General features: G+C 61.9%; 56 protein-coding genes (2 of these 56 only partly in view). 27 read left to right on the forward strand and 29 right to left on the reverse strand.

Translation table 11 applies throughout. The annotated features are described in order from the left end of the window. On the reverse strand, positions 1 to 152 hold the beginning of the coding sequence (locus Q4S41_RS05795; RefSeq protein WP_305030155.1) for a S1C family serine protease. Its footprint begins 1021 nt before the window's first position; the window shows 152 of its 1173 coding nt (coding positions 1-152); it begins with the start codon at positions 150 to 152; the stop codon falls past the left edge of the window. An 80-nt stretch (positions 153 to 232) separates the two neighbouring features. Beyond that, positions 233 to 841, reverse strand: coding sequence for an RNA polymerase sigma factor (locus Q4S41_RS05800; protein ID WP_305013824.1), 609 nt, complete (start codon positions 839 to 841; stop codon positions 233 to 235). 135 nt (positions 842 to 976) lie between these two features. On the opposite strand from Q4S41_RS05800, the gene Q4S41_RS05805 reads away from it, so the two are divergent. After that, complete coding sequence (locus Q4S41_RS05805; RefSeq protein WP_305030156.1) at positions 977 to 1255, forward strand: hypothetical protein; 279 nt, start codon at positions 977 to 979, stop codon at positions 1253 to 1255. Positions 1256 to 1352: 97 nt separating this feature from the next. Here the strand turns inward: Q4S41_RS05805 and Q4S41_RS05810 are convergent, their stop codons facing one another. Further along, positions 1353 to 2393, reverse strand: coding sequence for a 5-methylcytosine restriction system specificity protein McrC (locus tag Q4S41_RS05810; RefSeq protein ID WP_305030157.1), 1041 nt, complete (start codon positions 2391 to 2393; stop codon positions 1353 to 1355). A 243-nt stretch (positions 2394 to 2636) separates the two neighbouring features. On the opposite strand from Q4S41_RS05810, the gene Q4S41_RS05815 reads away from it, so the two are divergent. Beyond that, on the forward strand, positions 2637 to 3056 hold the full coding sequence (locus Q4S41_RS05815; RefSeq protein WP_305030158.1) for a carboxypeptidase-like regulatory domain-containing protein: 420 nt from the start codon (positions 2637 to 2639) through the stop codon (positions 3054 to 3056). A gap of 114 nt (positions 3057 to 3170) precedes the next feature. On the opposite strand, the gene Q4S41_RS05820 is transcribed toward Q4S41_RS05815, so the two are convergent. Together Q4S41_RS05820 and Q4S41_RS05825 are read right to left on the reverse strand one after the other, a co-directional pair. Further along, entirely contained in the window at positions 3171 to 4469 is a 1299-nt protein-coding gene (locus tag Q4S41_RS05820) for an AAA family ATPase (protein ID WP_305030159.1), read from the reverse strand. Positions 4470 to 4637: 168 nt separating this feature from the next. After that, positions 4638 to 5480: a hypothetical protein gene (locus Q4S41_RS05825; protein ID WP_305030160.1), complete on the reverse strand. Its 843-nt coding sequence runs from the start codon at positions 5478 to 5480 to the stop codon at positions 4638 to 4640. Positions 5481 to 5642: 162 nt separating this feature from the next. Here Q4S41_RS05825 and Q4S41_RS05830 point away from each other — a divergent pair, with 162 nt between their 5' ends. The 3 genes from Q4S41_RS05830 (at position 5643) to chrA (ending at position 9130) form a co-directional block, all read left to right on the forward strand. Next, positions 5643 to 6617: an isopenicillin N synthase family dioxygenase gene (locus tag Q4S41_RS05830; protein WP_305030161.1), complete on the forward strand. Its 975-nt coding sequence runs from the start codon at positions 5643 to 5645 to the stop codon at positions 6615 to 6617. A gap of 110 nt (positions 6618 to 6727) precedes the next feature. Continuing rightward, positions 6728 to 7753 carry a TolB family protein gene (locus Q4S41_RS05835; protein WP_305030162.1) on the forward strand — a complete coding sequence of 342 codons (1026 nt, stop codon included), beginning with the start codon at positions 6728 to 6730 and terminating at the stop codon, positions 7751 to 7753. Between the two features lie 84 nt (positions 7754 to 7837). Further along, complete coding sequence (gene chrA, locus Q4S41_RS05840; protein ID WP_305030163.1) at positions 7838 to 9130, forward strand: chromate efflux transporter; 1293 nt, start codon at positions 7838 to 7840, stop codon at positions 9128 to 9130. A gap of 251 nt (positions 9131 to 9381) precedes the next feature. Here the strand turns inward: chrA and Q4S41_RS05845 are convergent, their stop codons facing one another. From Q4S41_RS05845 to Q4S41_RS05865, 5 genes are all read right to left on the reverse strand, one after another. Further along, on the reverse strand, positions 9382 to 10749 hold the full coding sequence (locus tag Q4S41_RS05845; protein WP_305030164.1) for a lysophospholipid acyltransferase family protein: 1368 nt from the start codon (positions 10747 to 10749) through the stop codon (positions 9382 to 9384). 69 nt (positions 10750 to 10818) lie between these two features. After that, positions 10819 to 11739, reverse strand: coding sequence for a helix-turn-helix domain-containing protein (locus Q4S41_RS05850; protein ID WP_305030165.1), 921 nt, complete (start codon positions 11737 to 11739; stop codon positions 10819 to 10821). 14 nt (positions 11740 to 11753) lie between these two features. Continuing rightward, complete coding sequence (locus Q4S41_RS05855; protein WP_305030166.1) at positions 11754 to 12632, reverse strand: alpha/beta hydrolase family protein; 879 nt, start codon at positions 12630 to 12632, stop codon at positions 11754 to 11756. A gap of 63 nt (positions 12633 to 12695) precedes the next feature. After that, complete coding sequence (locus Q4S41_RS05860) at positions 12696 to 13691, reverse strand: aldo/keto reductase (RefSeq protein ID WP_305030167.1); 996 nt, start codon at positions 13689 to 13691, stop codon at positions 12696 to 12698. A 174-nt stretch (positions 13692 to 13865) separates the two neighbouring features. Beyond that, complete coding sequence (locus Q4S41_RS05865) at positions 13866 to 14390, reverse strand: DUF6799 domain-containing protein (RefSeq protein ID WP_305030168.1); 525 nt, start codon at positions 14388 to 14390, stop codon at positions 13866 to 13868. 446 nt (positions 14391 to 14836) lie between these two features. Between Q4S41_RS05865 and Q4S41_RS05870 the strand changes: the two genes are divergently transcribed. Then, entirely contained in the window at positions 14837 to 15793 is a 957-nt protein-coding gene (locus Q4S41_RS05870) for a J domain-containing protein (protein ID WP_305030169.1), read from the forward strand. Positions 15794 to 15808: 15 nt separating this feature from the next. After that, positions 15809 to 16135 (forward strand): hypothetical protein, encoded by a 327-nt coding sequence (locus Q4S41_RS05875; protein ID WP_305030170.1) that lies wholly within the window; start codon positions 15809 to 15811, stop codon positions 16133 to 16135. Between the two features lie 45 nt (positions 16136 to 16180). Here Q4S41_RS05875 and Q4S41_RS05880 read toward each other — a convergent pair whose 3' ends face one another. The 5 genes from Q4S41_RS05880 to Q4S41_RS05900 all read right to left on the reverse strand — a co-directional run bounded on the left by Q4S41_RS05880 (position 16181) and on the right by Q4S41_RS05900 (position 19795). After that, positions 16181 to 16927: a ZIP family metal transporter gene (locus Q4S41_RS05880; RefSeq protein ID WP_305030171.1), complete on the reverse strand. Its 747-nt coding sequence runs from the start codon at positions 16925 to 16927 to the stop codon at positions 16181 to 16183. Between the two features lie 186 nt (positions 16928 to 17113). Next, positions 17114 to 17485, reverse strand: a complete 372-nt coding sequence (locus Q4S41_RS05885; protein ID WP_305030172.1) for a hypothetical protein — start codon at positions 17483 to 17485, stop codon at positions 17114 to 17116. A 27-nt stretch (positions 17486 to 17512) separates the two neighbouring features. Continuing rightward, on the reverse strand, positions 17513 to 18145 hold the full coding sequence (locus Q4S41_RS05890) for a hypothetical protein (RefSeq protein WP_305030173.1): 633 nt from the start codon (positions 18143 to 18145) through the stop codon (positions 17513 to 17515). A gap of 135 nt (positions 18146 to 18280) precedes the next feature. Further along, positions 18281 to 19147, reverse strand: coding sequence for a carboxylating nicotinate-nucleotide diphosphorylase (nadC, locus tag Q4S41_RS05895; RefSeq protein ID WP_305030174.1), 867 nt, complete (start codon positions 19145 to 19147; stop codon positions 18281 to 18283). 246 nt (positions 19148 to 19393) lie between these two features. After that, a complete protein-coding gene (locus Q4S41_RS05900) occupies positions 19394 to 19795 on the reverse strand; it encodes a DUF4783 domain-containing protein (protein WP_305013803.1) in 402 nt (133 codons plus the stop codon). A 183-nt stretch (positions 19796 to 19978) separates the two neighbouring features. On the opposite strand from Q4S41_RS05900, the gene gpmI reads away from it, so the two are divergent. Together gpmI and Q4S41_RS05910 are read left to right on the forward strand one after the other, a co-directional pair. Beyond that, entirely contained in the window at positions 19979 to 21520 is a 1542-nt protein-coding gene (gene gpmI, locus Q4S41_RS05905; RefSeq protein ID WP_305030175.1) for a 2,3-bisphosphoglycerate-independent phosphoglycerate mutase, read from the forward strand. Then, positions 21513 to 22094: a hypothetical protein gene (locus Q4S41_RS05910; RefSeq protein ID WP_305030176.1), complete on the forward strand. Its 582-nt coding sequence runs from the start codon at positions 21513 to 21515 to the stop codon at positions 22092 to 22094. Before gpmI ends, Q4S41_RS05910 begins: the two co-directional genes overlap by 8 nt. Before the next feature lie 18 nt (positions 22095 to 22112). Here the strand turns inward: Q4S41_RS05910 and Q4S41_RS05915 are convergent, their stop codons facing one another. Further along, positions 22113 to 23654 (reverse strand): hypothetical protein, encoded by a 1542-nt coding sequence (locus tag Q4S41_RS05915; protein ID WP_305030177.1) that lies wholly within the window; start codon positions 23652 to 23654, stop codon positions 22113 to 22115. Positions 23655 to 23758: 104 nt separating this feature from the next. Beyond that, on the reverse strand, positions 23759 to 24832 hold the full coding sequence (prfA, locus tag Q4S41_RS05920) for a peptide chain release factor 1 (RefSeq protein ID WP_305030178.1): 1074 nt from the start codon (positions 24830 to 24832) through the stop codon (positions 23759 to 23761). 117 nt (positions 24833 to 24949) lie between these two features. Here prfA and thrA point away from each other — a divergent pair, with 117 nt between their 5' ends. The 6 genes from thrA to Q4S41_RS05950 all read left to right on the forward strand — a co-directional run bounded on the left by thrA (position 24950) and on the right by Q4S41_RS05950 (position 32437). Then, positions 24950 to 27400 (forward strand): bifunctional aspartate kinase/homoserine dehydrogenase I, encoded by a 2451-nt coding sequence (gene thrA, locus Q4S41_RS05925; protein WP_305030179.1) that lies wholly within the window; start codon positions 24950 to 24952, stop codon positions 27398 to 27400. An 81-nt stretch (positions 27401 to 27481) separates the two neighbouring features. Then, positions 27482 to 28417, forward strand: coding sequence for a homoserine kinase (locus Q4S41_RS05930; RefSeq protein WP_305030180.1), 936 nt, complete (start codon positions 27482 to 27484; stop codon positions 28415 to 28417). After that, positions 28414 to 28848 carry a hypothetical protein gene (locus Q4S41_RS05935; protein ID WP_305030181.1) on the forward strand — a complete coding sequence of 145 codons (435 nt, stop codon included), beginning with the start codon at positions 28414 to 28416 and terminating at the stop codon, positions 28846 to 28848. The genes Q4S41_RS05930 and Q4S41_RS05935 overlap by 4 nt, the downstream gene beginning before the upstream one ends. Beyond that, complete coding sequence (gene thrC / locus Q4S41_RS05940; RefSeq protein ID WP_305030182.1) at positions 28845 to 30140, forward strand: threonine synthase; 1296 nt, start codon at positions 28845 to 28847, stop codon at positions 30138 to 30140. The genes Q4S41_RS05935 and thrC overlap by 4 nt, the downstream gene beginning before the upstream one ends. Positions 30141 to 30217: 77 nt before the next feature. Beyond that, complete coding sequence (locus Q4S41_RS05945; RefSeq protein ID WP_305030183.1) at positions 30218 to 30907, forward strand: c-type heme family protein; 690 nt, start codon at positions 30218 to 30220, stop codon at positions 30905 to 30907. A 228-nt stretch (positions 30908 to 31135) separates the two neighbouring features. Continuing rightward, a complete protein-coding gene (locus tag Q4S41_RS05950; RefSeq protein ID WP_305030184.1) occupies positions 31136 to 32437 on the forward strand; it encodes a protoporphyrinogen/coproporphyrinogen oxidase in 1302 nt (433 codons plus the stop codon). Between the two features lie 87 nt (positions 32438 to 32524). On the opposite strand, the gene Q4S41_RS05955 is transcribed toward Q4S41_RS05950, so the two are convergent. The 4 genes from Q4S41_RS05955 to Q4S41_RS05970 all read right to left on the reverse strand — a co-directional run bounded on the left by Q4S41_RS05955 (position 32525) and on the right by Q4S41_RS05970 (position 38620). Then, positions 32525 to 33937 carry an MFS transporter gene (locus Q4S41_RS05955; RefSeq protein ID WP_305030185.1) on the reverse strand — a complete coding sequence of 471 codons (1413 nt, stop codon included), beginning with the start codon at positions 33935 to 33937 and terminating at the stop codon, positions 32525 to 32527. Positions 33938 to 34029: 92 nt separating this feature from the next. Continuing rightward, the gene (locus Q4S41_RS05960) at positions 34030 to 35853 is read right to left on the reverse strand and encodes an alpha-amylase family glycosyl hydrolase (RefSeq protein WP_305030186.1); all 1824 of its coding nucleotides are present in this window, start codon (positions 35851 to 35853) and stop codon (positions 34030 to 34032) included. A 117-nt stretch (positions 35854 to 35970) separates the two neighbouring features. Next, complete coding sequence (locus tag Q4S41_RS05965) at positions 35971 to 36678, reverse strand: SDR family oxidoreductase (protein WP_305030187.1); 708 nt, start codon at positions 36676 to 36678, stop codon at positions 35971 to 35973. A 64-nt stretch (positions 36679 to 36742) separates the two neighbouring features. Then, positions 36743 to 38620, reverse strand: a complete 1878-nt coding sequence (locus Q4S41_RS05970; RefSeq protein WP_305030188.1) for an alpha-amylase family glycosyl hydrolase — start codon at positions 38618 to 38620, stop codon at positions 36743 to 36745. 266 nt (positions 38621 to 38886) lie between these two features. On the opposite strand from Q4S41_RS05970, the gene glgP reads away from it, so the two are divergent. From glgP to Q4S41_RS05985, 3 genes are all read left to right on the forward strand, one after another. Beyond that, the gene (glgP, locus tag Q4S41_RS05975) at positions 38887 to 40539 is read left to right on the forward strand and encodes an alpha-glucan family phosphorylase (protein ID WP_305030189.1); all 1653 of its coding nucleotides are present in this window, start codon (positions 38887 to 38889) and stop codon (positions 40537 to 40539) included. Positions 40540 to 40690: 151 nt separating this feature from the next. Beyond that, positions 40691 to 41353: an SOS response-associated peptidase gene (locus tag Q4S41_RS05980; protein WP_305030190.1), complete on the forward strand. Its 663-nt coding sequence runs from the start codon at positions 40691 to 40693 to the stop codon at positions 41351 to 41353. A 68-nt stretch (positions 41354 to 41421) separates the two neighbouring features. Beyond that, positions 41422 to 41793 (forward strand): hypothetical protein, encoded by a 372-nt coding sequence (locus Q4S41_RS05985; RefSeq protein ID WP_305030191.1) that lies wholly within the window; start codon positions 41422 to 41424, stop codon positions 41791 to 41793. A 21-nt stretch (positions 41794 to 41814) separates the two neighbouring features. Here Q4S41_RS05985 and Q4S41_RS05990 read toward each other — a convergent pair whose 3' ends face one another. The 3 genes from Q4S41_RS05990 to Q4S41_RS06000 form a co-directional block, all read right to left on the reverse strand. Continuing rightward, on the reverse strand, positions 41815 to 43371 hold the full coding sequence (locus tag Q4S41_RS05990; RefSeq protein ID WP_305030192.1) for an alpha/beta hydrolase family protein: 1557 nt from the start codon (positions 43369 to 43371) through the stop codon (positions 41815 to 41817). 298 nt (positions 43372 to 43669) lie between these two features. Continuing rightward, the gene (locus tag Q4S41_RS05995) at positions 43670 to 43864 is read right to left on the reverse strand and encodes a hypothetical protein (protein ID WP_305030193.1); all 195 of its coding nucleotides are present in this window, start codon (positions 43862 to 43864) and stop codon (positions 43670 to 43672) included. Positions 43865 to 43900: 36 nt separating this feature from the next. Next, the gene (locus Q4S41_RS06000) at positions 43901 to 44302 is read right to left on the reverse strand and encodes a septal ring lytic transglycosylase RlpA family protein (RefSeq protein ID WP_305030194.1); all 402 of its coding nucleotides are present in this window, start codon (positions 44300 to 44302) and stop codon (positions 43901 to 43903) included. Positions 44303 to 44420: 118 nt separating this feature from the next. Between Q4S41_RS06000 and Q4S41_RS06005 the strand changes: the two genes are divergently transcribed. After that, on the forward strand, positions 44421 to 44642 hold the full coding sequence (locus Q4S41_RS06005; protein ID WP_305030195.1) for a hypothetical protein: 222 nt from the start codon (positions 44421 to 44423) through the stop codon (positions 44640 to 44642). 80 nt (positions 44643 to 44722) lie between these two features. Here the strand turns inward: Q4S41_RS06005 and Q4S41_RS06010 are convergent, their stop codons facing one another. Beyond that, positions 44723 to 45595, reverse strand: a complete 873-nt coding sequence (locus Q4S41_RS06010) for a glycoside hydrolase family 25 protein (protein WP_305030196.1) — start codon at positions 45593 to 45595, stop codon at positions 44723 to 44725. Positions 45596 to 45692: 97 nt separating this feature from the next. Between Q4S41_RS06010 and Q4S41_RS06015 the strand changes: the two genes are divergently transcribed. Both Q4S41_RS06015 and Q4S41_RS06020 read left to right on the forward strand, forming a co-directional pair. After that, positions 45693 to 45968 (forward strand): VF530 family protein, encoded by a 276-nt coding sequence (locus tag Q4S41_RS06015; protein ID WP_305030197.1) that lies wholly within the window; start codon positions 45693 to 45695, stop codon positions 45966 to 45968. A 5-nt stretch (positions 45969 to 45973) separates the two neighbouring features. Beyond that, entirely contained in the window at positions 45974 to 46297 is a 324-nt protein-coding gene (locus tag Q4S41_RS06020) for a hypothetical protein (protein WP_305030198.1), read from the forward strand. Positions 46298 to 46468: 171 nt separating this feature from the next. Here Q4S41_RS06020 and Q4S41_RS06025 read toward each other — a convergent pair whose 3' ends face one another. Both Q4S41_RS06025 and Q4S41_RS06030 read right to left on the reverse strand, forming a co-directional pair. After that, on the reverse strand, positions 46469 to 46852 hold the full coding sequence (locus Q4S41_RS06025; RefSeq protein ID WP_305030199.1) for an Hsp20/alpha crystallin family protein: 384 nt from the start codon (positions 46850 to 46852) through the stop codon (positions 46469 to 46471). A 207-nt stretch (positions 46853 to 47059) separates the two neighbouring features. Further along, positions 47060 to 48895, reverse strand: coding sequence for a BamA/TamA family outer membrane protein (locus tag Q4S41_RS06030; protein WP_305030200.1), 1836 nt, complete (start codon positions 48893 to 48895; stop codon positions 47060 to 47062). Between the two features lie 187 nt (positions 48896 to 49082). On the opposite strand from Q4S41_RS06030, the gene hemW reads away from it, so the two are divergent. The 5 genes from hemW (at position 49083) to Q4S41_RS06055 (ending at position 53215) form a co-directional block, all read left to right on the forward strand. Next, positions 49083 to 50255, forward strand: a complete 1173-nt coding sequence (gene hemW, locus Q4S41_RS06035; RefSeq protein ID WP_305030201.1) for a radical SAM family heme chaperone HemW — start codon at positions 49083 to 49085, stop codon at positions 50253 to 50255. Then, positions 50252 to 50686 (forward strand): hypothetical protein, encoded by a 435-nt coding sequence (locus Q4S41_RS06040; protein WP_305030202.1) that lies wholly within the window; start codon positions 50252 to 50254, stop codon positions 50684 to 50686. Before hemW ends, Q4S41_RS06040 begins: the two co-directional genes overlap by 4 nt. A 3-nt stretch (positions 50687 to 50689) precedes the next feature. Then, complete coding sequence (locus Q4S41_RS06045) at positions 50690 to 51340, forward strand: alpha/beta hydrolase (RefSeq protein ID WP_305030203.1); 651 nt, start codon at positions 50690 to 50692, stop codon at positions 51338 to 51340. A gap of 154 nt (positions 51341 to 51494) precedes the next feature. Continuing rightward, entirely contained in the window at positions 51495 to 52274 is a 780-nt protein-coding gene (locus Q4S41_RS06050; protein WP_305030204.1) for a cyclase family protein, read from the forward strand. Between the two features lie 233 nt (positions 52275 to 52507). After that, a complete protein-coding gene (locus Q4S41_RS06055) occupies positions 52508 to 53215 on the forward strand; it encodes a hypothetical protein (RefSeq protein ID WP_305030205.1) in 708 nt (235 codons plus the stop codon). 65 nt (positions 53216 to 53280) lie between these two features. On the opposite strand, the gene rpmA is transcribed toward Q4S41_RS06055, so the two are convergent. Both rpmA and rplU read right to left on the reverse strand, forming a co-directional pair. Further along, a complete protein-coding gene (gene rpmA / locus Q4S41_RS06060; RefSeq protein ID WP_305013769.1) occupies positions 53281 to 53556 on the reverse strand; it encodes a 50S ribosomal protein L27 in 276 nt (91 codons plus the stop codon). A gap of 81 nt (positions 53557 to 53637) precedes the next feature. After that, the gene (gene rplU, locus Q4S41_RS06065; protein ID WP_305030206.1) at positions 53638 to 53943 is read right to left on the reverse strand and encodes a 50S ribosomal protein L21; all 306 of its coding nucleotides are present in this window, start codon (positions 53941 to 53943) and stop codon (positions 53638 to 53640) included. 523 nt (positions 53944 to 54466) lie between these two features. Here rplU and Q4S41_RS06070 point away from each other — a divergent pair. Continuing rightward, a protein-coding gene (locus Q4S41_RS06070; protein WP_305030207.1) for a ribonucleoside-diphosphate reductase small subunit crosses the window boundary here: on the forward strand, positions 54467 to 54866 show its beginning. 560 nt of this gene lie beyond the right edge of the window; only the first 400 of its 960 coding nucleotides appear in the window; the start codon lies at positions 54467 to 54469; its stop codon lies beyond the right edge, outside the window.

Below are 54866 nucleotides of genomic sequence, written 5' to 3' on the forward strand. Positions count from 1 at the left end.
AGCGTGCCGGTCAACTCGGTGAAGTCGGCATAGCGCAGGGCGAAGTCCGGGTCGGCCGACAGGCGCGCTTCGAGGCTGGTGCGGGCGGGCCCGGCCAGCTCGCCGTGCGAGTAAGCTTCAAATAAGGCGTAATAGTCTGCTTCAGTCATCATGGGTAAAAGCCGCGGGGTGGGAACCGGCAGCGGTAAGCGAATTGAGAATTCTGCGGGCCGTTTGCCCGCAGCTAACGATATCAGATAGGCTCTTCTTTATAATGGGCAAAGAATAGTTTTTTGAGGCGCACGAGGCACTTATATTTCTGATTCTTCGCGTTATCGGCGTTGGTGTAGCCGAATTCGCTGGTTAAGTCCTGCATCGATTTATCGAGCAGGTAGAAGCCTTCCAGAAGCGAACGACAGGGCTCCCCCAGGTGGTTCAGGGCCTCGCTCATGGTGGCGAAACGGCGGTCCTGCTCCTCGGCGGCCAGCACATCTTCCTCGGCCCCCGTGTTGAGGTAGGGGCCGTGCTCCTCGTCGTCGAGCAGGCGCACGCCGAAGCGGCTTTTGCTCGTGAGGCGCTTCAGCCACAGGCGGCGGCACACGGCGTAGAGGTAGGTTTTAATCTGGCAGCTCAGCTCCAGGGAGCCGTCGCGTACTTTTTCATAAAACACCATCACGCCTTCCTGGTACACGTCCTGGGCATCGTCTTCGGAGCCGCTGTTTTGCAGCACGAAGTGCGACACCATGGGCCAGTGCAGCCGGTAGAGGTGGGCCAGCGCCCGCTCATCGCCGGAGCGAATGGCGGCAATCAGCGCGTCATCGGTAGGAGTCAAAGAAGAGGAAGTTGGATTGCCCCTGCTCATTCACTTTGGGAATTAATACGAAAGCGGGCGGTAAGTAACCCGGCGAAAAAATATTTTTCTAGCCCGGGTTACCTTTTCGGTAGGGCGGGATAAAGGGCGTTTTTAAGTTAACCCACTTTCAAAATTACCCTCAAAATGAACAACCTGTTCAAAGTTGCTGCTCTGGGCCTGGCCCTCACCGCTGGTCTGACCTCGTGCGAGTCGAAGAAGACCGAAGAAACCACCGTTGAGACTCCTGCTGCTAGCACCGAGACTTCGACTACCACCACCACCGACACCACCGCCATGGCTCCGGCTGCTGACGCTACGGCTCCCGCCACCACGGACGCTGCTGCTGCTCCTGCTGCTACCACCGAGGCTCCTGCTGCCGGTGCTACCACCACCACCACCACGACCGAAGAAGTTAAGAAGTAATTGGCCGCTGGCCTCGCGCCAGCAGTTGATTCCTCTGCTTACAAAAACAGCCCGGACGCAAGTCCGGGCTGTTTTTTTGTGTCCGCTGCTCGGCTTGTTAGTCAATCAGAGCCAGCAAATCGGCCGCAATGCCGGGCCAGGGTTGGTGCAGGTTGAGGGTGACGACGCGCACCGGGTGCCCGCCCAGGGTGTAGCGCACGTCCAACGCCTGGCTGGCGGCCGGGTAGAGCACGATGCCTTCCAGGGTCTGGCCGGGAGCGGGGCGCTGGTTCTGGAGGTAGGCGTAGAGCTGGTAGAGGTGGGGCGCGATGAGGCGCTGCCGGTCGTAGCGCGGGCGCAGGGCGGCGGCGTAATATTTGGTGTCGAGGATGATTTTGCGGTCGGGGGCGTCGAGGGTCGTGTCGGTGAGCATGGTGGGCAGCAGGGCCAGGTCGTCGGGCTGCGGGGCTTCGGCCTGCCAGGCAATGGTTTCGGCATACACGCGGTAGCGGCGCTGCTCGCGGCGGAAGAAGTTGCGGGTGAACTGCTCAAACAGCCGCGCCATCAGCACTTCGTCGCGCCGGAAATCGGCGAAGCGGCTCCGGCCGTTGGCCGCCGGCTCGGGTAGGGCCGTGAGCCATACCAGCTCGCACACGTGTAGCAGAAACGCCTCCCGGCTGCCGGGCCGCTGCCGCCGCAGCTCGCGGAAGGTGGCGGCGGTGGGCGGGACCAGCGGCGTTTCAGCCGCCGCCGCGGGCAGGCGCCGCCGGACGTGGCCCAGCTCGCGCCGCAAAGCCAATGGCAAATCCGTGGCGCGCGCCAGCACGGCCAGCGTGTGAGCCAGCAGGCGGAGGAGCGGCGAGTCGGTGCTCAACTCATCGAAGGAGCATACGGCCCGGCCCTGCGCCAGCAAGCCGCGGCCGAGGCTGGGCGCCAGTTCCACCCGCCCGCGCAGGCTGGTGAGCTCGGCCATGCGGGGCTCAAAATTGCGCGGCAGGCCGGCGCGGAGCAGTCGGCGCGTGGCGTGCAGCAGCACCTGGGCCAGCAGCCCTAGCGGCCGATGGAACGGCGTGGCCTCGCTGGCTTGCAGCACGGCCGGCTCGGGCAGCCGGTTCCAGGCGTAGCAGAGAAAGTAGTAAAGGGTGGGGAGCGGTATCACAGCAAAGCGAAGCTAGGGCGGCAGGGGCGAAAAGCAGCGGTGGCTGACTGCTGGCGCATTCTGGTTTCGAAGAAGCCAGGCGGAAAAGCTTGGCCGTAATTCTCTGCGCATAAATGGCGGGCAGTTTCAATTACTGGGAAAAAGACGGTGTTTGTCGGTTGAGGTACCGGGTTGAGCGAAGCAGGGAAATGGCCGAATGGGGCTAGGGTAACTTTGTATTGTTCAATTAACCCGCCTGTTCTTATGCGCCTCCTCCGTCAACTCTTCGCCGTTATTTTGTTCAGTGGGGTGTTTTTGCCAGTCGCGCAGGCGCGGGAGTTGGCCGCCGACAGCAGCCGCCTAGCGCCGGCCCGCGCTGCGGCAGTAGCAGCCCCGGCAGCCGTAAAAACAATTAAGCTTTCGGGCAAAATTGTGGACGGCGCGCGGGCCCTGCCGGGCGCGGTAGTCGTGCTCACCGCCACCAATCAAATGACGGTTACCAATGCAGCCGGAGAATTTTCCTTCGATGTACTGCCCCATGCCGGCCCGTTGCAAGCCAACATCACCTACGCCGGCTACACCGACGCGGAAGTGACGCTGAGCACGAACTTCAACGCGGCCACCGTAGGCTTGTCCAAAGAACAGCCTAAGAAGGCTTTGCCCGCCACGCATCGCTCCAGGTAGCTGCCTGGCAGCCGGGAAGGTCTTAATAAAATAAAGGGTCTGAAATAGAACCGAAGTAAAAAAAAGCAGCAGCCGAAAAATGTCTGATTTTCAGATGTTTTTCGGCTGCTCTTTTCAGGCCAGCAGCTTCCGCAGCTGCGCGGCGGCCGTGGCGGGCTGCTCACGCCAATAATCGGCCAGCAAGGGGCCAATTTCCTGCTCGAAAATCAGGCGTAGCCACGCCGCTGCCTGCGCCGGCTGAGTGGGCGGCTGGCAGAAGTAGCTGTGGCCAATTTCGAAGTCGGGACCCAACTCCGGGTCGTCGGCAATAACCTGGTTGAGCGCAGTCATGCGCGTGCACAGCTGGTCAATGACCGACGGGGGCACCTGCCGCGCCGCCAGATACGCCCGCAGCGGCGCGTTAAACTGCGGCGCCAGCGCCACGAAGGCGAAGCGGCGGCGCAACGCATAATCGAGTGGGCTGAGCGAACGGTCGGCCAGGTTGAGGGTGCCGATAACGTAGAGGTTATCGGGTACGAAAAACCGGGGTGCCTCCGCCGGAGCGTAGGGCAGGCGCAGGGCGTGGGCCTGGCCGCGCTTATCGGCTTCGAGGAGCAGCAGCAACTCGCCAAAAATGCGAGGCACGTTGCCGCGGTTCACTTCGTCAATCAGCAGGAAGTAGGGCCGGCCGGGGTCGACGGCGGCGCGCTGGCACAGCAGCGGCAACACGCCGGGCACGAGGTGGAACTGGCCTTCGGCATCGGGCCGGAAGCCCAGCATAAAATCCTCGTAGCCGTAGCTGGGATGGAACTGCACCAACTCCACGCGGCGCTCGTCCTGGGCGCCGAGCAGCAGCCAGGCCAGGCGCCGGGCCAGGAACGTTTTGCCGGTGCCGGGCGGGCCCTGCAGCAGCAGGTTGCGGCGGCGCTGCAGGCCGGCGAGGGCCGCGTCCAGTGCTGCTTCGTCGATAAATAATTCGGCGAGTGCATCCGCACGGCTATAACTGGGCGGGGCGTATGGCGTGGCCGGCTCAGCGGCAGCGCTGGGCAGCAGGGCATCGGGTGTTTCTTTGGGCAGGCCGGTGTAGAGGTCTTCGGCTTGCTGGTGGGCCACTTCTTCGCCATCGGGCCCCGAGCCCGAGGTGAGCACCGGCCGCTTGGTGCTGATGGTGAAGTCGAGACTTTCGAGCAGGGCGTTGGTGGGTGCGCCGGCGGGGCGGGGCCAGTGGGCGGCGGGGTTGCCGGTGGCCAGGCGGTAGGCCAGTTCGGCCACGGCGCGGGGCGGGTAGCGCCGGCCCCGGTACACCAACTCGTACACGGTGCTGGGCGGCAGCGGGCGGCCTTCGCGGGCTATCTGACGCAGGGCGCGCAGCACCTGCTCGCGGGTGAGCAACGAGACCAGCGTACGGGCAGAATTGAGCGAATCAGACGGCATGGCGGGCAAGGTAGGACCAGAAGGCGATGGGGCAAAAAAAGAACGTCATGCTGAGCGAAGCCGAAGCATCTCTACCGCCATACTAAATCTGATTAGTTGCGCGGTAGAGATGCTTCGGCTTCGCTCAGCATGACGTTCCGAGAAGGCTGACAATAGCCAGCGTCAGCTTTACGGGGCTACCGTGAACTTGCGCGTCACCGAGTTGTAGGGGCCGGGAATGAGCGTACCGCTGCTGTCCACGAGCTCCAGCTTCACGGTGTTTTCGCCGGCGGGCAGGCCTTCCATCATGTAGGGCATCCAGCGGTCGAGCATAAACTCGGTGCCGTTGATGGTGGCGCGCACGCGGTTGCCACCGGCTTCGAGCGTGGTGTTTACCAAGTAGAAGTCCAGCATGATGCGCTTGGCATCGGCGCCGGAATACGTGTCTTTCGGACGGCTGTAGAACAGGTTCGGGCCGTTCACGTTGATGATGGGCGTGGCGGGCTTTTCGCCGTTGCCCACGTTGATGATGCGCAGGTCGTAGGCGCCGCGGTGCTTCAGGCTCTCGTGGTAGGAGCGCGAGAGGAAGGAGAGCACCACGTGCTGGCCGTCGGGAATAGCCTTAGTGAAGGTGGTTTCGTAATGGGCGGTGTAGGGCTCGTTGTCCACAATGTTGTGGATGTGCTGGCCCTTCATCGAGTTCGCCATTTCGCCCATGTGCGGGCCGCCGCTCATTTTGGTGAGCTGGAAGTTGCTGATTTGGTAGTTGAACGTCACCTCGCCGCTGGGCACGGTGGAATTGGCGATGGGCTGGCGCAGCTGCATCTGGGCCTCGGGGAAGCGGGGCGAGTCGCCGAAGGGCGTCAGACGGATGCCGTTCGACTCCATGCTTTCTCCGGTGGTGCTGGTGCGGGTGTTGGTGCCGGGCGCGCCGGCCGAAGCGCTAACGTCGGTGGCCGGTTTGCTCGTTTCGCAACCAGCAAGGGCGGCCAGCGTCAGGGTGCTGCACAGCAGCCAATGAGAAGTTTTCATGGTATAAAGAAGGCTCAAAAAAAGTTTGGCAGTAATTTTATGGGTAGACCTGTTGCCGCATCCGCTTACGCAGGGTGTCCGGTTCAGGGTTTTGCTTAACTTGCGGCCTTGCCTCGCGGGCTTCCGTGGGGCTTGCCGGCTCAAAGTAAACCTAAATTTCCCATGCAAGACCAACTTCTCGACCAAATTCCCTCGCTCGACCTCGCCGATTTCCGTTCCGGCGACCCCGAGCGCAAGGCCCGCTTCGTGCAACAGCTCGGCGAGGCCTACCAGAACATCGGCTTTGTGGCCCTGAAAAACCACGGCCTCAACGACGAGCAGACCAAACAATTGTACGCCGACGTGCAGGCCTTTTTCAAGCTGCCCGACGCCGCCAAGCAGCGCTACGAGAAGCCCGAGCTGGCCGGCCAGCGCGGCTACATCAGCAAAGGCAAGGAGCACGCCAAGGGCCGCAATACCGGTGACCTGAAGGAATTTTACCACGTGGGCCAGGAAGTAGAAGGCGAGGACCCCATCAAGAGCGAGTACCCCGACAACATCTGGCCCGAGGAGCTGAGCACCTTCAAAAACACGGCCCTGACCACTTACCGCACCCTGGAGTCGGCCGGGAAGGACGTGCTGCGCGCTATTGCCCTGTACCTGCACCTGCCCGAAAACTACTTCGACGACAAGGTGAAAAACGGCAACAGCATCCTGCGCCCCATTCACTACTTCCCCATCGAAGACCCGGACGCGGTGCCGGCCGATGCCGTGCGCGCCGCCGAACACGGCGACATCAACCTGATTACCTTGCTGATGGGCGCCAGCGCCGACGGCCTGCAGGTGAAGCGCCGCGACGGGAAGTGGATTCCCATCACGGCCCTGCCCGACCAGATTGTGGTGAACGTGGGCGACATGCTCCAGCGCCTCACCAACGGCGTGCTCAAGAGCACCATTCACCGCGTGGTGAACCCAGCGCGCGAGAAAATGAACACCTCGCGCTACAGCATCCCGTTCTTCATGCACCCGCGCTCGGAAATGAGCCTGGCCGCCCTGGAGCACTGCGTGACGCCCGAAAACCCCAAGAAGGAAGCTGACATCACGGCCGGCGAGTTCCTCAACGAGCGCCTGATTGAGCTGGGCTTGAAGAAGAAGTAAGCATATTTTTTGGGTATGACCTCAATATTCCCCGTTGGCCGGCTGGCCGGCGGGGAATTGTTTTTTCTGGCCCGGTCCCTGCATTAGTCTACGCTTAAACAATGCCGCCTATGCAATTCTTCTATTGGCCGTCGCTGCGACGCGCCCTGCTCGGCGTCTTGCCGGGACTGGCCTTGGTGGCCGTTCCGACGCGGGCGCAGGTTTCCCGCAGCCAGCCCAATGCCGGGTTTTGCGAGCAGATTACAATCAGCAGTCTCGACGGCACGGGCGGGTTTGAGTACCCGGCGTGGGGCGCGGCACGCTTTAACCCCGCCGATGACAACCAAGTGGCTGCGTTGCGCAGCGAAATAGACAGCGCTGGCGTGGTGCGGCGCCACCTCTACGTGCTGAACCTGAAGACGCACGCGCAGAAGCGGCTGGTGCGCGACGTGGGCTGCCAGCTGGCCTGGGGCCGCACCGGCTGGCTGGTGTTGGAGCGGGGCGGCCAACTGTGGCGGGTGAAAGCCAACGGCGACAGCCTGGCCCGCCTAGCGCCCGCCGCCAACGGCGCCTTGTACCCGGCCTGGAACCCCGATGGCCGCTTGCTGGCCTGCTGGCAACGCGACAGCCTCGACCCCGATGCTTGGGCGCTGACGCTGCTCTCGCCGGCCGGCCACCGGGTACGGCGGGTGCCGACGGCGGGCATAGGGCTGTTTGGGCCGCCGGCTTGGTCGCCCGATGGCCGCAAGCTGGCCTTTCTCAGCCGTCCCCACAACGAGCAGCAGTACTACATGCCCAGCATTTACGAGCTGGACTTGGCCACCGGCAAAATCCGAACGGTGCGCCAGGCCTTGGAGCGACACTACCCAAAGGCCGCCAGTGTGCATTGGCTCAAAACCGGAAAGCAGCTGTTGTGGCGCGATTCTGAACGGGACCTAGCCGTGCTCAACGTGGCCACCGGCCGGCCGCAGGGCAAGGCCGAATCCGGGCCGCCGCGCCTGCGCATCCTGTCGCTGGACGTGGCCGCGGACAGCCAACGGCTGGTGATGGTGGTCTGGGAATCTTTCCGGGGAGCCGGCCCGGGGGCGGGTACGCTGTTTTACCGGAGCCGGCTCGCCACGGCCGCGCTGCCCGGCAAGAAACTGCAGTATTGGTAATAAAATAGCCGGGCAAGGCCAGTAATACCTGTCGGACCTTGCCCGCGCAGTTCCTATCTTCGGGCAAGTCAATTGCCCAATATTATGGTGCCTGCCAGCGCTGCGCCCCCCGCCGAAGTTTCGCTCACGCCGCCCCCGCGGCGCTCGGGCAAGCGCACCCGGCGCGTGCGGGGCATTATTTTTCTCAAGGACGTGGCCTTGCTGGCCTGCACGGCCTTTGGCGGGCCGCAGGCGCACCTGGCCATGTTTTTCCGGCTGCTCGTGGAAAAGCGGCGCTACATAAGTGCCGCCGAGCTGCTGGAGCTACAGGCGCTGTGCGCGCTGCTGCCGGGGCCAACTTCGACGCAAACCATTACCGTCATCGGCTTTCGGCTGGGCGGGCCCAACCTGGCCTACCTCACCCTGCTGGTGTGGGCCGCGCCCGCCGTGGTGCTGATGACGCTGGCCGCCCTCACCCTCAGCTACCTCGACCCGGCCCGGGTGGCGGCGCTGGTGCAGTTTGTGCAACCCGTGGCGGTGGGCTTCGTGGCTTTTTCGGCCTACAAGATTTCGGAGAAGGTTATTCATACCAAAACGGCGGTGGGCCTGATGGTGGCGGCCGCCATGCTGGCGTATTTTTTCCAGCTGCCCTGGATGCTGCCGCTGCTGCTGCTGGCCGGCGGCGCCGTGACGACGGTGCGCTACCGCAAGCACGCCATCGAGCAGGAGAAAAAGCCGCTGCGCGTGGAGTGGGCCAACTTTTTCCTGTGGTTTGGCACGCTGGCGGGCGCGGCCGTGCTGGGCCACTACACGCGCCTGCTGCCGGTGCGGCTGTTCGAGAATTTCTACCGCAACGGCTCACTGGTGTTTGGCGGCGGGCAGGTGCTGGCCCCGCTGCTCTACGCCGAGTTTGTGGAATTTAAGCACTACCTCACGGGGCCGGAGTTTCTGTCGGGGCTGGGGCTGGTGCAGGCCATGCCGGGGCCCAATTTCTCGATTGCGGCCTACATCGGGGCGCTGGCCATGCGGCCGGCGGGTGGCTCACACATGCAGCTACTGGGAGCCCTGGTGGGCGTGACGGGCATTTTTCTGCCGGGCACCTTCCTCATTTTCTTCGTCATCCGCTTCTGGGACCGGCTGCGGCAGTACCGTGTGGTAAAGGCTTCATTAGAAGGCATCAATGCCGTCAGCGCCGGGCTGGTGTGCGCAGCCACCTTCCTGCTCTACCACCCGCTGCCCTACCGGCTGCTGGACTTGCCCTTTCACCTCGGGCCGATAGACTCGCTGCCCTTGAACCCGCTGCTGGTGGGCACCACGTTTCTGCTGCTGCTCTGGGAAAAAGTGCCGAGCGTGGCTATTGTGGCCGTGGCGCTGCTGGCGGGCGCGGCGCTGGGGTAGGAAGAGCAGAGTGGCGGGTTGCGCCTGTCATTGCGAGCGAAACGCAGTGGAGCGCGGCAATCCGTCCTGTTCTCAGCGACTAGCCTAATAATGTGACAACCGAAGGTCAGCGCAGCTAAAGCCTTTTTCTAAAACACAGAAAGCCCCGGCGCCGCGCAGTGCCGGGGCTTTGTGGTAAAAGGGCAGGTCAGGTGTAGACAGGACGGATTGCCGCGCTCCACTGCGTTTCGCTCGCAATGACAAACGGCGCCTTACGTATTCGCCCGCCCTGCCAGATATTCCTTCCTCGCCTCTTCCAGATGCTGCACCAAGCCTGCGCGGCGCTTCAGCAGCTCCTCGCCGAGCGCGGGCGTGGCGCGGAAAAAGCGCAGCACCCGCAGCCGCTCCAGGCGGGCGCTGAGGGTGTTCCAGTAGCTGAGGGCGTAGAAGCCGGTGAGGGGCAGGCTGAGCACGTAGAGGGCCGTGAGGCGCCAGTCGTGCGTGAGGTAGTGTTGCACGGCCGCCGCCTGCAGCGCGTAGGCCAGCGGGAAGGTAATCATGCCCACCACCAGCATAATGGGCGCCACAAACTCCACATCCTTAGTGGCGCGCTTGGCAATGAGCGAGGGCAGAATGTAGGGCAGGTAGTTATTCAGCACCCCGTAGAGCCACACCGGCGCGCCGAAAAACAGATTGAGCAGGCCCGCGAAGGTGCCGCGCCGCTGGCCTTCCAGTGCCTCGTCGGTGAGGTGGTGGCGGCGCAGGTCTTCCAGGTACGTTTGGAACTGCAGGCGCATGGCCACCAGCCGGGTGGGGGCGTGCTGCTCAAACCAGGCCAGGGCCTGCAGCAGCGTCTGGCTGAGCTGGAAGTTGTCGTAGAGCGTGTTGGGGTCGTCGTCGGGGTTGAGGTGGCTGCCGAAGGTGCGCTCCACCTGCTGCACAAAGGCGTCCTCGGCCGCGTCGCGCGTGATGACGAGGCGGCGCTCCAGCGCTTCGCGGATGGCGTCAGTGAGCTGGTCGGCGGCGGCTTCGGGGTCCTGGGCGTAGGCGGCGGCGTAGTCGGCCACCCGAATGGGCGGGGCCACGTTCAGCAGCACGTCGGAACGGAAACGGCTGGGGTCGAAGTAATTGGTGGCAATGGGCACCACTTTCAGGCCCAGCTTGAAATCGTGCCGGGCCTCGGCGCCCAGCGCGATGCGGGCGGCGCCGGTTTTGAGGGGCCGCAGGCGGCGCTCGCTCACGCTGGTGCCTTCGGGGAAAATCATGATGGTGCCGCCGTGGTCGAGGTAGTCGTAGCAGCGGCCAAAAACAGCTTCGTTCTGGGCAGCTACCTGCTCGGGCGTGGCGGGCGCGCCGCCCACTTCGGCGTCTTGCCGCCGGTAGATGGGAATGGAGTTGCCCGACTGCATGATGGCCCGCACGACGGGATTGACGAAAAACGTGCTTTTGGCCAGAAACGCCACCGGCTGCCGGGTCTGGATGGCCGTCAGCAGCGGGTCCATGAGGGTGTTGGGGTGGTTGCCGGCGAAAAGCAGCGGGCCGGGCTGGTTCAGCCGTTCGCGGTGCCGGATTTCGATGCGTCGGAAAAACACCCGCAGCGCCACCTGCACCAGCGGTTTCATCACAGTATAGAAAAGCATGAGCGGGAATACGTAAGGCAAGCGAAGGTAGCCGGAAGCTCCGCATTCCGGCCCGCGCTTGCCGCCGGCCTACTGCGCCGAAAACCGGAAGGCCGCCGGCGTGAGCCCCGTTTTGCTCTTAAACAGCCGCGTGAAATACTGCGGGTACTCAAACCCCAGCCGAAATGCGGCCTCGTTTACTGTGAGCGAGGTGCTGAGCAGCAAGTGCTTGGCCTGCTCGATGAGGGCGTGGTGCAGGTGCTGCTGGGTAGTTTGGCCGGTGAGGGTGCGCAGCAGGTCGCTGAGGTAGGCCGGTGACACGTGTAGCGCATCGGCGAAGTGCTGCACGGTGGGCAAGGGCTGCGCGCCTTCGTGGGCGAAGTAGCTGGTTAGCAGGGTTTCGAAGCGACTGAGGAGGTCGTGCGCGGGCGTGCGCCGCGTCAGGAACTGGCGGTGGTAGAAGCGGTTGGCGTAGCTGAGCAGTACTTCCAGCTGCGAAATGAGCACGTCCTGGCTGAAGGCGTCGATGGGCTGCTCGTACTCGGCCTTGATGTTGCGCAGCAGTCCATCGAGCACCACTTCTTCCTTGGCCGAAAGGTGCAGCGCCTCGTGCACGTCGTAGGAGAAGAAGCTGTAGCTCAGAATCTTCTTGGCCAGCGGGTACTTTGTGAGCAGGTCGGGGTGAAACACCAGCATCCAGCCGCTGATTTCCGACAAATCCAGCGTCTCGTCGATGGCAAACACCTGCCCCGGCGCCTGAAACCCCAGCACGCCCTCGCCAAAATCGTAGGACTGCCGGCCGTAGTAAATATTGCCTTTCAAGCCCTTTTTCAGCCAGATGCTGTAGAGCTGCGGCACCACCGGCGTGAGGCCCGTGGGCCGGGCCTGCCCGCGCGTCTCGTTCAGGTCGATGATGGTGAGCAGCGGATGCGCTGGCGCCGGCCGCCCACAAAAGCGCGTGTAGTCCGTGACGGTGTGCAGCACCTGGAAGTCTTTGCTGGGCTGTTTCATGGAAGTTTTTGAAATCAATGAGAACCCAATTCCCGCATTAGAAACGCTTGAATTTCGGCGTTCATCTCCTCGTGAAACCGCGCCCGGACGAACCCCGGCGGGTCTTGCGAGGGCGGAAACGCTGGGCTCACCCGCGCCGCCGGAAATGGGCTCAAAAAAGAAAAGTGGCCGGCATTGGGCACCACGCGGTGCGTAACGCGACGACGGTCAGACACGCCGTTCAGCACAATCTGACCGTGCCAGGCGGAGGCGTGTTCGTCCTTCTCTCCCTCCAGCAACAGGATGGGCACCCGAACGTTGTGCAGGGCGCCTTTCTTCAGGAACCACGGCGTGGCCGGGGCCAGCAACACCACGGCTTTCACCCGCGCATCCACCGGCACGGGGATGGGCTGCTGTTGCCAGTCGGGCGAATCGCGTGGGGTGGCGGTGGGCTGCCCGCCCGCTAGTGCCAGCGCCGTGTAGCCGCCCAGCGAGTGCCCGATGAGGCCCACCACCTCCGGTTTCAGCGAAGCTGAAAACTGTTGGAATAAGGCATCGATAGCCAGCTGCAAATGCCGGGGCCGGGCCATCAGGTTCTGAGTGGTGTGGGCCCAGGAGTCGTCGTCGCGGTTGTTGTACGGGTGCTCGGGCAGGCCCACCACGAAGCCGTGGCGGGCTAAGTGGTGGGCCAGGTTCCGGTGCACCAGCCCCGAACTGCCGGTGCCGTGCGAGAGGACCACCAGCGGAAATACGCCCGGGCTGATGGACGCGTCCCGCGCCACATCCAGCGTGTAAGGGCCCACGTTTTCGGCCTGGCCGGTGGTGGATGTGGGGTAGAGCACTCTCAGGGGGAACGCGAGATTCAACTCACCGTCCGTCACTTGCAACTCGCGGTAGCCAACAAAATTTTCCATGCGTTTTGGAGAATAAGCCGGCAAGTTCAACATGCTACTGCTCCTTCCTGCAAGTCACCGAGCTTAAAACCCGTCCGGGTAAGCCGCGCCCGCCTGGCTGCCCACCGGCATAATGGCCTCCAGTTCTGCCAATTCCGCCTCGTTCAGCGTGAGTCCGGCCGCCGTCACATTGGCTTCCAGGTACTTGCGGCGCTTGGTGCCCGGAATGGCTACCACGCCCTGCGCCAGCACCCAGGCCAGAGCCAGCTGCGCGGCCGTTACGCCCCTGGCCTGCGCCAGCGTCTGCAGCTTCTCGACTAGCGCCAGGTTTTTGTGGAAGTTCTCGCCTTGGTAGCGCGGAAACCAGCGCCGCGAGTCGTTGACCTCGAAGTCGTCCGGGGTCTTGATTTCGCCCGACAAAAAGCCCCGGCCCAGCGGCGAATAGCCCACGAAGCCAATGCCCATCTCGCGCGTGGCTTGCAGCACGCCGTTTTCTTCCACGCCCCGGTCAAACAGCGAATACTCGGTTTGCAGGGCCGTGATGGGGTGCACCGCGTGCCCCCGGCGCAACTCGTCGGCCGTTACCTCGCTCAGGCCCAGAAAACGCACCTTGCCTTCTTCCACCAGCCGGCTCATGGCGCCCACGGTATCTTCCAGGGGCGTGGCGGGGTCGATGCGGTGCAGGTAGTAGAGGTCAACGTAGTCGGTGCCCAGGTTGCGCAGCGAGCGTTCAATGCTCTTGCGCACGTACGCGGGCCGGCCGTTGTAGCCGCCCGTCCAAGTTCCGGCGTCGTCTACTTCGAAGCCAAATTTGGTGGCCAGAATCACCTCCTGGCGCCGGCCGGCAATGGCCCGGCCCACCAGCCGCTCGTTCAGCATGGGGCCGTATAAGTCGGCCGTATCGAGCATGTTCACGCCCAGCTCCAGGGCGCGATGAATGGTGGCCACGCTTTCCACCTCGTCGGCCTCGCCATACACGCTCATGCCGTTCACGCCGGCCGTCATGCCCATGCAGCCCAGGCCCTCGGCCGGCACCACCAGTCCCTGGCTGCCCAGGGCCACTTGTTTGATATCGCTCATCTTGTTGGGGGTTGAATGTGAGTGTCTTTTGACCCCACAAAGCTCCGGCCCGGGCCGCGGCCCGGCGCTACACAAAACCCCGCATCTGCAACACAAAACGCGGCCTGCCCCAAAGCACACGCGCCGCCCCGCCCGAGGGCGAAGCGGCGCGCGGCCAACCACGGCGGGTAGCCCTTACTTCTTACGGCGGGCCGCTTTTTCGGCGGCCTTCTCCTTGTTCTTGATGCGCTGCTCGGCCAGCTTGGCTTTGGCTTCTTCCTTTTTCTGGCGCTCTTTTTCCATCTTGTCGCGCTTGCCGGGGTGCAAGGCATCGAAGGACCGGATTTTGGCCAGGCTGTCGGCCACCACAATTTCGCGGCGGGATGTCACGCGCCCGCTCAGCGACACATGGTCGCCCTCGCTGATTTGGGTGGTGGTGCCGTTGGTAGCCGTCACCAGCCCTGTAGTGCTGACGGTGGTGCCGTTAATCAGTTTTTTGTCGGCCGTGAGCGGGTTCGAAATGCCCAGCTCGGTGAGAATGATACGGCCTTTTTCCATGGTCAGGCCATCTTTCCGGCCCTCGCCGTTGGCCGCCAGCTTGGCCCGCGCAGGCACCGCGCCGCCGGGGCGGCGCGGGGGCAGTTTGGTTTGGGCCTGCGCCACGGTCGCCGTGAAAAATAGCAGGGTGATTAAGCTCCAGAGAATGGATGGGCGTTTCATGGAAAAATTAAAAATAGAATAAGTTAAGCCTTGGGTGAATCGTTAATACAACGCAAGTTACACCTTTTTTGGTATTCGTCTTCATCTTGCCTTAATGTACGAGTGCAAAAAGGGAAAAGATTTAGGCAGCCTTTTTTAAGCACCTTTTTGGCTGAAAGAGCTTGCCGAAACCGGGGTATTCAATTTTGGTGCCTGTTTGTTGCTGTGCGTTCGCACAGACATATAGTTATTTAGGCATTGTGCGGCCACCGCGTAGCCCTTTAACAGGTGCCCACCCGGCGCGGCCCCGGTTGCGTAGATGCCGTTGGAATTGCCGCATTCTCCCAACATAAATTGCTTCTCGGCGGCGCGCGCCGGCACCGTGCTGCAACCGCACACCCCGAATGCCCGAATAGCAGATAACTTGCTGCCCGGCTGTATATCGGCCCTCTCAATTCCCTCCGACGATGGATTACAAAGATTATTACAAGACGCTGGGCCTCGACAAAACGGCCACCGCCGAACAAATCAAGAAGGCCTACCGCAAGCTCGCCCGCCAGCATCACCCTGATGTGAACCCTAACGATAAAGGCGCGGAGCAGAAGTTCAAGGAAATCAACGAGGCCAACGAAGTCCTCAGCGACCCCGAAAAACGCAAGAAGTACGACCAGTTCGGGGCCGACTGGCAGCGCTACCAGCAGCAGCCCGGCGGCGGGGCCGGCCGCGGCGGCCAGCCCGGCGGCGGTTTCGATTGGAGCCAGTACACCCAGGGCCAGGGCGGCGGCGGCGGTGGCTTTGGCGGTGGCTTTGGCGGCGGCTTCGGCGGCGAAGGCGAAGACTTCTCCGATTTCTTCGGCTCCCTGTTCGGCAACATGGGCGGCGGGGGTGGCCGGAGCAGCCGCCCTGGCGCCGGCCAGGATTACCAAGCCGAGCTGGAACTGAGCCTGGAGGAGGCCTACCACGGCGGCCCGCGCACCATCACCGTGAACGGCAAAAACCTGCGCATCACCATTCAGCCCGGCGTGGCCGATGGCCAGACCATCCGGCTGCGCGACCAGGGCGGTCCCGGCCGCAATGGCGGGCCCAATGGCTCGCTGCTCATCTCCTTTCGCATTCGGCCCGACGCCCGTTACGCCCGCACCGGCGACGACCTCACCCAGGATGTGCCCGTGCCCCTCTACAAAGCCCTGCTCGGCGGCGAGCAAACAGTGGACACGCTCAGCGGGCCCGTCAAAATCAAGCTCAAGCCCGAAACCCAGAACGGCACCCGCCTGCGCCTGCGCGGCAAAGGCTTCCCCGTGTACCGCAAAGACGGCCAGTTTGGCGACCTGTACCTGCGCCTGAACATTGCCCTGCCCCAACACCTCACCGACCCGGAAAAAGAACTGATTCAGCAACTGGCCGCCCTCCGTCCCGAAGCCTAAACTTGTTTCGTCGCCATGGAAACGCACTTCATTACCCTCACTTTTCAGGAATGCTCGGCCCGCTACGGCCTGGCCCCGACGGCGCTGCACGAGTTTCTGCAAGCCGGCCTGCTCCGCCTGGCTCCCGCGCCCGAAACCATCATCGTTGATGAGCCCGACGACCTGTCGCGCCTCGCCCGCCTGCACCACGAGCTCGGCCTGGCCCCCGAAGCCCTCGACGTGATTCTGGCCATGCGCCAGCGGCTGGTGCGCCTGCAGGCGCTATTAGCCGACGAAACCGCGCGCGTCCGTCAGCTCGAAAATTTCCTGCGCGGTGCAGGGCCGTTGGAGGATTTCGGTTAATCATTCGGCTGCGCTCAGCATGACGCGCCTTTTCTGGCTTCTCGCTTATGCTACCGCCAGCGCCAGCAGCAGCCCGGCCAGCGTAGCGCCCAGCTTGGGCCAGTTGAGCCGGTGCTCGGGGCTGGTTTCGAAAAGAATGGTGGTGGACACGTGCAGGAAATTGCCAGCCACCAGCCCCAACAGCGCCGCATACAGCCCCGTGCTAAGCAGCTTGCTCAACACCACGTAGTTGCTGAACAGGATGCCCACCGGCGATGCCAGCGCGAAAATCAGCAGCCCCGCCCACACCCGCCGGAAGCTGCCCAGCCGCAGCCGCAGCAGCGTGGCCAGCGCAAAGGCCGCCGGCATGTGGTGCAGCGCCACGCCCACCACAATGGCGTAGAAGTTCCGGCTGATGTCGCCCACCGCCGGCGCCTTCACCAGAATGCTGCCTTCCAGGAACGAGTGCACCACCAGTGCCCCCAGCAGCAAAAACGGCACCCGGGCCGGCGCATCGTGCCCGTGGGCAGCCTCGTGGTGCACGTGCCCGTGCTCCACACCCTGCGACAGCACCTCCAGCAACAGCTGCCCGAAAAAGCCCGCCAGCACCCAATAGCCCACCCGCTCCGAATGCTCCGGCAGCAGCTGCAGCGCCTCCGGCAGAATGTGCGTGACCGTGAGCGTAAACAGATAAGCGCCGCTAAACGCCAGCAGCGGCTTCAGCCACCGGCCGCCCTGCGCCACCGGCACCCACGCCGCCGCCGCGCCCGCGCCCAGCACCGTGAGCAGCAGCAAGAAAATAGCAAACCCCATAACGCAAAGAATGAGGAATGAGGAATGAAGAACGAAGAAGGAAAAGCCGACGACACAAGCATCAAGGCCTCCTTCTTCGTTCTTCATTCCTCATCCTAGAATGACGCAAAGCGGCAGCTTCGCGACCGCCAGCCGGCGGGCAAAGCTGCCACCCAGTCGATAGATAACAGAACTAAGCCGCGTTGGTTAGCGCTGAATTGCGTGGCCGTTTTCGGCCGTATCTGCCTGGCTCGATTTGCCGGCGTCGTCCATTTTACCGCGCTTAATCATGCCTTCCTCCGCATTGGCCGACGTGGCCGACTCCGGCGTCACGCGGGTAGTGGCCGAAGCCGGGCTCTGGTTCGCGGCCTTGGCAGCCTCAATCAGCGGAGAGTGGTCGTTTTCGATGGAGCCGTTGGGCACCGAGTGGTCGAAGTTTTCGTCGTCGCGGGTGCCGGGGGCCACCACGTCGGTCGATACTTTCTCGTCGGGGCGCCAGTCGGAGGGCTCGCTGCTGCAGGAAGTCAGGGCCAAAGTAGCGGCCGAAACAGCCAGCAACAGAGTGGAAGTCAATTTCATCGAAGTAAAATTAGCGGAGGTTAAAATTTAGACGGTGGCCGCGCCGGCTTCGGCGGGCAGCAGGTTTTTGCGGCGCAGCAAGGCCTCAAACAGCTTGCGGTCGTTGTCGGCGTTGAAGATTTTGAAAGGCAAATGTAAAAACACTGGCACATCAAATGTGCGCGCCAGCCACAGGCGCCACGCGGCCAGCCCGGTCGGCGGGGTGCCGGGCTTCAGGTACAGCAGGTAGGCGTCGGGGTCGCGGCGGGCGCGGTCAATCATGTCCCAGGTCAGCTGCATGGCCTTGCCTTCCTTCTCGGGGCCTACGCGCAGGAGCAGCTGCTTGTTATCCATTTCAAACGCCATGCGCTCAAACAACGGCTTGCTCTGCTCCATCTGGGTGATGCCCGTCACCTGCGCCGAGCGGAACAGCACAAACAGAATGGTGAGCACCATGGCCAGCGCAATCCACCACCACGAGGGCAGGAAAATGGCCGGCAGCAGGCCCAGCACAAACGGAATCAGGGCGTACGGCCAGTCTTTTTTCCACACTTCGCCCATCACCATTTTGGTGTAGGCATCGGTGGTGAGCTGCGATTTTTTGGTGCGAATGGCCAGCGGCGATGCCTGCTGGGCCTGGCGGAAACCGCCGCCTCCGCCCCGTTGGTTGGGTTGGTTCATCTTTAGAAGTAATTGAAACGCCGAAACGTCATGCAGAGCGCAGCGAAGCATCTCGCGTGCATTACTAATTCAGTCAATTAAGTTAAGTCACGGCCACAAGCGAGATGCTTCGCTGCGCTCTGCATGACGTTCTTTTTAATATGCTTTGAGGCTCAAGTCCAGGCTCTTAACCGAGTGCGTGAGGGCACCCACCGAGATGTAGTCCACGCCGGTCTGGGCCACTTCGCCAATGGTTTGCTCGGTGATGCCGCCGCTGGCTTCGGTGGGGTAGCGGCCGGCCACCAGGGCCACGGCTTCGCGCAGCTGGTCGGGCTTCATGTTGTCGAGCATGATGCGCGTGATGCCGCCGGCATCCAGCGCTTGCTGCACTTCTTCCAAGGAGCGGGTTTCGATTTCGATGGGCAACTGCCGGCCGGTTTGGGCCAGGTAGGCGTGCGTGGCCGCAATGGCCTGGGCAATGCCGCCGGCGTAGTCCACGTGGTTATCCTTCAGAATAATCATGTCGAACAGCCCGTAGCGGTGGTTCACGCCGCCGCCGATGAGCACCGCCCACTTCTCGCACAGCCGGAAGTTGGGCGTGGTTTTGCGTGTGTCGAGCAGCTTGGCGCTGGTGCCGGCAATCAGGTTGTTGAGGTGCGCCGTGTAGGTGGCAATGCCGCTCATGCGCTGCATGCAGTTGAGCACCAGCCGCTCGGCCGTGAGGATGCTGCGCGCCGGGCCCTCCACTGTGAAAGCAATGTCGCCGTGTTTCACCAGGGCGCCGTCGGCCAGCAGCGGCGTCAATTGTAGGGCCGGGTCCACTTCCTTGAAAATCAGCGGAGCCAGCGCCATGCCCGCCAGCAGGCCTTCGCCCTTCACCAGCAGGTGGGCGCGGTTGCGGGCATCGGCCGGAATGGAGGCCAGGGCCGAATGGTCGCCGTCGCCCACATCCTCGGCCAGGGCCGTGCGGATGAAGGTGGTAATGGCTTCAGGAGTTAGATACGGGGCGGGAGGGGTTTGCACGGTGCAAAGGTACGGCCCTTGCAGCGGCCGGGAAAACCGGACGTACTACTTATAGCAGCGGAAGACGCCACCAGAACGTCATGTCGGGCGCGGCCGAGACATCTCGCGTGCAGTAGTAATCCAATCGAATGAATTAGTGGTAGCACGCGAGATGTCCCGGCTGCGCTCGACATGACGTTTTTTTGCTCAAACGACTCGGCGCAGGCCCACGAAAAAGCCCCGGCCTAATCAGGTCGGGGCTTGCATTCATTCTTTTGTAAATTCCAGCGTGTCAATCAACGGAGCGCCACGGGTAGGCTTTAGCTTGACGAAAACCCGGTAGGCGCCGCCGCGGCCCGTGTAGCGGCCAATGGCGTATTGAATGCCCTCGCCGCTCTGCCCCTGGTGGATAAACTCGAACGTACTGGGTGCGTTTTTGGCGAAGATGTCCTTCATCACAATCTCGGCCTGGGTCGAGTTGTAGCTCTGCCGGTCACCGTCAAAACCAATTTCTACGGTCGGGGCAAAGTACTGGGAAAGTTCGCGCGAAGAGCCGTTTCGTAGCGCCGACCGCACCGCCCCGAGAATATCGGTTTGCGCGTGAGCCGCGCCAGCCACCAACAGGAAGAGCCATCCTAAAAATAGCGTCCTAACAAAATAGCGTTTCATTATAAAGGTAATAAGTGCGTCATACGCGACTGATTGGAGCGAAAATGGTGCCAAGAAGTGAAACGGGCTGCAAACTAATGCGAAAAAGCGCGTCCGTAAACTTAACGGGAAGAAAAACAAGGCCAAGCAAATGCGAAGGTAGATAATTCTAACCCATAGGCGGGTCGGCCGTATCTTCGCGGCATGAATAAGCAGGTTTTGTTGGTGATTCTGGATGGGTGGGGCATTGCCCCGAATACGGCCGTATCGGCCGTTGATGCGGCTAATACGCCGTTCTACCACGAGCTGTTGCAGCGGTTTCCGCATAGCACCTTGCAGGCGTCGGGCGAGGCTGTGGGCCTGCCCGAAGGCCAGATGGGCAACTCCGAAGTGGGCCACATGAACATCGGGGCCGGCCGCGTGGTCGACCAGGAGCTGGTGCGCATCGGCAAGTCCATCCGGGAGCGCAAGCTGGGCCAGATGCCCGCCTTGGTGAAGGCGTTTGAGTACGCCACGGCCAACGACAAGCCGCTGCATCTCATTGGCTTGCTGAGCGATGGCGGCGTGCATTCGCACATCGACCACGTGAAAGCCCTCTGCACCATTGCCCACGAGGCCGGGGTGCGGCGCGTGTTTGTGCACGCCTTCACCGACGGGCGCGACACCGACCCCAAGTCGGGCGTGCGCTTCATCAACGACCTGGAGCAGCACAACGAGCGCAACGGCGCCAAAATCGCTTCGGTGGTGGGCCGCTACTACGCCATGGACCGCGACCGCCGCTGGGAACGGGTGAAGGTGGCCTACGACCTGCTGGTGAATGGCGTGGGCACGCCCTCGCAAAACCTCATCCAGAGCATACAGGAGCAGTATAAGGAAGGCGTGACGGACGAATTTCTGAAGCCCATCGTGAAGACGGGTGCCGACGGCCAGCCGCTGGCTACCATTCAGGAAGGCGATGTGGTGCTGTGCTTCAACTTCCGCACCGACCGCGGCCGCGAAATCACGGAAGTGCTGACGCAACAGGACATGAACGCCTTCCAGATGCACCGCCTGAACCTGCACTACCTCACCCTCACCAACTACGACGACACGTTTGTGGGCGTAACGCCCATTTTTGAGAAGGATAATCTAAATAATACACTGGGCGAAGTGCTGGCCGCACACGGCAAGAAGCAGATTCGCATTGCCGAAACCGAAAAATACCCGCACGTTACCTTCTTCTTTTCAGGCGGCCGGGAGAATGAGTTTGCGGGCGAAACACGTATCCTGCGGCCCTCGCCCAAAGTGGCTACCTACGACCTGCAGCCCGAAATGAGCGCCGCCGACCTGCGCGATGCCCTGATTCCGGAGCTAAAAGCGAAATCGGCTGATTTTGTGGTCCTCAACTTTGCCAATCCCGACATGGTGGGCCACACGGGCGTGTTCGAGGCCGTAGTGAAGGCCGTGGAAACCACCGACGCCTGCGCCCGCGCCGTAGTGGAAACCGCCCTGGCGGCCGGCTACGCCAGCATCATCATCGCCGACCACGGCAACGCCGAGTACATGCGCAATGCCGACGGCTCGCCCAACACGGCCCATACTACAAACCTGGTGCCCTGCATCTTAGTCGATAATGACTACCACGGCGCCCTGGCCGATGGCAAGCTGGGCGACCTGGCGCCTACCATTCTGGAGCTGATGGGGGTGCCCAAACCGCTGGAGATGACGGGCCAGAGCATTCTCCGTCCAGCTACACCGAATGCGTAAGCGAGGTATTGCGCTGGCGGCTGGGGTGGCAGTGTTGAGCGGGCTCACAGCCTGTGGCGATGCCGGTCCAAGCGCGCCCGCCGCGCGCCGGCCCCTGTATTTTGATGTGAAAGGCTTGCTGGATAAGCAGATTGCACAACTGGCCCAGCGCCAGGCGGCCGTGACCAAACGCGTGAGCCTGCGCAACCAGCCCACCGAAATTGTGCGGGTACCGGCCGCTAAATGGGCCGATGAACTGCAGATTTTCTTCCAGGCCGATATCAATAAAGCGGCCCTGCGTGGGGCTTACAATATCGATTCGGTGGCGCTGCCAGGCGGACTGCTACGCCGCACCTACACCCGACTGCCGGGCCAGCCCAATGCGCCGGTGGCCCGCCTCACCGTGGTGCAGCAAAACGGCGCGCCGGTGGACATTGCCGCGACCATCAACCAAGACAACCCGTTATTTTCGGCTCAGAAGCAGTTGCAAATGCAGCTAAGCGGCGGGCAGCTGCGCGCGTACAGAGTGGAGGGAACTCAGAAGTTGATACTGTTTGACACGCTGCGCTACAGCGCGGCGGGGCGGGTGGAATAAAACCGCGGGAGTTATTGCTTACTCGTAGGCCCCCAAACTGGTCTGGTTTCGGTTGAGACGCGGCAGGTTCAGCAAGTCAATGCCAGGCACTGAAATGTTCGTAGTGTACGGCGTGCGCCGCTTGGCGGGCGAGGTGTCCTGCAACCGATAATCGGGGCGGCTGCTGGTGAGCGTGGTGCGTTTGAAGAGAGGGTCCGTTTCCGTCACTAGGTTGGCCAGGGTAGGGGCACCGAGGCCGGGCTTATTAGTAGCGTTGGTAGCCGCCTGAAAGTCCTTGGTGCGTAGCAACGTGTTGCGAATGTTGATGGTGTAGTTCGGGTCGGCGTTGTTGATGAGCTCCAGCTCGTTTTCGTAGTTGCCCCACACAATGCTGTTGGTCAGATTGATGACCAGAGGAAACTTCACGGGATTACCGGCCGCATCGCTCAACTCATTGGAGAAGGAAACCGACGACGTTTGGCGCTGGAACGAGGGCGTGTAATTGGCAATGGTGCAGAAGTTCAGGTTGAACGTGCCGCCGAAGCCGCGCACAGCGTACTCGCCGCAGTTGGTGAGCAGGCAGTTGGTGGCATTGATGGTGCTGCGCACGCCGATGATGCCGCCGGGCGGCAGGCCGGTGCCCACGTAGTTGGGGTTGGAGCCGGAAATGTTGCGGAAAATCACGTTCTCCAGCCGCAAATCGATGGGCGCGGAGTTCGCATCGGTGTTGAGCAGGGAGACCCCAAAGTTGGCATTCTTAATTTCCGTGTAGCGGATGTCGTTGTTGCGGCTAGTAGAGGTGAAAAAGATGCCGCCCCACTGCCCGGCAATGTCGTTATAGAACGGCTCCAGCCGGTCGCCTTGGAAGCGCACGGTGGCGCGTTTGGCGGCCGTGGTATCTCCAGGCACCAGGTTAATGGTGGCGTTGATTTTCAGGGCGCCAGCTACCTGAATGGTAGCCCCGGCGTGGCAGTAGATTTTAGCGCCTGGCTCAACCTGGAGCGTGGCCCCTTGCCCGACGTACACCCCCACATCAGCCTTCACTGACGGCACGTAAGAGTTGATAATAACGTGCGGCTTGTCATTCCGCCAGACATAGGTGGTGCCACTGCTCAAGTTGAGTTCGCCACTATGGAAGTAGGCATTCTGGCCGTAAGCCACCAGCTTCACGTTCTGTTCGTTGCCGTTGGTGCGGAAATTCACCTGGTCTTCCAGCAGGAAGGGTTTGGTAGTGCTGTTGTCGCCGAGCACGGCGCGCACCAGCACCAGTAGGCTGTCGTTGCCCCGAATGGTGACGCCGCTGGCGGAGCTGCCGGCATCACCGTTGATAATCAGTGAATAAGTAGTGCCCTGCTTACCGGCCAGGCTCACATCGGTTTTTACCGCGCCGCTGTTGCGGTTGTACACCCACAGCCGTTTCGTCACCGTTCGGATGGTAGTAAATACTGTGTCGAACTTCACCGAGTCGCGGTCAAATTCCAGCTTGCCAGTAGTTTGCACCAAATCTTCCTTCGGCTCGCAGCCCGACAGGAACGTGAGGCAGCAGCTAAGAACGATGAACAGCGGGAAGAGGTAGCGCATAGGGGTAGGCGCACGGATAGGCGGCGCGGCAAACAAACGATAAAGACCGGAAAAGAATTGCGGCGCCAGAAAAAGGGCCGGCAACTGCCGGCCCTTCTTTAAGCTTACTTGGTGACGCCTTCCTGCAGGCGCTCAGCGCTTTCGGCCAGGCGGAGCTGCTCCACGAAGTCATCTACGTTGCCTTCCATCACGCTGGCCAGGTTATATACCGTGTAGCCGATGCGGTGGTCGGTGACACGGCCCTGCGGGTAGTTGTAGGTGCGGATTTTGTCCGAACGGTCGCCGCCGCCAATCATGGTTTTGCGCACCAGGCCGTCGGCTTCGTTCTTTTTGGCCAGTTCCATGTCGTACACGCGGGAGCGGAGCACGGCCAGGGCCTTGTCGAAGTTTTTGAGCTGCGATTTCTGGTCCTGGCACTGGGCCACGAGGCCGGTGGGCAAGTGGGTGAGGCGCACGGCCGAGTACGTCGTGTTCACCGACTGGCCGCCGGGGCCACTGGAGCAGAAGTAGTCCTTGCGGATGTCGCTCATGTTCAGCTCCACGTCGAATTCTTCCACTTCCGGAATCACCACGATGGACGCCACGCTGGTGTGAATGCGGCCCTGGGTTTCGGTGGCCGGCACGCGTTGCACGCGGTGCACGCCGCTTTCAAACTTGAGCTTGCCGTACACGTCCTCGCCGCGCACGGCCACGATGATTTCCTTGTAGCCGCCGGCAGTGCCTTCCATGGCATCCATGAGCTCCATTTTCCAGCCCTGCTTTTCGGCGAAGCGCATGTACATGCGCTGCAGGTCGCCGGCAAAAATGGCGGCTTCGTCGCCACCCGCGCCGGCCCGGATTTCCATGATGACGTCCTTGGAATCGTTCGGGTCCTTGGGCAGCAGCAGGTCTTTGATGACTTCTTCGAGGCGCTCCTGCTCGGGCATCAGCTCGTCGAGCTCGGCCTTGGCCATTTCGCGGAAGTCCTGGTCTTTCTCGGTGGCAATGACTTCGCGGGCATTCTCGATGTTGCTGAGCACCTGCTGGTAGTTGCGGTACTGCGCCACAATCTTGCCCAGCTCCTTATATTCCTTGTTCAGGGACTTGTAGCGCTTCAGGTCCGACATCACGTCGGGCTGCATCAGCTCGTCGTTGACGTTTTCGTAGCGCTGGTTAATAGCTTCTAGTTTATCGAGCATCGGTGTTCGGGAATTAGTCAGTAGTTTGCAAAGATACTGAATCTAAACACCGCTATGTAGGCGAGGGGTTCATTCAGAATCATAACCCAACCGCCGCCCGCCGGCCGGAGTTTGATTATGCAGGTACTGAAGTTTGGCGGCACGTCCGTGGCCTCGGCCGAAAACATCCAAAAATCCCTGGCCATCGTGGCCCAAGCTGCTGAAAAAGGGCCCGTCGTGATGGTTGTATCAGCCCTTGGCGGCACCACCGATGCGTTGATTAATGCAGGTAAAGCTGCGGCAAAAGGAGATGCTTCCTATCGCGAAACGCTAAAACAACTTGCTGAGCGTCATCGCATGACGTTACAGGAGCTAGAGCCCGCCAGCGAATTTATGGCCGAGATTCATCAGGCTGAACTCGCTATGCAATTCAACGAAGCAACTACTCTATGCAATGGGGTTTTTGCGCTTGGTGAATTGTCGAACCGCACGCTGGATAAACTCATGAGCTACGGTGAGTTAGCATCGTCGCTAATAGTAGCTACAGTTGCCGGGCATCACGACGTTGAATCTGTTTGGGTTGACGCCAGGAAGTTGATTCGTACCAATTCACGCTTTGGCTTTGCCGAAGTAGACATGGCCACAACCCAAAAAAAGACGGCCATATTTAAGGAGAACCACCCACAAAGGCTCTGGATAGTCCCCGGCTTCATCGCCGCCGACGCCCACGGCGCTACCACCACGCTGGGCCGCGGCGGCTCCGACTACACCGCCGCCCTGCTGGCCGCCGCGCTGGATGCCGAAAAACTGGAAATCTGGACCGACGTGAGCGGCATGATGACGGCCGACCCGCGCCTCGTGCGCAGCGCCCGGCCCATTGCCCGCATCAGCTACCAGGAAGCCATGGAACTGTCGCACTTCGGGGCCAAGGTGCTCTATCCGCCCACTATTCAGCCGGTGATGCAGCGCGGCATCCCGCTCTGGATAAAAAACACCTTCGCCCCCAACGACTACGGCACGCTGGTGGAAGTGGAGCCGCCGCGCGCCGCCACCGTAGTGCAGGGCATCTCCAGCATCGGCAACCTCACGCTGCTGAACCTGGAAGGCAGCGGCATGGTGGGCATCCCCGGCTTCTCGAAGCGGCTATTTGCGGCCCTGGCCCGCGAGCGCATCAACGTCATTCTCATCACGCAAAGCTCCTCCGAGCATTCCATTTGCGTGGGCGTGAATGCGCAGGACGCCGCGCCCGCCCAGGTGGCGGTGGATGAGGAGTTTGCCACCGAAATTGCCGCCGGCCGCATCGAGCCGCTACGGCCCGAAAAGGACTTGGCCATTGTGGCGCTGGTGGGCGAGAACATGAAGGACCACCCCGGCATCAGCGGCAAGCTGTTTGGCGCGCTGGGGCAGAACGGGGTGAACATCCGGGCCATCGCGCAGGGTGCGTCGGAGAAGAACATCTCGACGGTGATTCGGGCGGCGGATGTGCGCAAGGCCATCAACGTGCTGCACGAGGCCTTTTTCGAGGCCACCAAGAAGCAGGTGAACCTGTTCATCCTCGGGCCGGGCAACGTGGGCAGCAAGCTGCTGGAGCAACTGGCGCGGCAGCAACCGCACCTCTTGGAAAAGCTGGGTTTGCAGGTGCGCGTGGTGGCCATTGCCAACAGCCGTCACTGCCTGGTGGACGAAAACGGCCTCGACCTGACCGCCTGGCCGGAGGAGCTGGCCCAGGCGCCGAAGCAGACGTTGGAGGAATTCACCCAGCTCATTATCAGCCGGAACCTGCGCAACTCCATCTTCGTGGACGTGACGGCCAACCCGGCCGCGGCGGGCATCTACGCCGACTTGCTGGCCAAGAGCGTGGCCATTGTGGCTTGCAACAAGGTGGCGGCCTCGTCGGATTACGCACACTACGCCCGGCTCAAAAGCTTATCAAAAGAATTCAACGCCAGCTACTTATTTGAGACGAACGTAGGCGCGGCCCTGCCCATCATCGGCACGCTGAATGACCTCACGCGCAGCGGCGACGTGGTGCGGCGTATGGAGGCGGTACTTTCCGGCACGCTCAACTTTGTGTTCAACAACTACGACGGTAGCCGGCCCTTCGCCGAGGTGGTGCGCCAGGCCCAGGCCGAAGGCTACACCGAGCCCGACCCGCGCCTCGACTTGAGCGGTTCCGACGTGGCCCGCAAAATCATCATCCTCGCCCGCGAAGCCGGTCAGGTGATGGAAATGGCAGATATTGAAATTGAAACCTTCCTGCCGCCCGCCTGCCTCGCAGGCGACGTGGAAGCCTTCTACATCCAGATGGCGGCGCATGAAGCCCACTTCAAGGCGCTATACGACGCAGCCACGACGGCCGGCAAACGCCTGAAATTCGTGGCCCGCTACGCCGACGGCCGCGCCGCTGTGGGCCTGCAGCAGGTAGCACCCGGCCACGACCTCTACGACCTGCGGGGCAAGGATAACGTGGTGCTTTTCAACACCGACCGCTACGTGGACCAACCGCTGGTGGTAAAGGGCGCCGGCGCGGGCGCAGAGGTGACGGCTTCGGGCGTGTTTGCCGATATCATCCGTGCAGCAAGGTTGTAGCGCGGACTTTGTAGTCCGCGAACACACCGTTTTGAAAGTTTAACTATCGTTCTGACTCGCGGACTAAAAGTCCGCGCTACTATGCTCAATTCCGTTCTCGTTCACTCCCCCGCCACACTTTCCAACCTCGGCTGCGGCTTCGATGTATTCGGCCTCGCCCTGACCGCGCCCTACGACACTGTGCGCGTCACGCGCAGCGCTAAGCCGGGCGTCCGCATTCAGCACCTCGACTCTTACAACCTGCCCACCGACCCGCTGCAAAACGTGGCCGGCGTGGCTTTGCTGGCGATGTTAAAGGACGTGCCCGAAGCCATTGGCTTCGACGTAGAAATCACGAAAGGCATTATGCCGGGCAGTGGGGTAGGCAGCAGTGCCGCCAGCGCCGCCGGCGCGGTGGTGGCCGCCAACGCTGTATTGGGCAACCGCTTCAGCAAAATGCAGTTAGTCGATTTTGCGATGGAAGGGGAGGCCGTGGCCTCCGGCACGCGCCACGCCGACAATATCGCGCCGGCCATTTTCGGCGGCTTCACGGTGGTGCGGGCCTTGCAGCCGGCCATCGACATTGTGGCGCTGCCGGCCCCGCCGCTGTGGGTGGCCGTGGTGCACCCCCAAATTGAGGTAAAAACCAGCGACTCGCGCAAGGTGCTGCCGACTTCCGTGCCGCTGGGCCTGGCCGTGCGTCAGTGGGCCAACGTGGCCGGGCTGGTGGCTGGGTTTATGACGGCTGACTATGAGCTGATTGGCCGCTCGCTTGACGACTACATTGTGGAGCCGGCGCGGCTGCCACTCATCCCTGGCTTGGCCAAGGCGCGCAAGCGGGCGCTGGCGGCCGGGGCCATTGGGGGCGGTATTTCGGGTTCGGGCCCATCTATTTTTATGCTGAACCGCGACGAGGTAACGGCACAGGTCGTGGGAGCGGCGTTGGGCAGCGTATTTGCCGAGTTGGGCATTGAGTTCAACGTGTACGTGGGGCCGGTAGGGACGCAGGGAGCGTATGTGGTTTCGGAGGAAATATGAACCTCTTCGCGCTATTGTTTTTGGGCGTGAGGGCTACGCTGTTGCCCCAGACTCAAAAGCCTCATTTGCTGCCTGATGCCAATGTTCGAAAGCAGCAAGCTGCGACGAGCATCAAAAAGTATTTGGGCAGTGCCAGGGGCCCAACTGGGGAAGTGCTTTACCATGTGATGACACATTTCTATACTGTGCAGGCCGCCGCTGTATTGCATGGGCATAGCCGCATCCTGTTTTTTGATAGGAGCTGGAAGCAGTTGGCTTACTGCGAAGTTGACATGCCTGATGAACTGCCGGATAAGCTGAAAAAGAACAGTTTGTGCTTCAAGCATGCCGGTGCAAATAATCAACAGCTGGAATACCAAGCGCTAATTGGTTCGGCGTTGCCGAAGCTGCTTTGCACGGGGACTAATTGCTACACGATTTATAAAAAATGAAATACTACAGCCTTCGCCACCAGTCGCCGCTGGTTGATTTTCGCACGGCCACCGTCACCGGGCAGGCGCCGGATGGCGGCCTCTATTTTCCTGAAACCATTCCCAAATTCTTGCCCGGCTTCCGGCGCGAGCTGCGCACGCTGAGCAAGGCCACCGTAGCTCTGAACGTGATGCAGCCCTACGTGGGCAGCGCCATTCCCGCCGCCGACCTGCACCGCATCTGCGCCGAAGCGGTGGACTTCGAGTTTCCGCTGGTGCCGGTGGCGGCGGGCGTGTCGGCGCTGGAGCTTTTTCACGGACCGACCTTGGCGTTTAAGGACGTGGGGGCGCGGTTTATGAGCCGCTGCCTGGGTTACTTCGCCCAGCGCGGCGACACGCCGCCCGTGACCGTGCTGGTGGCTACATCAGGCGACACGGGCGGGGCCGTGGCCAGCGGCTTTCTGGGCGTGCCGGGCGTGGAAGTGGTCATTCTCTACCCTTCCGGCAAAGTGAGCCCCGTGCAGGAGCAGCAGCTCACCACCCTGGGCCAGAACATCACGGCGCTGGAAGTGCAGGGCACTTTCGACGACTGCCAGGCGCTGGTGAAACAGGCGTTTCAGGACCCGGAGCTGGCGAAGAAACGCTTCCTTACTTCCGCCAACAGCATCAATGTGGCGCGGTGGCTGCCGCAGCAGCTCTACTACTGCTTCACCATGCAGCAGTGGCCGGAGGGCGCGGCGGCGCCGGTGGTGTCGGTGCCGAGCGGCAACTTTGGCAACATCTGCGCCGGGCTGCTGGCGCGGGCATCGGGGCTGGCGCTGGGGCATTTCATCGCGGCCTGCAACGCCAACGAGCCCGTGCCGGCCTACCTACGCACGGGTACCTTCACGCCCCGGCCGGCGGTGCCTACTTTTTCCAACGCCATGGACGTGGGCAACCCCAGCAACTTCGTCCGCATTCTGGAGCTGTTCGACAACGACCTCGCCAAAATGCGCGCTGCCCTCGGCGCCGACACGGTGAGCGACGCGGATACCGTGGCCGCCATCCGCCAAGTGTGGCAGGCGCACCGCTACCTGCTCGACCCGCACGGCGCGGTGGCTTACACGGCGCTGCGCCGCTACCAGGCCCAGCACCCGGAGGTGGCCGGGATAATTCTGGCCACGGCCCATCCCGTAAAATTCCCTGATGTGGTAGAGCCCGTGCTGGGCCGGGCCATTGAGCTGCCGGCCGTGGTGCAGGCCCTGCAGGGCCGCGCCAAACGAAGTGTGCCCGTCTCGATTGATTACGAGGACTTGAAAGCCTACCTGATGTAATCAATCGTGCGACTGGTTTGGGCCTTTGACGCGACGATTCAGACCTTTGCCGGAAATAAATCTTAATGCCTGCGCTCGTGAAAAATCTGCTGTGTAGAATTACTTTGTTGGCTTCGGTAGCCGGCTTTGCGGCCTGCCGGCCCGACCAGGTGGAGCACCTCAAGGATAGCAAGCGCATTGGCATTGAAGCCGATAACTGGGAGGTGAAGCGCATCATGCCCAAGGACTTGCTGAAGGCCACCCGCTGGGCCGGCGATTCCCTCACCGCCACCGCCGATACGCTGCTGCGCCGCACCCTGGCCCGCGAGCTGGCGGCCGGGGGCGTGGCCCGGGCTTTGAGCTTTTGCAAACCCGAAACCTACCGCGCCGTCGATTCGCTGGCCGGGGTGCTCAAGGCCACCGCCCGGCGCCTGAGCGAGCGCCCGCGCAATCCCGCCAACAAAGGCCCGCTGCTGGCCGAACAAATGCAGCCCGATACGCTGCGCACCATTCAGCGGCTGTCGCAGGAAGTGTTTTTCTACCAGCGGCCCATCGTGCTGAATAACCAGCTGTGCCTGCGCTGCCACGGCGAGGCCGGGAAGGACATTTCGGCCGCCGATTATGCCCTCATCAAGCAGAAATTCCCGCAGGACCAGGCCACCGGCTACCGCCTGGGCCAGGCGATGGGCGCCTGGCAGCTCAGCCTGCAACGCCCCGGCGTGGCCGAATTCTGGACCATGAAAACCCGTAAGAAGTGGAAGGAGCACAAGCTGCCCAAGCTGTTCTGAAACAGGGTGATTTTTGAGAAGCAATTAAAACGTCATGCTGAGCGCAGTCGAAGCATCTCTACCGCGTAAGTAATCCCAATCGTCAGGAATAGTATTGCGGTAGAGATGCTTCGACTGCGCTCAGCATGACGTTCTCTTTTCAGCTTGCCGACATCTTCTGACGCTTCTGAGCAACCCTGGGCCCACTCGGCGCCGTTAGGTATGCACCACCTACCCGACGGGATTTTCATGAACGCACCTACTAAACCCATCATCATCATCGGCGCGGGCATGGCCGGGCTGGCTTGCGCCACTTGGCTGCAGCGCGCCGGCCGGCCCGTGCTCGTGCTCGAAGCCGCCGACGCCGTGGGCGGCCGCGTGCGCACCGACGTCACGCCCGACGGCTTCCGGCTCGACCGCGGCTTTCAGGTGCTGCAAACCAACTACCCCGAGGCCCGGCGCCTGTTCGACTACGGCGCCCTGAACCTAAAAGCCTTCCGCTCCGGCGCCGTCATCCAGCTGGCTGACGGTCGCGAAACCACGTTGGAAAACCCCTTGCAGCGGCCGCTGGCGGCGTTTTCGGCGCTCAGCTCGCCCATCGGTACGCTGCCCGATAAGCTGCGCATCCTCAGCTTGGTGCGCCACGTGCTGAAATACAAACCGGAAGAATTGCTGGCCCGCCCCGCCACCGACACGCTCAGCTTTTTGCAGCGCTACGGCTGGAGCGCGCAGATGATAGATTCGTTCTTCAAGCCGTTTTTCGGCGGTGTTTTCCTGGATAGGGAGCTGACCACGGCCAGCAACTTTTTTGAGTTCGTCTTCCAGCAATTCGTGACGGGCGATGCCGCCATTCCCGCCCTCGGTATCCAGCAGTTGCCCGAGCAGTTGGCGGCCCGCCTGCCCGCCGGCACGGTGCAACTCAATTCGCCCGTGGCGGCCATTGTCGATGGCTCGCAGGTGCGGCTTACGACGGGCAAAGTATTCGAGGCCAGCGCCGTGGTGCTGGCCACCGACGGCCTGACGACCCTGCGCCTGCTGGCCGGCCGCAGCGGCAACCCCGACGACTCGCCCAGCACCGAAGCCGGCCGTTTCCCCACGGCAGCGCGCATCACCACCTGCACTTACTTCGCCACGCCCGGCGGCCACTCGCCCGGCCGCAACGACAAGCTCCTGCGCCTCAACGCCGCCCCTGGCGCGCTGGCCCACAACGTGGCCTTCCCGGCCGACGTAAGCGGCGCCTACGCCCCGGCCGGCCGCTCGCTCATCTCCGTGAGCACCCACGGCGAGCGCAGCCTGACCGAAGCCGAACTCACGGCCGGCGTGCGCGAGGAACTGGCCGCCTGGTTTGGCCCGGCGGCGCGGGAGTGGGAGCACCTGCGTAGCTACCGTATCGCGGCGGCTTTGCCGGTGTATCTGGCTGGCCAGCCCGTGGAGCAGCCCCTCAAGCTGGCCGATGGCCTGTACCGCTGCGGCGACTGGGCCGCCTACCCGTCGCTCAATGCGGCGCTGGCCACCGGCCGCGAGGTGGCGGAGATGATAATAAAGAATTGACAGGGAGTTTCTCTAAAAAGAAGCTTAACAAAAAGGGCTGCTTCCGATTCGGAAGCAGCCCTTTTTCATGGGTAGTGTAATAGCGCGTTACACCTGTGGGTTGGCCGGAGCTAGGGCGTCGTAGCCAAGGCTCTCGGCGGGCTCTTGTATGGGCAGGTGCACGTCATCGGCATCGTGCACGCGCAGCGTAAGCAGGCCCGAAATAATCATGGAAACGCCGCCCAGAATGAGAGTGTAGATGGGCTGGTCATGGAAGACGTGCTTGGTGAGCGGGCCCAGAATGAGGCCGGCCGCGCCCTGTGGAATCACGATGAAAAAGTTGAACACACCCATGTAGTAACCCATTTTGTTGGCCGGCAGCGCGCCGGCCAGCATGGCGTAGGGCACGCTCAGGATGCTGGCCCAGGCAATGCCCACGCCCACCATCGAGAGCAAAATATAGTGGTAATCCTGAATGAAGTAGATGGAAATCAGTCCCAGCCCGCCGCACACCAGCGCCAGCATGTGGGTGAAGCGGCGGCTGGTGGCCTTGGCTACCAGCGGCAGCAGCAGCGCCACCACGGCCGATAAACCATTATACACCGAGAAACAGACACCCACCCAGTCGCCGCCCTGGTTGTAGAGCGCCGACGAAGTATCGGTGGTGTGAAAGACGTGGCTGGTGACGGCCTGCGTGGTATAAATCCACATCGAGAAGAGCGCAAACCACGAGAAAAACTGCACCCACGCCAACTGCTGCATAGTTTTGGGCATGTGAAAAATGCCGGCGAACGACTCGCGGAAGCCGTTGGCAAAGCCGGCGGTGCGCGCTTTCTCCGCTTCAAACTCGGCCAGGTCGGCCGGCGGGTATTCCTTGGTGCGCAGCACTGTCCAGAGCACGGCCAGGAAAAACACGAGGCCGCCCACGTAGAACGAGTACTTCAACGACAGCGAGATGTGGCCGGGCTCGGGCGTATTCGATACGCCAAACCAGTTGGCGAACATCCACGGCAGCGACGACCCCACGATGGCGCCCACGCCGATGAAAAACGTCTGGGCCCCGAAGCCCGTGGTGCGCTGCTGCGAGGGCAGCAAGTCGCCCACCAGCGCCCGGAAGGGCTCCATGGAAATGTTGATGCTCGAATCGAGAATCCAGAGCATGCCGGCGGCCATCCACAAGGCCGTCACGTTGGGCATCACCACCAGCGCCAGCGAGGCCAGTAGCGCGCCGATAAAGAAAAACGGCCGCCGCCGGCCAAACCGGGGATGCCACGTACGGTCGGATAAGTAGCCGATGACGGGCTGTACCAGCAGGCCGGTGATGGGCGCTGCCAGCCACAGGAAGGCAATTTCATCGGTTTTGGCCCCCATGGTCTCAAAAATCCGACTCATGTTGCTGTTTTGCAGCGCGAAGCCGAACTGAATGCCCAGGAAGCCGAAGCTCATGTTCCAGATTTGCCAGAAGCTGAGGCGGGGCTTGGCGCTGGTGTTAGTAGTGGGTGCGGCGGTGGGAGCGGCCATGAAGAAGGGGAGAAGAGTGAAGGCTGCAGCGCACCCGAAACCGGGGCACCACAGCCTTCAAATTTAGGGATTTACGCCGCACAGCGCAAACGTTAGCGCGGCTTTATCTCGAAAATGTAGGCCGACAGCGGAGCCAGCGTCAGGCTGAGGCCGTTGCGGGGCTCGTCGGTGTCGAGCAGGTCGGTGTAGGTGTAGAATTTGGTGGGGCTCAGGCCCATGGCCTTCATGGCCTCGGCCGGAATGGTGATGGTGGGCCGGTAGGTTTTGTCGGCCGAGAAATTGACTACTACCAGCACCTGCTGCTTGTCGGTGTAGCGCAGATAGGAGTAGAGGTAGCGCTGGTTGTACTCCTTGCCGAGGTTATTAGCGTCTTGCAACTCGTAGAAACGGCCTTTGCGCAGGGCCTCGTTCTGGCTGGTCACCGTTAGGAGGCGGGCGTAGAATTCGCGCAGGCTTTTCTGCTCGGGACTGAGCTTGGCACCGTCGAACTTGCCTTGGTTCAGCCACTTCTGGTGCTCGGGCACGCCCCAGTAGTCGAAGATGCTGGTGCGGCCATCTTCGCTGCTGAAGCCTTCGGCGCCGCTGCCCGGCTCGCCTACTTCCTGCCCGAAGTAGAGCATCACCGGGCCGCTGGCCAGGGTGGCCGTCACGGTCATGGCCGGCTTGGCGCGGCGCGGGTCGGTGGCAAAGTCCTTGCTGGCAATGCGTTGCTCGTCGTGGTTTTCGAGGAAGCGCAGCATGCGCGACGAGAAGCCGTTGCTCTCCTCCTTCCACACTTTGGTGATGTCGTCGGTGGTGCCTTCCTGGCGCATCAGGCGGCGCAGGCCGTCGTAGAGGCCCACTTTGTCGTAGAGGAAGTCGAATTTGCCCTTGTCGAGATAGGTTTTATACTCCTTGGCGTTGTAGGCTTCAGCAATGAAAATGATGCCGGGCTTCACCTTCTTCACCTCGGGAATCACCCAGGCCCAGAACTCGACCGGTACCATCTCGGCCATGTCGCAACGGAAACCATCCACATTTTTGCCGGCCCAGAACAGGAGGATGTCGCGCATCTTCTTCCAGGTATCGGGCACGGTTTCGAAGTGGGTTTTGCGGCCGTTCTGGTAGTCCACGCCGTAGTTCAGCTTTACCGTCTCGAACCAGTCGTTCACGCTCGGCGCTTCCGAAAAAACGTCGTTGCCGGTGGCTTTGGCGGGCATCTCCGCGTACTTGCCGTCCTCGCGCGGGCCTTTCAAAGGGCCGAGCGGGTTGTAGTTGGCGGGCACCACGAAGCTCTTGCCGGGCAGGTAGTAGAAGTTGTTGTTGGCCGCGAAGGCCTTGGTTTTATCATCCGTCGCACCCAAATCAACCACGCCCGCCGGCTTGGCGTCCGACTTGTAGGAGCGGGCCACGTGGTTCGGGATGAAGTCCATCAGCACTTTCAGGCCGTGGTCGTGGGTGCGCTTGATGAGGGCCTCGTACTCGGGCATGCGGTTTTTTACCACCACGGCCAGGTCCGGGGCCACGTCGTAGTAGTCCTTGATGGCGTAGGGCGAGCCGGCGCGGCCCTTCACTACGTCGGCATCATCGGCCGGAATGCCCGACGCGGTGTAGTCCGTCATGGTGGCGTGCTCAATCACGCCGGTGTACCATACGTGGCTCACGCCCAGCTTCTTGATTTCGTCAAGGGCCTTGTCGGTGATGTCGTTGAATTTACCGCAGCCGTTCTCGGTGATGGTGCCATAGGGCTTGTTCAGGGCCACTTTGTTGCCGAACAGGCGCGTCATCACCTGGTAGATGACGAGCTTATTATCCTGAGGCACCTCCGCAGTGGTGTTGGGGTCTTGGGCGGCGGGGCGTTTTTTGTCCACGGGCGGGTTAGGCAAAGCGAATGCAGCCAGGGTGAGGAGGCTGCCAGCCAGCAACAGTTGTTTCATGATGCGGCAAGTTAGTCAATTGGTAAATGAGCAATTGAGTAAATGAGTAGAGTGTTGGCGGGACAGGCGTGCGCTAAGTGCTTATCAGGCCCATTACTCACTTACTCATTTACCATTTTACCACTCCTGCGTGAGCGGGTGCAGCATCAACTCGTCCACCACCACGTGGGCAGGGGCTTCGAGCACGTAGCGCACGGCCTGGGCCACGTCGGCGGGGCGGAGGTGGGTTTTCTCGGCCTCGGGGCTGCCGGGCGTGGTGTCGTTGAAGTAGGTGTCGACCAGGCCGGGGTAGATGGTGCTCACCTTCACGCCGTGCGGGCGCACTTCCTTGCGCAGGCTGGCCAGCACGGCGTCCTGGGCAAATTTGCTGGCGCCGTAGGCCGTGCCGTGGGCGAAGGTACGCTTGGCCACATCGGAGGTAATGCCCACGATGTGGCCGCGCTTATGAGCCTTAAAATGCGGCACGGCAGCCTTACAGAGCAGGAAGGTACCCTTCACGTTGGTATCGAAAATCCGGTCCCACTCGGCGGCTTCGAATTGCTCCAACTCATTAAAGGAGCCCACGCCGGCGTTGCAGATGAGGATGTCGAGGCGGCCGAAGTGGCGCAGAGTTTCCTGCACCACGTACTGGGCGTCCTCTTCAATGGCAATATCGGCCACGATGCACAAGCCCCGCGTTTTCTGGGTAAGCTCTTCCAACTCGGCTTCATTGCGGGCCACGGCTACCACTTTGGCGCCTTGCAGGGCCAGCAGCAGCGCAATGGCTTTGCCGATGCCGCGGCTCGCGCCGGATACGATGGCTACTTGGTCGGTGAGGTCAGTCATGGGGGCAGGAGTTAGCCGAAGAAACAGGAAATTGCCGCCCGGGCGGCTTATGCCAACGGCAGGATTATTTGCGCAGTTCCAGTACCCAAGCTGTGTGGGCCGGCACGTTCAGCGTTTTCAGGTCCGAAACCGTGGCCCCGCTCACCACTTCCACGCCCGACGAAAAGCCGTCCGTGCGCTCGGCGAAGCGGGTGCCGTCCACCTTCTTCTCGTTCTTGGTGTTGTTGGCAATAATCATCACGCACTCGCCCGCATCGTTGTAGCGAAAGTACGTGTACACCCCATCCTGCGGGATAAACTGCATCAACTTGCCCGAACTCAAAACGGAGTGCGTCTTGCGGTAGTTGGCCAGCTTGCTGATGTAGTCGAACGCCTCGCCGGCCTGGCCAGGGCGCGCCACAAAGTAGTTTGTCTTATCGCCGGCCCAGCCGCCGGGGAAATCCTCGCGCACCTTGCCGTCGGGGTTCGAGAAGTTCTTCATCAGCACCTCGGTGCCGTAGTAGAGCTGCGGCGTGCCGCGCAGCGTGAGCAGCCAAGCCATGCCGGTCTTGAACTTATTGAAGTCCTCGCCAATCACCGAGTAGAAGCGGCTCATGTCGTGGTTGTCGAGGAAGGGCACGTTGCGGGTGGCGTCCACGTACATCCAGTCGCCCTGCAGGGCGTGGTAAAGCTTGCTCAGGTCGCCGTTTTCGGTTTTCAAGGCATCGGCCACGGCGAAGCAGATTTGAAAATCGAGCACGCCCGGCAGGTTCGACTTAAAGCCATTAACGGGCGGGAAAATGTTCTGGGCAAAGAACGCCTGCTCGGCCTCGGTGCCTTCCCAGGCCTCGCCAAACAGCGCCAGCTTGGGGTATTCCTCGCCAATGGCCTTGCCCCACTGCATCAGGAAGTTCGGCTCCGAATAAGGATAGGTATCGATGCGGTAGCCGTCGATGCCCGTCGACTCCACCCACCACAGGAAGTTCTGAATCAAGTAAGTAGCCACCAGCGGGTTGCCTTGGTTCACGTCGGGCATGGTCGTGTCGAACCAGCCGTCGTTAAACAGTGTGTAGTCGCGCTTCGAGCCGTAGGGGTCGTTCAACGCGAAGGCGTTGTAGTTCGAGCGCGTGAATTTGGGGAAGGCATGAAACCAGTCGGCCGCCGGCTTGTCGAGGAACAGGTGGTGGTAGCTGCCCCAGTGGTTGAGCACGATGTCCTGCACCACTTTCAGGCCATCGGCGTGCGCGGCTTTCACAAATTGCTGGTACTCTTCATTGGTGCCGTAGCGCGGGTCAATCTTGTAGCAGTCCGTTACCGCGTAGCCGTGGTAGCTGGCCTTGGGCATGTCGTTTTCGATGATGGGCGTGGGCCAGATGGCCGTGGCGCCCAGCTGCTTGAAGTAGGCAAAGTGGTTCTGAATGCCCTTGAGGTCGCCGCCGTGGCGGGCGTACATCGAGTCGCGGGCCACGCGCGGGGCACGAGTGCCCTTCACCACGTCGTTCTTCGGGTCACCGTTCGCGAAACGGTCGGGCATCAGCATGTAAATGAAATCGGCTTGGGTGAGGCCCTGCGTGCGTTGCGGGTCGGTGTTGCGGGCGCGCAACTCGTAGGTATACGTCAGGCTTTTGCTGCCTTTGAAACTCAGTTTTAGCTGGCCGGGCCTGGCGTCGGCGCCGATGGTGAGGTTGACGACGAGGTAGTTCGGGCTTTCCAGCTTCTGGCTGCCTTCCAGCGTCACGCCAGGGTAGGCCGCGATGCTGGCCGTGGCGCCCGCAATGCCCGGCGCGTGCACCAGCAGCTGCAGCTTGGGGTTTTTCATGCCCACCCACCAGTAGGTCGGGTCGATGCGGATGCTGGGCGCGGCCTTGGCGGGCGGCGCGACGGCGCTACTCAGTGGCGTGGCGGCTACTGCCGCGGGGCTGGTGGCGGCCAGTAGCAGGGGCGCGGCTACAGCAAGCAGCAAGCGAGAAAATATCATGTCAAAAGGGAATATTTGAGAGAAGCGAGAGGGCAAAATAACAACTTCCCCGGCCGCCTAGCTAACCCCGCTCCGCTGCTTGCCGTTAGGGAGCAAGCCGTTTAGCGCAAGCTTCATATGGAGCTTTCGCGTTATTTGTCGAAACGTTTGCACATTGCGGCTTCTTTGAGCTACTGCTTAGCTTGGAGAAATTTCTTTTTTCAACCCGAATTTTTCTTCATTGCCTGCCCCAGCGGGCACCATACCTCTCTATGGCTTTTACGTTCAAACCCTACGCGCCCGCGGCCAAATACAAGACGGCCGCCGCGTATTTCTCGATGGAATTCGCCGTCGACCAGGCCCTGAAAACCTACTCCGGCGGCCTGGGCTTCTTGGCCGGCTCGCACATGCGCTCAGGCTTCGAGCTGAAGCAAAACCTAGTCGGCATCAGCATCCTGTGGAGCTTCGGCTACTACGACCAGGGCCGCGCCGAAGACCAGACCATGCGCGCCGAGTTCCGCCAGAAGCACTACTCGTTTCTGCAGGACACGGGCATTGTGTTCCCCATCACCATCCACGGGGCTGATGTGCACGTGAAGGCGATGTACCTGGCCCCGGAAGTATTCGGCACCGTGCCGATGTTCTTCCTGACCACCGACATTCCGGAAAACGACTACATCTCGCGCACCATCTCGCACCACCTCTACGACCCGGACGCCGCGGCCCGCGTGGCCCAGAGCATCCTGCTGGGCGTGGGCGGCGGCAAATTGCTCGATGAGCTCGGCCGCAAAACCGACGTGTACCACCTCAACGAGGGCCACGGCCTACCACTAGCCTTCTACCTCTACGAAAAGCACGGCCGCGACCTGGCCGAAGTGCAGAAGCGCCTCGTTTTCACTACCCACACGCCCGAGCTGGCCGGCAACGAAGAGCGCCCCATGAAGCTGCTGCTCGACATGACCTTCTTCGGCACCATGCCCGAGGAAGCCGTGCGCCGCGAAGCCCGCATTGGCACCGGCGACGCCTTGAACTACACCCTCACGGCCCTGCGCTTCGCCCGCAAAGCCAACGCTGTGAGCAAGGTGCACGGCCGCGTGGCCAACGAAATGTGGGGCCACTACGAAGGCATCTGCCCCATCATCCCCATCACCAACAGCCAGAACGGCACCTACTGGCGCGACCCGCAGCTGGCCGCTGCCCTCAAAAGCAAGAGCGACGCCGACCTGCTGGCCCGCAAGCAGGAGCTGAAAAAGGAACTGTTCAAGATAGTGGCCGACCAGACCGGCAACGTGTTTGACCCCGAGGTCATCACCATCGTGTGGGCCCGCCGCTTTGCCGGCTACAAGCGTGCCGACCTGATTCTGCGCCACTTCGAGCGCTTCGTAGAGCTGGCTAGCAACACCAAGCGCCCCATTCAGATGATTTGGGCCGGCAAGCCTTATCCTAAGGATTTTGGCGCGGTGGCGTTGTTTAATGAAATCATCAAGCGCACCGCCAATCTGAAGAACTGCGCCGTGCTCACCGGCTACGAGTTGGGCCTGTCGGCCGCCCTCAAAAAAGGCTCCGACATCTGGCTGAACACGCCACGCTTCCCCCGCGAGGCCAGCGGCACCAGCGGCATGACCGCCGCCATGAACGCCAGCGTGAACCTGAGCATCGCCGACGGCTGGATTCCGGAGTTCTGCAAGGACGGCGAGAACGGCTTCATCATCGCCCACGCCGAAGAAACCTTGCCCGACAACGTGAAGGACGACCAGGAAGCCACCACCCTGCTCGACGTGCTCGAAAACACCGTGCTGCCGCTGTACTACGACCAACCCAAAAACTTCCTGAAAGTGGTGAAAACCGCCATGAAGGACGTGGAGCCAGAGTTCGAAAGTAGCCGCATGGCTCGTGAATATTACGAGCTGCTGTACAAGGCGTAAGTTCGGCGCAATGGCGTAAACAGAACGTCATGCTGAGCGCAGCCGAAGCATCTCTACCGCGCAACTAACGTAATCCGATTGGATTGCTATTGCGGTAGAGATGCTTCGGCTGCGCTCAGCATGACGTTCTTTTTATTTCCCCCTTCCTGCCATGTGTGGTCGTTATACCTTCATCGTTCCCGCGCCAACCGTTGAGCAGCGTTTCGACGCCACGTTCACCGAGCCGGCCCCAACCACCTACAACGCCGCGCCCTCGCAGCGCCTGCCCGTCATCACCAACGCCAAACCCGGCCAGATTCAGTTGCTGAGCTGGGGCCTTGTGCCCGGCTGGAGCAAAGACCCCGCCGCCGGCCCCAAGCCCATCAACGCCCGTGCTGAAACGCTGGCCGAGAAGCCCTCGTTTCGGCAGTTGCTGGGCCGCAAGCGCTGCCTAGTGCTGGCCGACAGCTTCTTCGAGTGGCAGGCTACGCCGGCCGGTAAGGTGCCGCACCGCATTCTGTTGCGTGATGAGCAGCCCTTCGCCTTCGCCGGCCTCTGGGATGAATGGGTCGACCGCAGCACCGGCGAACTGCACCCCACCTTCACCATCATCACCACGGAACCCAACGCGCTGATGGCCGGTATTCACAACCGCATGCCCGTCATCCTGCCCACCCGCGCCGCCGAAAAAGTCTGGCTCGATGATGGCCTCGGCCTGAAGGCGCACCAGGAACTGCTGCTGCCTTATGACGCTGCGGCGATGCGGGAATACGTCATCAGCAAGCGAGTGAATTCGCCGGCCAACAACGACCCGGAGGTGCTGGCGGCCGCTTGAAATTGCATTGACCGCTGTCATTGCCACGGCCTGCGGCCTCGCAACGACAATTCCCCTATCTTGCCCGTATGAACTGGCGCAACCCCTGGCTTTTACCGATTCTCATTCTCGTACTGGCCTCGGCGGTGCAACTCGACTTGCCGTGGTGGAGCCTGGCCGTGGTGGCGTTTATTGTAGGGCTGGCCATTGCACCCACGGGCCGGGTGGCCTTTGGGGCCGGATTTAGTGGCGCCGCCCTGAGCTGGCTGCTTCCCGCCGCGTGGCTGGCCTACCAAAACGAAGGGCTGCTGGCGCACCGCATGGCGCAGCTGTTGCCACTGGGCGGTTCGGTGCCGGCGCTGGTGTTGGTGGCAGGCTTGGTCGCCGGGCTAAGCGGCGGGCTCGCCGCGTTGGCCGGTGCGTGGCTGCGCCAGGCATTTCAGCCCAAGCCGCTGGCCTAATAAGGCTTTTTTGCCCTGATTCTACAGCTTCACCTGTTGCACCACCCATTCCCGAATGGCTTCCAGGGCATCGGCCGAAGCGGCGGGGTGCTGCTCGGTGCCGGCGGCCAGGGCCTGGGCGCTGGCCGGCGCCAGGAAGTCGTGGTTCAGCCCGTCCAGCTTTTGGCTATTGACGTGCTTGTTGGCTTTCAAACCTTTTTCGAGCAGCGGCAAATTGGTAGCCGTGAGCACCTGCGAGTCGGCGGTGCCGTGCAGCAGCAGCGTGGGGCAGCTCACCTTGCCGAGGTCGGTTTGCGGGTTGGAGGCCAGGAGCGAGCGGTACCAGGGGCTGGTGAGCTGGGCTGCCCGCTTCTGGGCCGTGGCCGACGGCAGGCCGGGGTAGAGCTGCTTCAGCATATTGGCCACAATGGCCTGCGCCTGGGCATTGTCGGCCGTTTGCCGAATGATTTCGAGCATGGCGTACTGCCGCTTATAGAGCGCGTCGCTGCGCTTCTGCGCTTCTGCGTCTAGGCGCATTTGCTCCTGCGCTACGCGCACCTGCACTTGCTGGGCCGAGGTGCCGGCGGCCAGCTGCTTTTTGGCTTCGCGGCGGGCCAGGGTCATCACCTGCATTTCTTTGCGGTCCCAGGCCAGCTGGGCGGTGTCGGGCTCGCCAGGCTGGTTCACCAAGGAGGTTTGGCGGGCCAAAAGCTCCTGGCCATTCACCCCGGCCGCGCCTAGCGACACCAGAAAGGCCGGCGCCGGGGCTACGGCAGCCACTTGCAGCGCCACGTTGGCGCCGTCGCCGTGGCCCAGCAGGCCCACCCGCAGCGGGTTGATGTCCGCGTGAGCGCGCAAAAAGGTGAGGGCCGACTGCGCATCCGCCACCAGCTCGGCGCGGGAATTGGCCGCGGGGATGGCGGCCGAGCGACCCGTGCCGCGGCTGTCCAGGCGCAATACTGCTAAGCCCTGCCGCGTGAGGTAATCGGCCAGTTCATCGAGGAGGTTATAGGTGCCTTCGGCGCGCTCGGCTTTGCTGCCATCGGCCAGGAGCACCACGGCCGGAAACGGCCCGGCGCCGAGTGGCATACTCAGGCTGCCGCCCAGGCCGAGCTCAGGGTTGGGGCTGTTCAGGCTGCTCACCCGTACTTCTTCGGTTTTGTAAGCCATCGACATGCCTTTGAGCGCCGATGCGGCCGGGGCAGCGCCCGTCGGGGTGCGGTCGAGTACCAGCGTGGTGCGGAAGCCGGGCTGCTGCCATTGGCCGCGCAGGCGTTTGCCCTCGGCCACGGGCAGGGCCACGAACCGGCACCCCGCATTGTCGGCGTAAAAAGCCACGCTATCAGCACTGCTCACCACCCGCATCGGGCTGTTTTTCAGCTTGGCGGCAGTCACATCCAGTAGGGCCACGGTGGTGCCGTCGGTTCGCTCGGCAATGGTGATGGAAACCTGTCGGCTACCGCCCGGCACCGCTAGCTGGCCTGTCCAGTGGCCTACCAACTGGGGGTGGTCGATTATGCCTGCTTGAGCACTATTGCTCAAGGCAACTGCCAGCATAGTGAAGATGTTGATAATTAATTGGGTACGGAATGTTTTCATGGCGGCGCGTCTCCGTTTTTGAGCTACAGCAAACCCGACTTGCTGTCATTAAAACAGGATTGTATTCAAAAGTACAATAAATTCTTGCTTTGTGAATCTATTGAATATAAATTTTATTAAAATATTTAGCGGCATTATTTAATAATTTGCTATCTGTGTTCTTCTACCTCGGCTTAATGCCTGCCAACACTCGGCTGCAATACTCATTGCATTCCACGAAAAAGCCCCTCGAAATCTGGCGCAAATGCCAAAATTCGAGGGGCAAAAAAGGTGAACGGCTGTATGGGTTCGCAGTGGTTTACGAGGCCGTGTACCAGGCCAGCACTTCGAGGCCGGCGGCGTCATTGTCGGCTTCTACCACTTCATCAATGACGTGCTGGACTTCGGCTTCCGACCAGCCTTCGTCTTCGGCGGCGGGCACCCAGAGGTCGAGGGCAGCGTAGCGGTTGGTATTGGGGGGCAGTGTCCAGCGGACTTTTTTGCGAATGTTCATGGCGAAAAATCGGTTTCAGAAGACAAATAAACACCGTTAAGGCGCCGCCTTGATGACGACGAGGCGCACGGGCACCACGCCGGCCGAAACGATGTCGAGCTGCTCGGCGGCGCGGCGCGACACGTCCACGATGTAGCCTTTGGTGTGCGGCCCGCGGTCGGTCACGGTCACGTCGACGGAGCGGCCGTTGCGCGTGTTGGTGACGCGGATGACCGTGCCGAAGGGCAGCGTGTTGTGGGCGGCCGTCATCTGGCCGGGGCGGTAGGTGGAGCCGCTAGCGGTGGCCCGGCCGTTGAATTTGTCGGCGTAGTAGGAGCCGAGGCCGGTTTGGGTATAGGTGCCACGCGGGGCTTTGGTACTGCCGTTGCCCGCGTTGCGGCTGCCCCCGCACGAAGCCAGCAAAAGCAGGCCCGGCAGAAGCCAGAAGAGGCACCTCAAAGGAATGAGGTATAGGATTTTGGCCTTGTGATTTTGCTTCATCTAAACTTAATGATTTGCGATAACCTTTCGGCCGAGTTTCTCACCCAACACCACTTTTCTTAACCAACTCAAAACCATGAAAAACCTGTTGAAACTGGCTTCGGCCGTAGCCCTTTCGTGCACCTTCCTGGCTGCTCACGCGCAGCAGGGCGACGACAAGATGATGAAAAAAGAGGAGAAGACCGAAGGCAAGATGATGAAGAAGGACGGCAAAATGGGCTCGAAAGACAAAATGGCCAAGAAAGACGGGAAGATGATGAAGAAGGATGGCAAGATGATGTCGAAAGACAAAATGTAGGCCAACCGCCTCGCTACATGAAAAGCCGCCCGGCTTGCGCGCTTCTTCGGAAGCCGCAGGCCGGGCGGTTTTTTTGGGCATCAGCGGTGGCGGGCCCTGGGCGTCGGCAGTTTGGGTGGGGCCGGAGGAGGCGGCACGCGCAAGGCTTCCAAGTCTTTGAAATTGCCTTGGAATACGTTGAAATCGACCACGCCGCGAATGCCGGGCACGTAGGCTTCGTCGGAATGCTGCCAGATTATCCACTTGCTGCGGGCCAGGGCGGGGCGCTCCACCTCGTAGTGCGCCAGCCAGAGCGGGTAAGCGTCGAAGTGCCCGGCCAGGTGGCGCTTATAGAAGCTGTGGTTGGAGTAGAGGATGGGCCGCACGCCGTAGTGCGCCTCGATGAGGCGCAGCCAGCGGGCCACCTCGCGGCGCAGCACGGCCACGTCGTGAAAATTGGCGGCTTCCACGTCGAGCACGGGCGGCAGGTCGCCGGGCGCCAGGGGCACGGTGCGGGCGAAAAGGTCGGCTTGCACCTGGCCGTTGCGGTTGGGCTGGAAGTAGTGGTAGGCCCCGCAGAGCACGCCGGCCTTGCGGGCTTCCCGCCAGTTGCGGGCAAAGCGGGCGTCGCGCAGGGTGGCGCCCTCGCTGGCTTTGATGAAGGCAAAGCGCACGTTGTGGCGGGCCACCTCGGGCCAGTCGATGCGGCCCTGGTAAGCCGATACATCGATGCCGTGCACCGAATAGCCGGCCAGCAGCGGCGTTTTTTCGCGGCCCGTAAGGCCGCCTTTGGTGAAGGTGGCCCAGGCCCGGCGGGCATAACGGTTGAGCTGCACCTGGTGGCGCAGGTAGTACGCCGCGCCCACCGTGAGCATTATCAGCAGCCCGCCCAGCAGCACGCTGCGCCAGGCCCGACGCGGAGCGCGGGGCGGGGCAGGAGCGGGGGCTTGGCGGGTGGGGGAGGGGTTCGGCATGGGCGGTGCGGCTCAAAAATAACGACGGACCCGGGCCCAACGTGCCCCGGCCGGCGGCTTTTCGCCAACTTTGCGTTTCGCACCATCCGCCTTTGCCATGTCTTTCCTCCGCGCCGCCGACGCCCGCGACGAATCCGGCCACCTCATCAGCGAGCTGCACGGCGTCACACTGGCCGCCATTCTGGAGTATCTGGTGACCGCCTATGGCTGGTCCGAGCTCGACGTGCGCCTGCGCATGAATTGCTTCGCCGAAAACCCCAGCATCAAGTCCTGTCTCACGTTTTTGCGGCGCACGCCCTGGGCCCGCACCAAGGTGGAGGCCCTGTACATTAAAGCTCGCTCGGCCGAAGTGCAGGGCCGCCCGCGTCCCTAACCGCCATGGCCGACGTATCGCCGAAATCATCCAAAGAGTCGCTGCTGGTAGGCGCGCTGCTGTTTGTGGCCTTCGAAACTGTGGCGTTTTACAGCCTGCAGTACCTCACCTCGGGCCTGGGCGAAGCCAACCAGATGCAGCCCGAAAACACCATCGTCAGCAACTGGCTGAAAACGATGGTGTTTTTTGTGGCGCATCTGGTGCTGGTCATCATCGCCATGCTGGTGCTCAGCAACCGGCTGCCGCGCCACTACCGCGGGCAGGTGATGGGCTGGTTTTACCTGGCCTTGCTGATGAGCTTCGTGCTGCTGATTCCCTTGTTCGGCTGAAAAAACAAAACCACCGCTGCGGGCGGTGGCTCAATGGTGAAAACCAGAAGACTCGGAAAGTGGCCGGTCGGACCCGGCGTTATCGATGGACTGCGGTGCCGGTCGGTCCCGGCGTTATGGATATTTAATAAACAGATAGTCAGCGGAATTAATTCGGTTAAATACCCGGAATTAATTGTGGCGGATGTCGATTTCGCGCTGCTGGTCGCTCGGGTTGAGGAAGGGGATGCGGACCTGTAGCTCGTTGCCCTCGTGCACGGCGTCGATGCGGGCCAGGTCGAGGTTGTTGGGCAGGTCAAGGGTTTGCACGAAGAGCGGGGCGGCGAGCTGGGCGTCGGGCTCGTGGCGGTACTCGCCGAACACAGTGAGCTTCTGCTGGTTGAGCACCACGCGGAAGCTGTCGGCCGGCACGGTGGGCATAGCCACGCGCAGAATCACGCCTTTCGGACGCTGGTCGACGCGCAACTGGGGCTGGGCCACGCCGCCACCAATGGTGTTGAGCAAATCGAGCTGCGGGGCAATGGAACGGATAAATTTCGGGCTGATGAGTTTCATGGCAGGGAGCCGGGGTTTAGGCGTCGGCTTCGTACCTGTTATTACAAATGATGTACCAATCTGAATCAGGAGTTAGATTGCCTGAAAATCAGTCGTATTGACGCAGTTTTTGGCCGTGTTTTTCTGTTTGCGGTCAGGCTGGCATAATATCGATTTTTTGCCTGGAAAAAGGCGACGAAATGGCGCTTTTTAAGCAGCTCGGGAGCCTCAAAACCGGCTGGTCAGGCCGAAGTGAATCTTTGAGGCGTTGAGCGCAAACTTCTGGCCAATGCTATTGGCCTGGCCCACCGAATACACGAACTGGAATAGGCCCGCCCCGGTGCGAAAGCTCAGCCCCGCCCCGAGGCCGGTGGGCTGGTCGCCAAATTTTTCGTCCACCGCATCGTGGCGTAGGTAGGCCTGGTCGGCAAACAAAAACACATAGGAATCGGCGCCAATAAACTGACGGAATTCGGCCGTGGCCAGCGCGAACGAGCTGACGTAGAACTGGTTTTCGTTGAATCCGCGCAGGGAATTCAGCCCGCCCAGCCGCAGCAGGTCGTTGGTGGAAAGGCGCGGGTTGAGCAGGCCCTCGGTGCGCAGGCGCAGCAGCAGCACGCCGGCCCGCTTCACAGGAAGGTAACGCTCGGCCCGCACGGCAAACGTGTACTGCGTCGATTGCATCGGGATGTCTTTGTATAGCTCGGCGGCCAGTTGGGCATTTTGGATAATGGTTTTGGTGCCCACCGCCGATTGGGCGTTCAGTAAATAGCCGCGGTGCGGGAAAAACAGGTCGTCGAGGCTGGTCCAAGCGTAGGCCAGGCCGTAGGAGGTATAGCGCGAATCGAGGTTGGCGGGCAGCACCGTGACGTCGCGCAGCGAATCGAGCGAGGAGCTGCGCTGCTCGGCAAAAAAGCTGATGCGGCCGGCCCGCACGGTGGGGTAGGTCACCTGCAGGCGCGGCTGCACGGTGGTGAAGGCATCAGTTTGCTTGTAGAGGTTGAACGTGCCGGACACTTCCAGCGGCGTGCCGAAGAAGTTGGGGTGCACGTACTGGGCATCCAGTAATTGCGAAAGCGCATCGGTTTTGCGCCATTGCAGGCCCAGCTGCTTGCCGCCGCCCTTGATGTTGCGCAGGTTGATGGTGACATCGCCCGTGAACTGCACGCCGGTCTGGTTGGCATTGGCATTGGGCAAAATGCCCACAATGGCGTCGAACTGGTTGCTGGGCCGGTCGTCGAGCAGCAAGTACACGCGGGCCCGGCCCCGGGCAAAGCGAATCTCCGGCTCGGCGCGCAGCCGCAGGTAGGGCAGCTGGCGCAGCAGCTGGGCGGCGGCGGCCACGCGCTGCTGGCTGAAGGGCTGCTCCGGGAAAATCTGCAGATACTTGGTCAGGAAGCGCTTTTTGGTCTTTGTGTTGCCCACAATTTGCAGCGAGTCGAACACCACGGCCGGGCCGCGCTTCAGCACCACGCGGCCCGCAATGGCGTGCCCGCTGAGCTGCAGCGAATCGAGCCCGACGGTGGCGAAGGGAAAACCCTGGTTTTCGGCCTCGGTGAGAATGCGTTCCTGCAGCCGGGCCCAGTCGTTGGGCAAAAAGGGTGTTTGGCGGAACAGCTTTTCGCGGTAGCCGGCGCGCGTCAGCAGGCCGTCGCCGAGGTTGCCGTTGCGCAGGTAGGCCCACTGAAACTGCTCGCCTACATACAGGCGCACGCGCACCGTGTCGCGACGCCAGCGCATCTCATCGGCCGAGGCCGTGAGGTAGGCATCTGCCTGCAGGGCCAGCACCAGTTCGCGCACCTCGCGCAGCGCCGTGAGCGAATCGGGCACGGTGGCTGGCATTTTGTAGCGACGGATAATGGCGCGGTCGGCGCCTTCGGCCTCGAGCAGCAGCGCGCGCGTGTGGGCCAGGGCGCGGCGCTGGGCGGGCGCCAGGGGCGGCGCGGCGCGCGGCGGCAGGGGCGGGGAGGCCAGGCCGGGCTGGTTGGGCGCGTTGGGGTTGAGGCCGGGCGTTTGGGCGCGGGCCGCCCGCGGCGGGCCAGCGAGCCAACCAAGCAGTATCACTCCCCAAAAGCACAGCAGAAATCGAGTCATTCGGGGTAGATAACGCAGATGCCGGCGTTTAATTTCCCGAAGGTAAAACCGGCCGACGCCGCGCGGCCGGGGCCCGCCCGCCAAAGCGCTTTCTACCTTTGTGCAGTTGCGGCGCACGATGCACCCATCGGCATTGTTTCGCTCCATTGAGCGGGTTATGCGCTGCTTCCTTTTCATCTGCATGGCCGGCCTGTACTTCCACATTCCTTTTTGCAAGCAAGCTTGCCACTACTGCGACTTTCACTTCAGCACCTCGCTGGGGCTTAAAAGCCGGTTGGTCGAAGCCATTGTGCGGGAGCTGGAGCTGCGCCGCCGCTACCTCGGCAGCAATACCGTGCTGGAAACCATTTACTTCGGTGGCGGTACGCCTTCACTGCTCACGGAGGCCGAGCTAAACCAGCTTTTCACCGCCATCCACCGTCACTTCGCGGTGGCCCCGGATGCCGAAATCACCCTCGAAGCCAACCCCGACGACCTCAGCGCCGCCAAGCTGCGCGAGCTGGCCGCCGCCGGCATCAACCGGCTCAGCATCGGGCTGCAAAGCTTCTACGAACCGCACCTGCGGTTGATGAACCGCGCCCACACCGCCGAGGAATCGACCACGGCCGTGCGCCGCGCTCAGGACGCGGGCTTCGAGAATATTTCCATCGACCTGATTTATGGCGTGCCGGCGCCGGGCCATCACATCTGGGAGGCCGATTTGGCCAATGCCTTCGCGCTGGGCGTGCCGCACGTGTCGGCTTATGCCCTCACCATTGAGCCCGGCACGGCTTTCGGGCACCGCTTGCAGAAGGGTACGTTCAAGGCGGCGCCCGACGAGTTTGTGGCCACCCAGTTTGAGATGCTGCTGGCGGCCATGCGCGCCCACGGCTACGAGCAGTACGAAATCAGCAATTTCTGCCGGCCCGGCCGCGAAAGCCGCCACAACGGCAACTACTGGCGCGGCGTGCCCTACCTCGGCCTGGGGCCCAGCGCCCACAGCTACGACGGCCAGAACCGCCAGTTCACCCTGCCCAACAACCCGCAGTACGTGGCCGCCGTGCTGGAGCGCGCTGAAGTACCCGTGACGCTGGACCTGCTCACCGCCACCGACCGCGCCAACGAGTACCTGCTCACCACCCTGCGCACCGCCCGCGGCTGCGACCTGGCCCACCTGCGCACCCACCTCGGCTTCGACATGCAAGCCGCCCATGCCTCTTACCTCACCGAGCTGCAGGCCAACGGCTGGGCGCGCATCCAAAACGAAGTGCTTACTTTGACCGACGCGGGCAAGCTGCTGGCCGACCACATCACGCTGGAGCTGTTCCAAAACCCCGCCGTAGCCGAATGAAACTCCTGAGCGACAGCATTGCCGACGACGCCGACTTCTTCGTAGAACAGATTTACATCGTGGCCATTGTGTTCGACAACACCGACGACGTGACGGTGTGGGCTACCACGTTTTTCGACAACGACACGCATTTCTTCCACCTCGCCCTACCCTTCAAAGCACTCGACACGCTCCTGAGTCTGGCCCACGACCGCGCCGACGCCCTGCAGGAAGAAGTGGCCGATGCCCTGGCCGCCCAGCAGTGGCCCGCCCTGCTCGAATACAACTCCGACGAGCAGCCGCCCGTGCCGCTGCCCAGCGTGGCCCTCAAGCTGTCAGTGACTTACCCCGCCCTGGAAGACGACGAAACCGAAGGCGAGGAAGGCCCCGACGACCCCCAGCCGCACAACATCTTCTACCTCGAAGGCGTGTTCGTGCGCCTCGATACCTAAGCGGTGTCAGCCGGGCCGCCCATTTTCTACCTCATCCCCGGGCTGGGCGCCGATGAGCGGGTGTTCCAATTTCTGCAGTTGTCCGGCACGGTGCACGTGCTCCGCTGGCTGCCCCCGCAAAGCCCCGCTGAGCCACTGCCGCACTACACGGCGCGCCTGGCGGCGGCGGTGCCCGCCACGCAGCCCTGCTGGCTGGTGGGCGTGTCGTTTGGGGGCGTGCTGGCGCAGGAAGTGGCGGCCCTGCGCCCCTTGGCCCGGGTAGTGCTGATATCCAGCTTCATCAGCCCGCGCGAGCTGCCGTGGGTGGGCCGGCTGGCCCGCGCCACGGGCATCTACCGTTTAGTGCCCACGCAGCTGTTGCCACTGCTGCCCCGGGTGGCACAATGGTTCTTCGGCGCCCGCAACGGCGGCGAATACCGCCTGCTTCGGCAAATATTGCGTGACACCGACGCCGTTTTTACGCGCTGGGCCATCGCGCGGCTGCTGGAGTGGCCGGGCCGGCCGTGGCTGCCCGTGGTCCGCATTCACGGCACCACCGACCGGCTTTTGCCCGCCGGCGCGGCGCTCAGCCAGCACGCCCTGCCCGGCGGCCACCTCATCATTATCAGCCAGGCCGCCGAAATCAGCCGGATTCTGAATGGGCTGGCTAGATAGAAAAGCAAAAGAACGTCATGCTGAGCGTAGCCGAAGCATCTCTACCGCAATAGTAAATCTGATTACTGTTGCAGTCGCGATGCTTCGGCTACGCTCAGCATGACGTTCTTTTACTCACTGCTCACTGCTCACTGCTCACTGCTCACTGAAACCCATGCTCCCCACCTATCCCTACGCCGGCCGCACCTACTCCTTCGACCCCATTGTGCCTATCGACATCTCGCTGCCGCTCGCGCCCGGCCCCAGCCAGGTGAACTGCTTCTGGGCCGAGCCGGTACAGTTCGATACCATTCGGGTGGGCTCGTTTGTGGGCAGCGTGGCCCTGGGCGGCAGCACCAACTACCAGCGCATCCACATCACGCCCCACGGCAACGGCACCCACACCGAGTGCTACGGCCATATCTCGCCCGACCCGGCCATCACGCTCAACCAGTGCCTGCGTCGCTTCCTGTTCGTGGCCCGGCTGGTGAGCGTGGCCCCCGTGCCCCAGCCCAACGGCGACCTCGTGGTGATGCTGGCCGACCTGCAAGCCGCCCTGGCCACCCAGCCCGACCGCTCCATCCCCGAAGCCCTCGTCCTGCGCACGCTGCCCAACGACCCCGCCAAGCGCACCCGCCAGTATTCCGGCACCAACCCCACCTACATCGAGCCCGCGCTGGCCGAGTGGCTGGTCGAATACAACATTCAGCATTTCCTGCTCGACCTGCCCAGCGTCGACCGGGAGGAGGATGCCGGCCAGCTCCTTGCGCACCACGCCTTCTGGCAATACCCCGCGCAGCCCCGCCGCGGCGCCACCATCACCGAGCTGATTTTTGTGCCCGATGAAGTGGCCGATGGCCTCTACCTGCTCAACCTTCAGATTACCAGTTTGGAGCTGGACGCCAGCCCCAGCAAGCCCGTGCTTTATCCGCTCACTGCCTGGCCATTGGCGTGAGTGGCCAGGGCACTGTAGCTGCCGAGGCCATCTGTTGTCATTTCAACTTATCCGCCTGCGGTATTCTCGGCGTGTATTTCGGCGGCTAGGCTTGGCCCATTCCTCCATTGGGCCAGAGCAGCAGATAGGTTCGCGGGTTGTTTGCGATATTGCTTACTGGCTGGAAATAAGGCTGAAAGCTATATTCAAGCTGCTTTATCTTAACTGGTTGGTGCTATTCGTTTTTGTCCACTATGTTGGCTGTTCGCACGCTAAGACTTTTAACGGTAAGTATCGGGCTGCTGACTGGCCCGGTGGCCCCGGCCACCGCTCAGCCCGCTTCGGCACCCTCGGCGCCGGTGTCGCCCGCCGTGCCGCGTCTGCTCCTCAAAGCGGGCCTGCGCCTCAATCATCTCTTCTACCTGCCCGACCAGCAGAGCTGGCAGCTGGTACTGCCATCCTCGCTCGGCCTCGAGTATCGGCTCACCCCTCGCTTCGGCCTCTACAGCCAGCTGGAAGCCGACCTGTCGGCCGGGCGCGGGCCTCGCGGCCGGCGTGGCCGCGCCCAACTGCCCACCACCTCCACCGACTTTGCGCTTGGGGCACGCTACTATTTCAACCAGCCGGCCGCCGGCAGTTCAGCAACTCATCCCGAGCCCTGGGGCAATTACCTGGCACTGGAAAGCAGCGCCGAACTGGCTCAAATCGGCCGAGGCGGGCGGCGCGGCCGCAACCTGACGGTGGGCCGCGTTACGCCGGCCCTCTTCGCCTTGTGCGGCACCCAGCACGGCGGCCCCGGCCGCCGCCTGCTCTACGACCTCAATGCCGGCCTGGGCATTGTAGCGCCGCCAGCCTACGCCAGCGACTCCAAAATGTCACCGCCCTGGAGCGTCGCCTCCCAGATAAATCTGCGGGTATACTTCGTGAACCATCCCCGGCCGCCGAAATCAGCCGGCCACTGAAATACCCCAACGCAAAAAGGGCTGCCCGGTAGGAGCAGCCCTTTTCTATGCTAGCGTGCAGGCAACTAGGCCGGTACGGAAACGACTTCGCGGGGCAGAACCGTCACGAACGAACGGTCTTTGCGGCCTTTCTTGAACTGCACCTCGCCGTCGACGAGGGCGAACAGCGTGTGGTCCTTGCCCATGCCTACGTTCTCGCCGGCGTGGTGCTTGGTACCGCGCTGACGCACGATGATGTTGCCGGCAACGAGGGCCTGACCCCCGAAAATCTTGATGCCGAGACGTTTCGAATGTGATTCGCGGCCGTTGTTGGACGAGCCGACACCTTTCTTGTGAGCCATGGTATTGAAGCTAAAGCTGCCGGCAAATGGCCGGAAGCGGCTGGTTTAATAGAGAATTAAATAACAAACGACGGCTAAAAACTAGCCGATGCTGTTAATCATTACTTTGGTGAACGACTGGCGGTGACCGTTCATCTTCTGGTAGCCCTTGCGGCGCTTCTTCTTGAAGACGAGAACTTTATCGCCTTTTACATGGGCGATGATGGTGCCGGTTACGGCCACTTTCAGCTCAGGAGCACCGACGGTGATAGTGCCGTTGTCATCGGTCAGCAGGGCATTGCCCAGCGTTACGGTGTCGCCAACATTGCCGGCCAGTTTGTGAGCGTAAACGAATTTGTTGGCCTCAACCTTGGTCTGCTGGCCAGCTATGTTAACAATTGCGTACATCAGCTTTCGCGGGTTTTTCTGAAATGGGAAGGCAAAAGTACGACTTTGCTTTTGCAATTCCAAACCCTAAGTTCTTAATCGTCATTGGCTGTCCGGCTGCGGCGCCGAAGAAAGCCTGCTGAACATGCCCGCAAGCCTGTTGCCACCAGGTTAGCGGCAGATGAAGAAAACCGCCGGATTACGTACGTACAATAAGCAATTTTGGGGACAAGTGGGTTTATCCACACGCAAAATGTGGACAACTCAAATAAAAGTGCCTGATTTTGAGCGTTGTTTCCGTTGGCAATGCGCGGGTGCGCCGTGGCAAATCCGAGCGTTGGGGATGAAAAAATGAGGCGGCCTTAACCAAAAAATAACGAATAAAAAAGCCAAAACCCAGGGCCATTCGCCTGGGCCGCCGGGCTATATTTGGTGTTGGAAGGCTGGCTGCTTTTCCGGCCCGTGGGCCAAACATCTGCCCGCTATCGGGGGTTAGCCTGCCACCTTCCCCGCCGAAATCCGCCATCAAAGACCCTGAGAAATTATGGAGCCGCTCCTTGCCGAAAACCCCAACCGCTTCGTGCTTTTCCCCATCCAGAACGATGAGGTGTGGCAGTACTACAAGAAGTCGCAGGCCTCGTTCTGGACGGCCGAGGAAATCGACCTGAGCCAGGACCAGAAGGACTGGAACGGCCTGAACGACAACGAGCGCCACTTTATCAAGCACGTGCTGGCCTTCTTCGCGGCTTCCGATGGCATTGTGAACGAGAACCTAGCCGTGAACTTCATGCAGGAAGTGCAGATGCCCGAGGCGCGCTGCTTCTACGGCTTCCAGATTATGATGGAAAACATTCACAGCGAGACCTATTCGCTGCTGATTGATACTTACATCAAGGACCCCAAAGAGAAGGATTACCTCTTCAATGCTCTCGAAACGGTGCCCG

It is taken from the genome of Hymenobacter convexus (genome assembly GCF_030580955.1).
Taxonomy (GTDB): domain Bacteria; phylum Bacteroidota; class Bacteroidia; order Cytophagales; family Hymenobacteraceae; genus Hymenobacter.

Excerpts from the sequence above, each read along its gene's own strand:
- Q4S41_RS06050 (WP_305030204.1), top strand. The coding sequence starts at position 51,495 with ATGCTCCCCACCTATCCCTACGCCGGCCGCACCTACTCCTTCGACCCC.
- Q4S41_RS05990 (WP_305030192.1), bottom strand. The coding sequence starts at position 43,371 with ATGAAAACATTCCGTACCCAATTAATTATCAACATCTTCACTATGCTG.
- thrC (WP_305030182.1), top strand. The coding sequence starts at position 28,845 with ATGAAATACTACAGCCTTCGCCACCAGTCGCCGCTGGTTGATTTTCGC.
- Q4S41_RS06040 (WP_305030202.1), top strand. The coding sequence starts at position 50,252 with ATGAAACTCCTGAGCGACAGCATTGCCGACGACGCCGACTTCTTCGTA.
- Q4S41_RS05835 (WP_305030162.1), top strand. The coding sequence starts at position 6,728 with ATGCAATTCTTCTATTGGCCGTCGCTGCGACGCGCCCTGCTCGGCGTC.
- chrA (WP_305030163.1), top strand. The coding sequence starts at position 7,838 with ATGGTGCCTGCCAGCGCTGCGCCCCCCGCCGAAGTTTCGCTCACGCCG.
- Q4S41_RS05955 (WP_305030185.1), bottom strand. The coding sequence starts at position 33,937 with ATGGCCGCTCCCACCGCCGCACCCACTACTAACACCAGCGCCAAGCCC.
- Q4S41_RS05900 (WP_305013803.1), bottom strand. The coding sequence starts at position 19,795 with ATGAAACGCTATTTTGTTAGGACGCTATTTTTAGGATGGCTCTTCCTG.
- Q4S41_RS06020 (WP_305030198.1), top strand. The coding sequence starts at position 45,974 with ATGGCCGACGTATCGCCGAAATCATCCAAAGAGTCGCTGCTGGTAGGC.
- Q4S41_RS05915 (WP_305030177.1), bottom strand. The coding sequence starts at position 23,654 with ATGCGCTACCTCTTCCCGCTGTTCATCGTTCTTAGCTGCTGCCTCACG.
- hemW (WP_305030201.1), top strand. The coding sequence starts at position 49,083 with ATGCGCTGCTTCCTTTTCATCTGCATGGCCGGCCTGTACTTCCACATT.
- Q4S41_RS05825 (WP_305030160.1), bottom strand. The coding sequence starts at position 5,480 with ATGAAAACTTCTCATTGGCTGCTGTGCAGCACCCTGACGCTGGCCGCC.
- Q4S41_RS05995 (WP_305030193.1), bottom strand. The coding sequence starts at position 43,864 with ATGAACATTCGCAAAAAAGTCCGCTGGACACTGCCCCCCAATACCAAC.
- Q4S41_RS06005 (WP_305030195.1), top strand. The coding sequence starts at position 44,421 with ATGAAAAACCTGTTGAAACTGGCTTCGGCCGTAGCCCTTTCGTGCACC.
- prfA (WP_305030178.1), bottom strand. The coding sequence starts at position 24,832 with ATGCTCGATAAACTAGAAGCTATTAACCAGCGCTACGAAAACGTCAAC.
- Q4S41_RS05845 (WP_305030164.1), bottom strand. The coding sequence starts at position 10,749 with ATGCTTTTCTATACTGTGATGAAACCGCTGGTGCAGGTGGCGCTGCGG.
- Q4S41_RS05805 (WP_305030156.1), top strand. The coding sequence starts at position 977 with ATGAACAACCTGTTCAAAGTTGCTGCTCTGGGCCTGGCCCTCACCGCT.
- Q4S41_RS05815 (WP_305030158.1), top strand. The coding sequence starts at position 2,637 with ATGCGCCTCCTCCGTCAACTCTTCGCCGTTATTTTGTTCAGTGGGGTG.
- Q4S41_RS06010 (WP_305030196.1), bottom strand. The coding sequence starts at position 45,595 with ATGCCGAACCCCTCCCCCACCCGCCAAGCCCCCGCTCCTGCCCCGCCC.
- Q4S41_RS05870 (WP_305030169.1), top strand. The coding sequence starts at position 14,837 with ATGGATTACAAAGATTATTACAAGACGCTGGGCCTCGACAAAACGGCC.
- gpmI (WP_305030175.1), top strand. The coding sequence starts at position 19,979 with ATGAATAAGCAGGTTTTGTTGGTGATTCTGGATGGGTGGGGCATTGCC.
- Q4S41_RS05875 (WP_305030170.1), top strand. The coding sequence starts at position 15,809 with ATGGAAACGCACTTCATTACCCTCACTTTTCAGGAATGCTCGGCCCGC.
- Q4S41_RS05850 (WP_305030165.1), bottom strand. The coding sequence starts at position 11,739 with ATGAAACAGCCCAGCAAAGACTTCCAGGTGCTGCACACCGTCACGGAC.
- Q4S41_RS05860 (WP_305030167.1), bottom strand. The coding sequence starts at position 13,691 with ATGAGCGATATCAAACAAGTGGCCCTGGGCAGCCAGGGACTGGTGGTG.
- thrA (WP_305030179.1), top strand. The coding sequence starts at position 24,950 with ATGCAGGTACTGAAGTTTGGCGGCACGTCCGTGGCCTCGGCCGAAAAC.
- Q4S41_RS06055 (WP_305030205.1), top strand. The coding sequence starts at position 52,508 with ATGTTGGCTGTTCGCACGCTAAGACTTTTAACGGTAAGTATCGGGCTG.
- Q4S41_RS05965 (WP_305030187.1), bottom strand. The coding sequence starts at position 36,678 with ATGACTGACCTCACCGACCAAGTAGCCATCGTATCCGGCGCGAGCCGC.
- Q4S41_RS05980 (WP_305030190.1), top strand. The coding sequence starts at position 40,691 with ATGTGTGGTCGTTATACCTTCATCGTTCCCGCGCCAACCGTTGAGCAG.
- Q4S41_RS05935 (WP_305030181.1), top strand. The coding sequence starts at position 28,414 with ATGAACCTCTTCGCGCTATTGTTTTTGGGCGTGAGGGCTACGCTGTTG.
- rpmA (WP_305013769.1), bottom strand. The coding sequence starts at position 53,556 with ATGGCTCACAAGAAAGGTGTCGGCTCGTCCAACAACGGCCGCGAATCA.
- Q4S41_RS05910 (WP_305030176.1), top strand. The coding sequence starts at position 21,513 with ATGCGTAAGCGAGGTATTGCGCTGGCGGCTGGGGTGGCAGTGTTGAGC.
- rplU (WP_305030206.1), bottom strand. The coding sequence starts at position 53,943 with ATGTACGCAATTGTTAACATAGCTGGCCAGCAGACCAAGGTTGAGGCC.
- Q4S41_RS06015 (WP_305030197.1), top strand. The coding sequence starts at position 45,693 with ATGTCTTTCCTCCGCGCCGCCGACGCCCGCGACGAATCCGGCCACCTC.
- Q4S41_RS05985 (WP_305030191.1), top strand. The coding sequence starts at position 41,422 with ATGAACTGGCGCAACCCCTGGCTTTTACCGATTCTCATTCTCGTACTG.
- Q4S41_RS06025 (WP_305030199.1), bottom strand. The coding sequence starts at position 46,852 with ATGAAACTCATCAGCCCGAAATTTATCCGTTCCATTGCCCCGCAGCTC.
- Q4S41_RS05930 (WP_305030180.1), top strand. The coding sequence starts at position 27,482 with ATGCTCAATTCCGTTCTCGTTCACTCCCCCGCCACACTTTCCAACCTC.
- Q4S41_RS05865 (WP_305030168.1), bottom strand. The coding sequence starts at position 14,390 with ATGAAACGCCCATCCATTCTCTGGAGCTTAATCACCCTGCTATTTTTC.
- Q4S41_RS05880 (WP_305030171.1), bottom strand. The coding sequence starts at position 16,927 with ATGGGGTTTGCTATTTTCTTGCTGCTGCTCACGGTGCTGGGCGCGGGC.
- Q4S41_RS05820 (WP_305030159.1), bottom strand. The coding sequence starts at position 4,469 with ATGCCGTCTGATTCGCTCAATTCTGCCCGTACGCTGGTCTCGTTGCTC.
- Q4S41_RS05950 (WP_305030184.1), top strand. The coding sequence starts at position 31,136 with ATGAACGCACCTACTAAACCCATCATCATCATCGGCGCGGGCATGGCC.
- Q4S41_RS05960 (WP_305030186.1), bottom strand. The coding sequence starts at position 35,853 with ATGAAACAACTGTTGCTGGCTGGCAGCCTCCTCACCCTGGCTGCATTC.
- glgP (WP_305030189.1), top strand. The coding sequence starts at position 38,887 with ATGGCTTTTACGTTCAAACCCTACGCGCCCGCGGCCAAATACAAGACG.
- Q4S41_RS05830 (WP_305030161.1), top strand. The coding sequence starts at position 5,643 with ATGCAAGACCAACTTCTCGACCAAATTCCCTCGCTCGACCTCGCCGAT.
- Q4S41_RS05855 (WP_305030166.1), bottom strand. The coding sequence starts at position 12,632 with ATGGAAAATTTTGTTGGCTACCGCGAGTTGCAAGTGACGGACGGTGAG.
- Q4S41_RS05885 (WP_305030172.1), bottom strand. The coding sequence starts at position 17,485 with ATGAAATTGACTTCCACTCTGTTGCTGGCTGTTTCGGCCGCTACTTTG.
- Q4S41_RS05800 (WP_305013824.1), bottom strand. The coding sequence starts at position 841 with ATGAGCAGGGGCAATCCAACTTCCTCTTCTTTGACTCCTACCGATGAC.
- Q4S41_RS05890 (WP_305030173.1), bottom strand. The coding sequence starts at position 18,145 with ATGAACCAACCCAACCAACGGGGCGGAGGCGGCGGTTTCCGCCAGGCC.